Genomic DNA, 56,964 nt, shown 5'->3' on the forward strand with positions numbered 1-56,964 from the left:
AACTTCTGGGCCCATATTATCCAGTTTGGCAAAAATACAGACGGTCAGATTTTGACTCACGGCGTTATGAAGGACAAAGCCTCCGCTATCTTTAACGGCGTTAACAAAATTGAACACGGGGCGACCAAAGCCAACGGGGAACAAACCGAGCGTGTACTCATGCTCAGTGAACGTGCCCGCGGCGACGCGAACCCGATTCTTCTTATTGATGAAGACGACGTTACGGCCGGTCACGCAGCTTCTGTAGGTCGTGTTGATCCGGTTCAGCTTTACTACATGATGAGCCGCGGTATACCGCAAACAGAAGCAGAACGCCTGATTATTCACGGCTTTCTCGCTCCAGTAGTGGACGCACTGCCAATTCAAGCTGTGAAAGATCGTCTGACGGAGGTTATCGAAAGGAAAGTATACTAATGGATGTAAAAGCCATTCGTGAACAGTTTCCTATACTGCAGCAGGAGGTAAACGGAAGTCCGCTTGTCTATCTCGACTCTGCGGCAACTTCCCAAAAGCCGCTGCAGGTAATCGAAGCGGTCAGTGATTATTACCGCCGTTATAATTCAAATGTCCACCGCGGCGTGCATACGCTTGGGAGCATGGCAACGGACGAGTATGAAGGAGCACGGGAAAAGGTCCGCTCCTTCATCAACGCCCCTTCCTCCCAGCAGATCATTTTTAACCGCGGTACAACAGTCGGCATTAACACAGTAGCTTCAAGCTACGGTGACGCTCATCTGCAGGAAGGCGATGAAATCGTCCTGACAGAAAAGGAGCATCATTCCAATATTATTCCGTGGCAGCAGGCAGCAAAACGTAACGGAGCCCAGCTCCGGTATGTGGAGCTCGAAGCAGACGGAACGGTGACGGCAGAAAATGTACGCAGAGCCGTTTCCGAAAAAACAAAAATTGTGGCGGTCAGTCACGTGTCAAACGTACTTGGCACGGTTGACCCCATTAAAGATATTGCCGCTATCGCCCACGAACACGGAGCGGTTATCGTCGTGGACGGAGCCCAGAGTGTTCCGCACATGAAGGTGGATGTACAGGATCTGGACGTGGACTTTTACGCCTTTTCCGGCCACAAAATGGGCGGGCCAACCGGCATTGGAGTGCTCTACGGCAGAAAATCTCTCCTGGAAAATATGGAGCCGGTGGAATTTGGCGGCGAAATGATTGACTTTGTAGGGCTCTATGATTCAACATGGAAGGAAACCCCGTGGAAGTTTGAAGGGGGCACACCGATCATTGCTGGTGCTATTGGTTTAGGAGCAGCAATTGATTTCCTGAAAGAGATAGGCCTGGATAACATTGCTGCTCACGAGAAAGAGCTTGGCCAATACGCGCTGAAGCAGTTATCGGCGGTGGACGGTCTGGAAATATACGGGCCAAAGGAACGGACTGGCATTGTGACATTCAACGTGCAGGACGTGCATCCGCATGACGTCGCCACCGTGCTCGATGCGGAAGGTATTGCGGTACGCGCCGGCCATCACTGTGCCCAGCCGTTGATGAAGTGGCTTGATGTAGCTTCTACCGCCCGTGCCAGTTTTTATCTTTATAACTCCACAGAAGATATTGATGCTTTGGCAGAGGGGTTAATAAGAGTAAAGGAGTATTTCGGTGATGTCTTCGCATAATTTAGATACACTTTACCGCCAGGTCATCATGGATCATTATAAAAATCCGAGAAATAAAGGTGACCTGGAGGAGGAAACACTTCATGTCAACATGAACAATCCAACATGCGGTGACCGCATTCAGCTTCAGCTGAAAGTGGAAGAAGAAAAAATTGCCGATGCAAGATTTGTCGGCGAAGGCTGCTCGATCAGCTTGTCCTCCGCTTCGATGATGACAGAGGCTGTCAAAGGCCATACTGTCGAAGAAGCACTGGATATGGCGCAGATGTTTTCGCAGTTAATGCAGGGCGAAGAGATCGACGATACGAAATACGACCTTGGCGATATCGAAGCTCTGCAGGGCGTAACGAAGTTTCCTGCCCGTATTAAATGCGCGACACTTGCGTGGAAAGCCATGGAAAAAGGGTTAGTGGAAGAAGAAAACCGTTCATAATACAGCAACGTGCTTGAAACGCAGCGGGAATGATATTATTTATTCCTGACTCTAAGGAGGTATTTTCATATGGCAAAACAAATGCCGGAAATTGGTGAAGACTATCAGTATGGTTTTCATGACAAAGACGTTTCCATCTTCCGTTCTGGTAAAGGCCTCACAGACGAAATTGTAAAAGAAATTTCTAAAATTAAAGAAGAGCCGCAGTGGATGCTCGACTTCCGTCTGAAATCCCTGGAAATCTTCTATAAAAAACCAATGCCGCAATGGGGCGGCGATCTCTCCGGACTGGACTTTGACGCTATTACGTATTACGTAAAACCGTCCGAGCGTTCTGAAAAATCGTGGGACGAAGTACCGGAAGAAATCAAAAACACGTTCGACAAGCTTGGTATTCCGGAAGCGGAGCAAAAGTATCTGGCAGGCGTATCTGCACAGTACGAATCCGAAGTTGTATATCACAACATGGAAAAAGAGCTTGAAGATCAGGGTATCGTGTTTAAAGACACAGATACAGCAGTGAAGGAAAACGAAGAGTTGTTCCGTGAGCACTTTGCGAAAGTTATCCCGCCGTCCGACAACAAATTCTCGGCGCTGAACTCCGCGGTGTGGTCCGGTGGTTCCTTTATCTATGTACCAAAAGGTGCAAAAGTAGAAACACCGCTTCAGGCTTATTTCCGGATTAATTCGGAAAACATGGGACAGTTTGAGCGTACGCTGATCATTGCAGACGAAGGCAGCTCCGTGCACTATGTAGAAGGGTGTACCGCACCAGTTTACTCCACGGATTCCCTGCACAGTGCCGTTGTTGAAATCATCGTGAAAAAAGATGCGTACTGCCGTTATACAACGATCCAAAACTGGGCACCAAACGTTTACAACCTCGTTACAAAACGGGCAGTTGCAGACGAAGGCGCCACCATGGAATGGGTTGACGGTAACATTGGCTCCAAATTGACGATGAAATATCCATCGATTATTATGCGCGGTGAAGGTGCGAAAGGTACTGTTCTTTCCATCGCTATCGCCGGCCGCGGCCAGCATCAGGACGCAGGCGCAAAAGTAATGCACCTGGCTCCTAACTGTTCCTCCACTATCGTTTCGAAATCCATTTCGAAACAGGGCGGAAAAGTAACGTACCGCGGTATTGCGAACTTTGGACGCAAATCCGACGGTTCCAAATCGAAAATCGAATGTGATACGTTGATTATGGATAACGAATCCACTTCGGATACGATTCCGTACAACGAAATTTATAACAACAATATTGCTCTTGAACACGAAGCAACGGTATCCAAAGTATCGGAAGAGCAGCTCTTCTATCTTATGAGCCGCGGCGTTGGTGAACAGGAAGCAACTGAAATGATCGTTATGGGCTTCATTGAGCCGTTCACAAAAGAACTGCCAATGGAATATGCCGTAGAAATGAACCGTTTGATCAGCTTTGAAATGGAAGGCTCCATCGGTTAATCTTTCTGCCCAGTACGAAAAATAGGAACTGTCCTTTAAAGAGCTGCTACTGCTCTAAAAAGGGCAGTTTTTTTGTTTTATTTTAAAGAAGAACGTGAAAAGAACAGGGAGGTGAATAAATGATGATATACGTTGGCTTAACCGGCTGGGGGGATCACGACTCCCTTTACCCAAAAGGATTAAAGCAGACTGATAAACTGAAGGAATACAGCAAATATTTTCCAACTGTAGAGGTGGATTCTTCCTTCTACGCTATTCAGCCGAAGAAAAATATAGACAAATGGCTCCGGGAGACGCCGGATTCGTTTCAATTTATTATGAAGGCCTATCAGGAAATGACCGGGCACCAGCGGGGTCCGAGCAAATATGAATCAAAAAAGGAAATGTTCGAGCAGTACGCTCTGTCGGTACGTCCGATGAAGGAAGCAGGTAAATTAGCGATGGTGCTTTGCCAGTTTCCGCCCTGGTTTGAATGCAACCGGGAAAATGTGGACTATCTCCGCTACTTAAGAGATCAGCTGCACGAATTCCCCTGTGCTCTTGAGTTCCGCCATGAATCATGGTTTCATCCGACCTTCCGGGAAAAAACGCTCGAATTCATGAAAAATGAAGACTGGATCCATTCGGTGGTGGACGAACCGCAGATCGAAGGCGGGTCAGTGCCGATTGTTGAAGAAGCCACCACGTCTTCCAAAACGTTAATTCGTCTGCACGGGCGTGACAGGAACGCATGGCTGAAGCCGGCACGCGGCCAGGAATGGCGGAAGGTGCGCTACCGCTATAATTATTCCGATGCAGAGCTTCAGGAATGGCAGGAACGGGCGGAAAGGCTGCAGAAAGAAAGCAGCGACGTGTATATGATTTTTAATAATAATTCCGAACGCCACGCGGCTCCGAACGCACGCCGGCTGCTCGAGCTTTCCGGTATTGAATACGAAGGCCTTACTCCAAAACAAACTTCTCTCTTTAATGACGAGACCCGTGATTCGTAGTAAGATAAAAGAAGATGAAATGCACTCGTTTCTGCACCTCAGCATGTGGAGACGAGCACAAAGGCGGTGAGACCTGTTGTCCTCCAGTTTTTCTGTTTACCTGTACCACACAAACGATATTCACAGCGATTTGGATCAATGGACACGAACAGCAGCATATTTAAAAGAACGGGAAAAATTCCGGCAGGAGCGGGGGGAGTCAGTCCTTCTTCTGGATCTCGGGGACCACACTGACCGGGTGCACGCCGTCACAGAAGCTACACGTGGAAAAGGAAATGTGGAGCTGATGAATGAAGCAGGGATTCAGTATGCTGCGATTGGGAATAATGAAGGCATCACGTTTTCAAAAGAAGAGCTGAACCATATGTACGATGATGCCGGGTTTCAGGTGCTTCTGGCCAACCTGTTTGACACAGACGGCCGCCGTCCAGAATGGGCGGAGCCATATAGTATCCATACGACAAAAGAAGGGGTACGGATCGGCCTGCTCGGCGTGACCGTTCCTTTTTATCCGTTTTATGAAGGACTGGACTGGAAGATCACGGATCCTGAGCATGTGATAGAAGCATTTCTGCCCGAGCTGCGGGAACAGTCGGACGTGATGGTTTTAATGTCGCACCTGGGCTATCCGAAGGATTTAGAGCTCGCTTCCTCCTATGATTTTGATGTTATTCTGGGAGCACACACCCACCATCTGCTTGAAGAACCGGAATGGATGGACAATACGTTGATTACGCAGTGCGGAAAATTTGGTATGCACGCTGGAGAACTTGAACTCCGGTTTGAAGAAGGTTCGCAGCGCCCCTCGGGCATTGTTGGCCGAACGGTGGATATGCGCCGGCAAAAGCCTTCTGCAGTCACTGAAAGGCTTCTGGGAGCGCTTGAGGACGAAGCTGATAAAGATATGAATGAAGTAGTGACGGAGATTGCAGAGCCGCTATCGGTGTCATGGACCCGGGACTCTCCATTTGCCTCGCTTCTTGCCGACGGGCTGCGGGAGTGGTGCAAAGCAGAAATTTCCATGTTGAATTCAGGACTGCTTCTTCATTCGCTGCCGGCAGGACCGGTGACGAAGAAAGATATTCACCGCCTGTGTCCTCATCCGATCAACCCATGCGTAGTGGCGGTGAAGGGGGATGTGCTTGAAGAAGTAGTAAAGAAGGCTTTTACGGAGGAAATGATCCGTCTGCCGCTGAAGGGATTTGGCTTCCGCGGGGAGATGCTCGGTCATATGGTATTTAGTGGCATGCAGATAGAAGCGGACTACGAATACGGAGAATGGACGGTGCAGAGTATCCGGATCGGAGATGACCTGCTTGATCACGCAGAAACGTATGAGCTGGCCACGCTTGATATGTTTACGCTCGGTCCGTTATACACCGGCTTATCCAACGCAGAATCGAAACAATACTATATGCCGGAAATGATGCGGGATATTCTGGCTGATGTACTGGTAAAACAGTATACAGCCAGGTCCTGATAATTTGCCTGCAGATGGAATGCCTTCAGCTTGCTGTTAAGCTTGAAGGTGCTTCTGTCATGCGGTAATAGAAGTACAAACATAGGGAGGCATAAACGTGAAACAATACTTAGATCTCTGCCGTCACGTACTCGAAAATGGCGGGAAGAAAGATGACAGAACCGGCACGGGCACAATCAGCACCTTTGGATGGCAGATGCGCTTTGACCTGCAGCAGGGTTTTCCGGTAATCACTACGAAAAAACTGCACCTGCGTTCTATTATTCATGAGCTGCTCTGGTTTTTACAGGGAGAAACAAATATTGCCTATCTGAAAGAAAATAAAGTGAAAATCTGGGATGCCTGGGCAGATGAAGAAGGCAATTTAGGGCCAATCTACGGCAAGCAGTGGCGGTCATGGGAAGGAGCAGGAGGCAAAACGGTCGACCAGATTTCAGACGTGGTGGAAGTGATCAAAACGAATCCGGACTCAAGGAGACTGATCGTCAGCGCCTGGAACGCAGCAGAAATCGAAGATATGGCGCTTGCACCGTGCCACTGCCTGTTCCAGTTCTACGTCCAGGATGGAAAGCTGTCATGCCAACTGTACCAGCGGAGCGCAGATATTTTTCTTGGCGTGCCGTTTAACATCGCTTCGTACGCCCTTTTAACGCAAATGATCGCACACGTGTGTGACCTTGAGCCTGGAGAATTTATTCATACATTCGGGGATGCTCATATTTATAACAACCACGTGGAACAAATCAGAACGCAGCTTGAGCGTGAGCCGAGAAGCCTTCCGGAAATGAAAATTACCCGGAACGTAGACTCTATTTTTGATTTTACCATTGATGATTTTTCTCTCGAAGGGTACGACCCGCATCCGCATATTAAAGGTGAGGTGTCTGTATGATCGCATTTGTAGCTGCAGTCGCAAATGACCGGGTGATCGGATATAAAAATGACCTCCCCTGGCATCTTCCTGCTGACTTGAAGCATTTTCAACAGGTAACAAAGCACGGGACCGTTATTATGGGCAGGAAAACATTTGAATCGATGAACGGGCCGCTCCCATCACGCACAAATATCGTTATCACAGGAAATACGGACTGGTCACATGAAGGGGCACAGGTGGTGAATGATATTGAGGACATCCGCCGGCTCGCCGGGGAAGAGAAGCTGTATTACGTTATCGGAGGCAGCGGGGTTTTCACAGAGCTGCTGCCCGACGCCTCTTATATGTATCTGACCCATATTGACGCCGAGGTTCCGGGAGATACGTATTTTCCGGAATGGAATGAATCGGAATGGGAGATTGCTGAAAAGGAAGAAGGACCCGTGGATGAAAAAAACAGGCATCCACACCGGTACGTAACCTACAAACGAAAAACTAACAGTTAAAATCATTAAAATTCCTGTCGCAGTCTTTAGCTGCGGCAGGTTATTTTATTTATCTGAATAAAATAAAATCTGGTTTATGTAACCGATTACAAAAAACTTTTCTCCCATGCACTTTGACAAGGCAAAGAAAGATAAATATAATGAATTATCAGACAAAAGTTGTGCATCGGCTGATGTTCACATAGTCATGTAACAGACATAAAGGAGGAAGCTTGATGGCTGCAAGAGAACAATGGGGAACACGTGCGGGCTTTATTATGGCAGCAGTTGGATCTGCGATCGGGCTCGGAAACATTTGGCGCTTTCCGGCTACGGCGTTTGAAAACGGCGGCGGCGCATTTTTTATCCCATACTTATTTGCGCTGCTGACAGCGGGTATTCCGCTTTTGATCATGGAATTTACCATGGGCCATAAATACCGGAGCGCAGCACCAAGAACGTATTCAAAAATGAACAAAAATGTGGAGTGGATCGGCTGGTGGGCCGTGGCGGTAGCATTTGTTATTTCTACATATTATCCTGTTATCATCGCCTGGTCCTTGTCCTACACCGTTTTTTCCTTCAATTTAAGCTGGGGGGCAGACACCGAAGCATTTTTGTTTAACGACTATCTGCAGCTGGCAGCTCCCGGGCAGTTCGGCGGCATGACGATCGGGGTGCTTATTCCGTTAATCATCGTCTGGGCGATTGCGCTCGGCATATTATTTAAAGGGGTGCAGCGCGGGATTGAACTGGCAAATCGGATTTTTATTCCGACGCTGGTCGTTATCTTTCTTATCATCTGTATCCGTGCAGTCACTCTTCCGGGGGCAGCACAAGGTCTTCAGGCTTTCTTTGAACCGGATTTTGGGGCGCTTACCCAGGGCGGTGTCTGGGTCGCCGCATACGGACAGATTTTCTTTAGTCTATCCATCGCTTTTGCGATTATGATCACCTATTCCAGTTATCTGCCGAAGAAGTCAGATATTACAAACAATGCCTTTATTACCGGCTTTAGTAACTCCAGCTTTGAGCTGCTTGCCGGGATCGGCGTCTTTTCAGCTCTCGGGTTTATGGCTCAGCAGCTGAATGTCGGTGTGGAGGAAGTGGTAGCTGGCGGTGTCGGACTTGCCTTTGTCGTCTTTCCGCAGATTATCAGTGAATTTCCGGCGCTCAGCGGCCTGTTTGGTGTTCTTTTCTTCCTGTCGCTCGCCCTGGCAGGATTATCATCACTTATTTCTATCGCCGAGACGTACATTAAAGGCCTGCAGGAAAAATTCGGCTGGGCGCGCAGAAAAGCAGTCGGTATCGGTGGCGGCGCAGCGGCCTTATGTTCCCTGATATTTGCTACCCGCGGCGGTCTGAACTTCCTCGATGCAGCCGATTACTTTATCAATCAATTCGGCGTGGCTCTGCTTGGTCTGGTGGAAGTGGTATTGATTGCATGGGTGCTCCGCAAGCTCCCGGAATTTCAACAGCACGCCAACGCCATTTCTGATATCCGCCTTGGCAGCTGGTGGAAGGTATGCCTTGGCATCATTACGCCAATTGTGCTTGGTTATATGATGATCGATTTATTCCTGCAAAACATTCTAAACCAGTTTGATACCGAAAATGGAAATTACGCAGGGTATACAGACGGATTTATTTTCGCCAGCGGCTGGGCCGTGGCCCTCGCTGCTTTAGCGGCAGGCATCATTATGTCCCTCATACGCTGGAAAGGCTTATCCAAAGAGGAGGCTGAGTAAATTGACAGCCGGAGCAATTATAACAATGGTCGTAGGAATGGTTATTATATGGGGCGGTCTTGTGGCAAGTCTTTTAAACGCAAAAAAAGCCTCGAAACAAAAATAAAATGAAGCAGTCCGGGAGAAAACAGCCGGGCTGCTTTTTGTATGCTTTCTTTTTCTGTACCCGTCTGGTAACGGATTTGCGGGTGGTAAAGAAGAACGTCTATGAATTGTCTGAACCTGTGGAACGTGTTAAAGTATAAAGGAAAACAGTAAAAGCTGGCCAGTCTGATCAAACACATACTACAAATAGAGCATAAACAGGCTTTTTATTATTCATAACTGGGAGTGAGAGCATCATGGCAAAAACGGAAGAATACGTCCGCAAGCCGGAATGGCTGAAAATAAAACTAAACACCAATGAGTCCTACAAAGGGCTGAAAAAAATGATGCGGGAGAAAAATCTTCACACGGTATGTGAAGAAGCCAGATGTCCGAACATCCACGAATGCTGGGCAGTCAGAAAAACGGCTACATTCATGATTCTTGGTGATACCTGTACGCGTGGCTGCCGCTTCTGCGCTGTAAAAACCGGTCTTCCAAACGAACTGGACTGGGGCGAACCTGAACGTGTCGCGGATTCCGTCGAACAAATGGGGCTGAAGCACGTCGTCATTACAGCCGTAGCGAGGGATGACCTTAAAGATGGAGGCTCGGAAGTGTTTGCCGAAACCATCCGAGCCGTCCGCCGGAAAAATCCGGGCACAACAATCGAAGTGCTGCCATCAGATATGTCCGGTACCCCGGAAAACCTGGACATTTTAATGGAGGCAAGACCGAACATTCTGAACCATAATATTGAAACGGTGGAACGGTTAACACCGCGGGTGCGCGCCCGTGCAAAATACCGCCGTTCCCTTGATTTCCTCCAGTATTCCAAGGAGCTTCATCCGGATATTCCAACCAAATCGAGCCTGATGGTAGGCCTTGGAGAAACAAAAGAGGAAATCATTCAGGCTATGGATGACCTGCGGGCACATGACGTTGATATTATGACGATCGGCCAGTATCTGCAGCCGACGAAGAAGCATTTAAAAGTACAAAGATATTATACGCCGGAAGAATTTGCGGAGCTGAAAGAAATTGCGATGACAAAAGGATTCAGCCACTGTGAATCCGGTCCGCTTGTGCGTTCCTCCTATCATGCTGATGAGCAGGTGAACGAAGCACAGGTACAGATGGAAGCAAGCAAGTACCAATAAATGAGAGACCGTCCCTGGAAAAACCAGTTCCTCTTTTCGGATGCTGGTTTTTCTTTTGGAAGGGCAGGGCTCATCAAAGGAGGGGGAGCTCATTGATTCGAGTGCAGGGACAGCGTTATGAATTGCTTGAAGATTTTCGGGACGGCTGGAATGAAGAAGCGTTTAAAGAACGTTACAGCGAAGTGCTGAATAAGTATGACTATGTCGTTGGGGACTGGGGGCATGAGCAGCTCCGTATGCGCGGTTTTTTTGAAAACGACCGCAAAAAAGTCCCCCACGATTTTAAAATCGGCACCCTGGAAGACTACTTGCTGGAGTACTGTAATTTTGGCTGTGCCTATTTTGTATTAAAGAAGGTCCGCCAGGAGCAGAAGGAAGAAACAGAGGAAGAAACAGAACAATCAGTAACGTAAAAAACCCCCGGGCCGGGGGTTTTTGTTTATTCTTCAGCAAGAAGATGAGGTTTATAGTCAAGGTGATGCTGAGCTTTGATGTAGCGGACGGTACGGGTTTTGGCGCGCATGACGATGGAATCTGTTTCGGCCAGGTCTCCTCCAAGAAAACGGACTCCGTCAAGCAGTTCGCCGCTTGAAACGCCGGTCGCCGCAAAAATAGCATCGTCTCCTTTAACGAGGTCAGAGAGCTGAAGCACCCTGCTTGTGTCTGTAATTCCCATGACTCTGCAGCGCTCTTTTTCTTCGGCATCTGAGGGTACAAGGCGTGCCTGCATGTCTCCGCCGAGTGCTTTAATGGCAGCAGCTGAGATGACACCCTCCGGAGCTCCACCGGTTCCGAGAAATAAATCAATGCCTGTGCGCGGAAGCGCAGATGCGATAGAAGCACCTACATCCCCGTCGCCAAACAGCTTCACCCGCGCGCCCTTGGCCCTGACGCGGTCGATGAGCTGCTGATGGCGCTCGCGATCCTGGATAATAACCGTCACATCCCGGACCCGTTTGTTGCTTGTTTTCGCAATTGTATCGATGGTAGTCTCGATCGGGTCATCCAGGCGGACATTCCCTGCAGCCTTCGGCCCGACAGCAATTTTTTCCATATACATGTCCGGTGCGTGAAGAAGTGTGCCCCGGTCTCCGATGGCAATGACAGCGACAGCGTTGGCCCTGCCGCTCGCAACAATGTTTGTTCCCTCGAGCGGATCAACAGCAATATCAACCTCAGGGCCTTCCCCGTCTCCCACTTCTTCTCCGATATAGAGCATAGGTGCTTCGTCGAGCTCCCCTTCCCCGATTACGACTGTTCCGCGGCAGTGCACGGAATCAAACATGGATCTCATTGAAGTCGTAGCAGCATCATCCGCTTCTATTTTTCTGCCGCGTCCAAGCCACTGGGCGGAAGAAACGGCGGCAGCCTCGGTAACGCGTACAATTTCAAGCGCCAATTCTCTATCCATAAATAGATTTCATCCTTTCCTGTAAGAAGATGCATATGTAAAGCCTGCAAAATGCTTAACCATCGTACCATATTTATGGGCCGTCTTCAGCGAGGGTTTTGTCTGCAGAAGCGGTGAGATATGCTACCATAGAGAAGGAGAAAAGGAGGCAGAGGAATGTATTTTGTAGACCGAAAACAGATTGAAGACCGTCTGCAGTATATGGAGCAGCTCGGGCGTATATATAACCAGATCAAAAACGAAAGCACGGCAGGTACGCAGCTGGCGCTCGAAAGACTCGCGCACGGATGGATTGAAGCGCTGATAGACGTCGGCAATCAGATGATTGATGGTTTTATTATGAGGGACCCGGGCAGCTATGAAGATATTGTCGATATCCTTGAAGATGAACAGGTGCTTGAAGCGGAGGTAATCAGCCGGCTGAAGCCGCTGGTGGCATTCAGGAAAAAGCTCGTGCAGGAATTTACTTCTATTGAATTTGCCGAAATCAGCCAGGTGCTCGAAGAAGCGGAGCCAGCAGTGGAGAAGGTGAGTCCGTCGGTAAGAAATTATCTTGAGGAAGAGCTCGGTCCAGTATCAGCCTTCCTGCCGGAGGAAAAGGATACGAAGGAATAAAGGAGGGAAACGGCATGAAAAAGTATAAAGCTTATTTAATTGACCTGGACGGAACGATGTACCGGGGCAGTGAACCAATTCCGGAGGCTGTGCGGTTTGTGAATCAGCTTCGTGATAAAGGCATCCCGCATTTATATATGACCAACAATTCCACCTCATCTCCCGTAACAGTGGCTGAACGGCTGGCGGGCATGGGGGTTAAATGCGAAGCGGATCAGGTGATGACAACGTCCCTTGCGACAGCCAGGTATTTGCATGAACAGACGCCTTCTGCCACGGTGTACGTTGTTGGAGAGCAGGGACTTCAGGAAGCAATGAGGAGCTACGGCTTTTATTTTACAGAAACCAATCCGGATGCCGTGGTTATGGGGATGGACCGCAGCATTACATACGATAAACTGAGTAAGGCGACAGTAGCGGTACGAAGCGGTGCTATGTTTATTTCCACTAATGAAGATGTGGCAGTTCCCACCGAGCAGGGCTTTCATCCTGGCAATGGCGCGCTTACGTCGGTCGTTACGACAGCTTCGCAGAAAAAACCAATCTTTATCGGCAAGCCACAGCCTATCATGGTGGACATGGCAATGCAGGCGCTCGGCCTGTCCAAGGATGAAGTGGCTTTAATCGGAGACAATTATGATACCGATATTCTCGCCGGGGTACGGGCAGGCATAGATACAATTCATGTGAACACAGGAATTACCAGCAGGGAAGCTGCTGCAGCTAAAGAGACTCCTCCTGCTTATCAAGTGGAAACACTGGCAGAATGGGCGGATTGTCTATAGTTTTTTTGCTGTAATGGTTGCGAGTTGAAAATAATATCGTTATAATGTCCTTTATAGAAAGACATTTGTTTACCTAAAATAAACATTATATAAATAAAGAACGCAATAAAGGCTTCAGAGGGAGTTAGGAGTGTAGCAGGAATGGAAAAAATTGCCGTAGGTATGCTTGGATTTGGAACGGTTGGAGCCGGTGTGGCTCAGCTGCTTGAAGAGCATAAACAAGAGCTTCAGCACCAGGTGGGTGCTGATGTGTTTTTAAAAAAAGCCCTGGTACGTGATTTGGAAAAGCCGAGGACTGGTCAGGTAAGTTTGCGGGAAGACCAGCTGACGCTGGAGGCGGATGATGTGCTCGGTGACCCTGGGATTCACACGGTTATTGAAGTGATGGGCAGTGTGGATCAGGCAAGAGAGTATATTACTCAGGCGCTGGAGAAGGGCAAAAGCGTTGTTACTGCAAATAAAGACTTGATGGCCCTCCACGGGGCAGAGCTGCTGAAGATCGCAGCAGACAATCACTGCGATTTGTTTTATGAAGCGAGTGTAGCTGGAGGCATTCCGGTACTGCGGGGCCTTACGGAAGGACTTGCCTCTGACCGGATTACAAAAATGATGGGCATCGTGAACGGAACGACTAACTATGTGCTGACCAAAATGAGCCAGGACAACCGGCCTTACCAGGAAGTTCTGCTCGAAGCGCAGGAGCTTGGATTTGCAGAGAGCGATCCTACCGCAGATGTCGAAGGTCTTGATGCAGCCAGAAAAGTAGCTATTCTGGCGAATCTCGGCTTTTCCATGAATGTGGAGCTTTCCGATGTTACCGTTGAAGGAATTACATCCATTACAACAGATGATCTTGCCTACTGCCGGCAGATGGGTTATACGTTAAAGCTGATCGGCCTGGCTGAACGGAAAAACGGGAAGGTGGAGCTTGCTGTGCAGCCAATGATGCTCCCGGACGACCACCCGCTGTCCTCGGTGCAAAACGAATACAACGCTGTGTATATTTACGGTGAAGCGGTAGGGGAGACAATGTTTTACGGTCCGGGAGCCGGTGCGCTTCCAACTGCCACAGCAGTAGTTTCGGATCTTGTCACTTCTGTACGCAACATGCGCCTCGGCGTCAGCGGCCAGCATGTCGGGGAGCCGCTGAATGAAAAGCATATTAAGCCGGATAATGAAGTGTTTTCGAAATACTTTCTCCGCCTGCACGTGAAAGACGCCACCGGCACCTTCGCGGCCCTTACTTCGATTTTCGCTGAAGAGGATGTAAGCTTTGAACGTCTTGTCCAATGGCCGGTGGAAGGAATGGTAAACACCGCAGAAATTGTCATTATTACGCATACAACATCACTCGATGTATACAAACGGCTGCAAAAGGCGTTAAACAGTCTTGATGTTGTGATAGATATTAAAAGCAGCTACCGTGTAGAGGGAGGAAGCTAAATGAGTGCTTGGCAGGGACTTTTAAAGCAGTATAAAGATTTTTTACCAGTAACAGAAAACACGCCAGCTCTTTCCCTGAATGAAGGTAATACGCCGTTAATACCACTTGAACGCCTGTCAGAAGAATGGGGCGTCAACATTCACGTAAAGACAGAAGGCACCAACCCGACAGGCTCATTTAAAGACCGGGGTATGGTGATGGCAGTGGCGAAGGCAAAAGAAGAGGGAAGCAAAGCCATTATCTGCGCTTCCACAGGAAACACCTCGGCAGCGGCAGCGGCCTACGGCACGAGAGCCGGCCTCCGTACGATCGTTGTCATTCCGGAAGGGAAAATTGCGCTCGGAAAGCTTGCTCAGGCCGTCATGTACGGAGCAGAAGTGTTTGAAATCCAGGGCAACTTTGATAACGCGCTCGAAATCGTCCGGAGCATCAGTGAAAAAGAACCGATCACGCTCGTGAATTCTGTGAACCCTTATCGTATTGAAGGCCAGAAAACGGCTGCGTATGAAGTGTGTGAAGCGCTCGGAAAAGCACCGGATGCTCTCTGCATCCCGGTGGGCAACGCCGGAAACATCACAGCGTACTGGAAAGGGTTTAAAGAGTATCACGAGCAGCACCAGACGGGCCTGCCGAACATGCTTGGCTTTGAAGCAGAAGGGGCAGCTGCCATCGTACGCGGTGAAGTGGTCAAAGATCCGGAAACGATCGCTACGGCTATACGTATCGGTAATCCGGCAAGCTGGAATAAGGCTATCCGGGTGACCGAAGAGTCAGATGGACGCATTGATATGGTGACAGACGATGAAATCGTTGAAGCTTATCAGCTGCTTGCCAAAACAGAAGGTGTTTTTGCAGAACCAGCTTCCTGTGCTTCACTGGCGGGACTGAAAAAACAGATCGACAGCGGAAAGATCAAAAAAGGTTCTTCGGTCGTCTGTGTCCTTACTGGAAACGGACTAAAGGATCCGAGTACAGCGATTGATAAAGTGACGGTGAAACCAACGGTTATTCCAAATAATGAAGAAGCATTTATGGAGCATATCAAGGGAGGAGTCGTTCGTGGCTGATAAAAGATTGTCGATCACTGTACCGGCCAGTTCAGCGAATTTAGGACCAGGGTTTGATTCTGTAGGATTGGCAGTCAACCGCTATCTTACGCTTTACATCGACCGGGCGGAGGAGTGGGAATTTTTCTCGAATTCGCCTGAGCTCAGCAGCCTGCCAAATAAAGAAGATAATCTTGTTTATCAGGCAGCGACAGCTTATGCTGCTGAATACGATGTGGAACTGTCCCCCTGCCGTGTGGAAATGGTAAGTGATATCCCGCTCGCAAGGGGACTTGGGAGCAGTGCTTCGGCAATTATTGCCGGTATTGAACTGGCAGACGAAATGGCCGGCCTGCACCGGTCGAAGGAAGAAAAAATGCAGTTTGCAAGCGGCTGGGAAGGACACCCGGACAATGTCGGGCCCTCGCTGTACGGCGGACTGATCGTTGGTGCCTACGGAGAGGAAAAAACGCATGTGATGCACTGCGGTGTACCGGATGTGGACCTTGTGCTTGCCATTCCGGACAATGAGCTTCTGACGAAAGAAGCGAGGGGAGCCCTGCCTTCCGAACTTCCTTACGCGACAGCCATTCACGGAAGCGCCGTAAGTAATGTGCTGGTTGCGGCTATTCTAAAGGGTGATTGGAAGATGGCAGGGGAAATGATGGTGCGGGACGTCTTTCACCATCCGTACCGCGCCGATATGGTACCCGGTCTCGAGGAAATGCTCAGCGGCATCCGGCAATACGGGGCCTACGGGGCTGCGTTAAGCGGTGCCGGTCCGACCATTCTCTGCTTCGTACCAAGCGGCAGAGGCGAAGAGGTAAAACGGGCGATTCAGGAGGATTATCCGGATTTCCGGGTGGAAACAGCCAAGCCGGCTCCCTTCGGCTCAAACGTACACTATGTTAATCAGCCGGCCGGGGTATCAGGTTCAGTTTGAAAGGGAACAAAAGCATATAAAAAAGCTCAGGGCATTTAGCACCCTGAGCTTTTTTGCGGTTACCGTCTATTAAAATACCTGTTCGAGTTCTTTGACTCCTGGCACTTCTTCCAGGAGTGCGCGTTCGATACCAGCTTTCAGTGTAATTGTAGAGGAAGGGCAGGAGCCGCATGCTCCCATAAGGCGGACCATAACAATGCCGTCTTCAATATCTACAAGTTCCACGTCGCCTCCATCGCGAAGCAGGAAGGGGCGGAGCTTTTCAAGAACCTCCTGAACCTGTGCATGCATATCTTCTGTCGTTTGTGGCATGTTGATCTCTCCTTTCAATACTTTTATTATAAACCGTCGGGCTGTTATGTTCAAATGTCATCACGTATATATGCATTCTACTATGAACCGGTGCTGTTTGACAATCATTATCAACCGGGGACAGAAAATAGTGAAGAAAGCGCAGATATAGTATGATAAAGAAAAGGAGGCAGGCGTGTGATCATGATAAAAGTTTATGGGGCGGAAAAAAAGTGCCCAAGCTGCGTAAATCTTCCATCAAGCCGGGAGACCGCAGAGTGGCTCGAAGCTGCAGTCCAAAGAAAGTACCCGGAAAATCCTCCAGGTGTAGAGCATATTGATATCGAAGACCCGGGGTCGGCTTCTGACCCCGTAGCTGAGAAGGTCCGGCAGGAAGAATACTTTTATCCGCTCGTAACGGTGAACGAAGTAGTAGTGGCAGAAGGAAATCCAAGACTCAAAGCTGTTTACAGGGAAGTTGATAAAACAAAAGCACCGGCCCCGGGAGCGACAGAAGAATTTAAAAAACAAAAAAAGCCGGACGGAGGTTAATTCTCCGTCCGGTCTTTTCCGGCTGCTGACAGATTTAGTGCTGCTTAATTATTGCCGTGTCCGCGGCCGTTTTCCTTGCCGGGGTTAGTTTGTTCAGAAGAGGCTTCCTCGATCAGCCCTTTAATGTCGGTATTATCCATATAACCACTGAAGTGATCACTGCCGGCTCCCGCGGCAAAGACTGGAACCATTTCACCAGTGTGCCCGCCGGTATCACTCTCCGCGCGTATTTCGGTGTCGAGTGCGCCTACACTGTAGTGATCCGCAATGATGGATCCGATTTCCCAGCCCACCTGATATTCAGGGTAGACCTCTCCGGCATCGTCTTCAATATTTGCACGAAAGGCTTCTAATTCTTCATTTGTTATATCAATATCTGCGTATTCCGAGAATACCTGCTGAATGCTTTCATCAGTATATTCATCAGAGTCTTCCCGGGTTTCAAGCTGCTGGGCCATGTATTCCGGGGACACTTCAATGTCTTTCAGGCCATCTACATCCATGGTTTCTGTTGCGGACATCCCAAGTGTTTCATGGTCGGACAGCACAACGACGAGCGTGTCGTCACGGTCTTCTGCCCATGTAACGACCTGTTCAACGGTTTGATCGAATTCGATCATTTCCTGCCATACGCCCGTAGCGTCAGCTGCATGGGCAGCGTGGTCAATGCGGGCGCCTTCGACCATCATAAAGAATCCGTCATCATCCTGGGAAAGCACGTCCAGCCCTGTTTCCGTCATAGACTGCAGAGACGGCTCTTCGCTGTCGACGTCGTCTTTATCGGTTTTATAGTTCATGTACGAATCATTAAACAGGCCGAGGAGCCTGTCGGGAGTGCCGGCTTCCTCCAGCTCTTCTTCGGTAGTCGCATACTCATAGCCGCTTTCCTGAAACTCATCCACAAGCCTGTCTTCGCTCTCGTCCTCATCAGCTCCGAAAAATTCGCCGCCGCCCCCAAGCAGGACATCATATTTCTCTTCGTACTGCTGCTCGGCAATGTCTTCTTCGCTCCCACGGTCAGCCACGCTTGCGGTAAACGAAGCTGGAGTAGCGTCGGTGACTGTATTATTGGAAATAACGCCGACCTTTTTCCCGTCGTCCTGATACTGATCCAAAATGCTGTCCACTTCATTGCCGTCTTCGTCAACACCAATGCTTCCATTATTTGTTTTCGTGCCGGTAGCGATTGCGGTGCCGGCAGCAGCTGAATCAGTTACGTTGTTATCAGCGGAATATGTGCTGGTCATGCCTGTATGTTCAAGCGATTCCATGAACAGCTCACCTTTTTTGCCATGTTCAAGCAGAGAAGCGATCTCCATTTGTCCCATTCCCATGCCGTCTCCAACCATTACGATGACATTTTCCGGGACGTCTTCCTTAGCATTTTTACTGCTGTTTTCAATTCCGTTTTCATTAGCGTTATCATTGGCTGAGCCATTTGCGTGAAGAAGGCTCCCAGAGCTGATGACCATTCCTGCGAGAACCCCGACAGTTAACTTTTTTGGAAAATACATGCTGACCCTCCCATAATAATTCATAACTTTTTATATTCTTTGAAATTTTAGTTAATAATAAATGGGCTGGAAGCATCCGTCAACAGCCTTCCATTTTTTTAGCCAAATATCACTTCGATTTGCTAAATTTTTCATATTATGTATGATAATTTACTTAATGGAAAGCAATTAGTGCCTAAAGACGTAAAAAGGATCTGCATTATAGGCAGACCCCTTCTGATGGACATGAAATTATTTTGTTTATTATACGCCGGAATGGTTTTTGTACATCCAGAGCACGCCGCTTTTTAACAGACGGGCGACGCGGCCGGTCACTGCTGCTTTGGCAGTACCGCCCATCACACCGAAGCCGTGCTTTTTCCCTAACGATCCGAGGGTGCCTTTAAGCTTGATCTCAGGCATCGTTTCCGGAAGCGATTCGTTTTTCCATCTTTTTTTCATAATTGTAGCGATTTGTTCTGCCTGGCCCTCGGCAAGCTGGGCGCTTGGAGCGTGTGGCAGGCTGGCACAGTCCCCAACGATAAAAATATTTTCATCGTTTGTTAAATGATGGTGGGGCGTTAAAATAATTCGTCCCTTCCGGTCTTTTTCCGTATCAAGCTCGCGAATGATTTTGTTGGGCTGGATGCCTGCGGTCCAAATGATCGCTTCCGACTGGATCCAGTCTTCATGGTTGTACAGGCCTTCTGCCGTCACGGTGGTGATATCGGAATTGCTGATAACTTCAACATCGTGCTTTTCAAACCAGTTCTGCACGTAGTTACTAAGCCGCTTCGGGAACATGGGAAGAATAGTCTCCCCGCGATCAAACAGACGTATGTGGAGATCTGAGCGGCTCTCCCGTAGCTCGCTGGCCAGCTCTACCCCGCTGAGTCCGGCACCTACGATGCTGACTGCTGCTTTTGGCGGAAGGTTACTGATAGCTTCGTATGTTCGGCGTGTTGCTTCCATGCTCTGGATACTGTAGGAGTGCTCTTCTGCTCCCGGGACACCGTGAAAGTTGTCCACTGAGCCAAGGCCGGCAATGAGTTTGTCATAAGGAAGCGAAGAAGAGTCAGACATGATCACCATCTGATTTTCCATATCGATATGGTCGATCGTGCCAAAGTGAATTTTTAACCGGGAATGATCCGGGAACGGAACACGCACCTCATCGTCCGATTCGGTACCGGCAGCAAGCGCGTAGTATTCGGTTTTCATACAGTGATACGGAAGTTTGTCCACTAATGTAATATCAACATCCTGGGGGAGGTCACTGCCGAGCACGCGCTGAAGAAAACGCATCCCGCCGTAGCCTCCGCCTAATACGATAATTTTTTCCATTGTTTCTTGTCCCCCTTTGAGTAGCATGCTGTCTATGCCCGCGTGGACCAGCTGCATAAAATGATGAAGTAGTTCTTCGCGATCAGTTTCAGCTCCGATGGATAGCTGATAGTAAAAATAGCTGTTGATGATGTGTGCCCATCGAGTCGAAGAAATGGAAGGGTCTATTTCCTGCTGGCGGACACCGCTCTCAAGAAGCTGTTCCCACGTACGAAGCAAAGCACTGTCATGCTCGACCACATGCCGCCAGATGTGCCTGGTGAGGGAAGGGTTCAGGTGAAAGTCCCCTAAAAAATATCCGGCGTAGGCGCGAATACGGGAGGGAAGCGTCATGCGCTGAATTTTATACGTCTGCATGTATTCCTGTACCCGGACCATCCGGTCCTCTGCGAGTGCACGCATGATCGACTCTTTCGTAGGGAAGTAATTGAAAAAAGTCCCTTTGGCGACTTCGGCTGAAGCCGTGATTTCCTGCACAGTCGTCTGCTCAAAGCCCTTTTCCTGGAATAAATGCACAGCAGCCTGCAGAATGCGGGAACGTGTCTGCTCTCGTTTTTCCGTTCGTTTCATAGAATGCCCCCTCTGCGAAGCTGAAAGCATTTGCAAAATAAAAAAGTTACAATAGAGAGAACGATTCGGTTGTGCAGCCATTAAAAATGACTGCGGTCAATTTTGATTATAGAGAGATACAGCTGCTTTGGCAACCGATTTTAAAAATATCAAACAATTTTGTGAACGGGGCGTTCAAACGAATTGGTTGACGCAGCGGCCACAGACGACTAATATAAACTCGTATAACCCGGGAAGAGGTGATGAAAGGTGAGGCCAATTATTGAGTTTTGCATGAGTAATTTGGCGAACGGCTCTCACGGGGCAATGGAAGAACTTGAAAAAGATCCGAATCTGGATGTTATTGAAGATATATGCTTAGGCTATTGCGGCCGTTGCTCTATGAATATGTACGCGCTTGTGAATGGGGAGCCGGTAGAAGGGGAAGATGAAAAAGATCTTCTTGCCAATATTTATACTCATCTTGAAGAAAACCCAATGTTTTAATGCAAAAGCGTCTTTCTGCAGAAGGGAAGACGCTTTTTTTTCTCAATGTTTAAAGAGGGGGAAAAGAATGGATATCATTCCTTTTGAAAATACATGGCCGTACGACAAAATAGGTGAAGATATTTATATTAATGAATGTCCGTACTGCGGCACAAGAAGCGTATTAACATCAATGAAACTAAAGGATTTGGAATGGGCAAAAGAGGAAATAAAAACATATATCAATATGCCGTGCTGTCATAAACGCATGCATATTGTATTTGCAGATGAAGATTACTTATGGACGACAGAGCCGCTGAGACGAAGGGAGAGAAAGTCATGAAATTTACAAAAATGCACGGGCTTGGCAACAGCTACATTTATGTTGATGTATTTGAAGAAACGCTGGAAGAGCATGAACTGCCGAGGCTCGCCCGGCAGGTAGCCGATAAAAATAAAGGAATAGGCTCAGACGGGCTGATTCTGATCGGGCCGTCGACGCATGAAGACGTGAAGATGCAGGTGTTCAACGCTGATGGCTCAGAAGCGAAAAACTGCGGGAACGGGCTGCGCTGCACAGCCAAGTATGCTTATGAGCATGGTTATGTTAATAAAGAGCGTTTTACGATTGAAACGCTCGGAGGGACGATGAAAGCGACCGTTCATCCGGACAATACCGGTCAGACCGTAAGCCTGGTGACCGTCGACATGGGAGCTCCCGAATTTGAATGGGCCCAGGTGCCTGTTAAAAATTCGGGTCAGCACGAGCTGGTTCTTGAAGCTGCAGGCCGTTCCTGGCAGCTGATGCCTGTATCCATGGGCAATCCACACGGAGTCATCTTCGTGGATGACACAGAGCAGGCGCCGGTGGAAGCAGCCGGCGCGGAGCTTGAAACACACGAAGCCTTTCCGGAAGGGGCCAACATTGAATTCGTGCATATGCGCCGCAGTGATGTAATGGATTTTAGAGTATGGGAGCGCGGCTCTGGTATTACCCAGGCGTGCGGAACAGGCGCTTGTGCGGCGGTGGCAGCCGCGGTGGCAGCCGGAAAAAGTGAAAAAGATAAAGAGGTGACTGTGCATCTTCCCGGCGGTGATCTGTATATTACGTGGCAGTCATCAGGAAATATACTGATGACGGGAAATGCTGAGGTTATCTGCACGGGGGACTATGAAACTAGAAGGGCATCAATATAAACAAAAAGAGAGCGGGCGCCCGCTCTCTTTTTAGTACGTTTAATAGGATTTAACAATGTTATAGAAGGTATCCCGTTCCACCGGAGTTTTTCCGGCAGTTTTAATCAGGTGGATCAGTTCCTTACGGGTAATCCCCTGGGATGTCAGCGCGCCGACAGAGTGGGAGATCCGTTCCTCGATCAGAGTGCCGTGAATATCGTCGGAGCCAAACGTGAGGGCCATCTGGGTCAGCTGGGCACCGATGTTAATCCAGTATGCTTTGATGTGATCAAAGTTATCAAGCATCAGTCGTGAAATCGCCACAGTCCGCAGATCATCGAAGGCGGAGGTGCGCTGGTGCAGGCCGGCATCGAGCTTGCGCGGCTGCATGGCGAGCGGGATAAAGACCATAAATCCATTGGTTTTGTCCTGCAGGGCACGGACACGGTCCATATGAATGAGCCGTTCCTCCTTCGATTCAATCGACCCGTACAGCATAGTGGCGTGCGTACGCATGCCAAGATCATGAGCGAGTTCGTGAGCTTCGAGCCATTCAAACGTCGTCGCTTTGTCCGGACTCATTTTCGCACGGTAATTCTCGGTAAGAATTTCAGCGCCGCCGCCTGGAAGCGTATCGAGTCCCGCCTTTTGCAGCTCTACGAGGACTTCGCGCATGCTGATCCCTGCGTGACGGGCAAAAAATTCGATTTCAGCTCCTGTATAGGCTTTAACCTTTGCCTGTGGGTAATGCTTTTTCAACACACGGACGGTATTTAAATAATATTCAAACGGCACATCTGTGTTGTGGCCGCCAACGATGTGAAATTCCCGGATGTTGTCATTCCAGCGTTTCTCGACGTATTCGAGTAGTTCTTCTTCATGCATCGTATACGCGTTTTCCTCGCCGGGCTTACGTTTAAATCCGCAAAACGAACAGCTGGCTTCGCATACGTTGGTCGGGTTGATGTACATATTTTCGATGAAATAAACGTTATCCCCGTTTTTTCTTTCGTTCACCTCATTTGCCAACTGGGCCACGGTTAACAGGTCTGCTGTTTCATAGAGGTAGAGGCCGTCTTCAATGGATAATCGTTCTCCTTCTCGGACTTTGTCGGCAATGCGCTGCATGTCGGCGTCGCGATTCAAGGTGATCGCCATATTAATCCTTCCTTTCCGATGTACAAGAAATACTGTGAAGTTCAGCGGTTCTGCAGGCGGCTTCCGTACCACCGTGCAGAATCTTATCTGCTGTGTAGGTATATAAAAGGTATGCTGCCAGGGAAAGACATCATGCTAACAAGAATTTCCGGGGCTCAATTTCTTATTATACATCGTGCTATTCCGGAAGGAAAGTAACAACGCCCAAAGCAGTTCCTCAATCGGAAGAAGCACCTGAAGGAGAGGCGGAAGAGTAATTCCATGCTTCCGGATAAAGCGGCATCCGCTCCGATCGGTAAACTACCCGTCCGTCGCCTTTTTTAATGCCGGAAAGCTCGAGCTCGTACACTACTTCCCCAGTGTCGCCGGCAGTTTCAACGATAGTGGCCTGATAGCCGTCATTCACCTTCTGGTACCCGGAGGTGAGCAGGCGGTTCGTGGTTTCGTACATATAATCAGCATCACCGACCACGTTGGAGAAAAAGTCTTTCCCGCGCTCTTCTCCGTATTTCCAAACGGTCTCTACCGTACCTTCCTCTTCATTGATCCGGTATTGTATGCCCTGACTGTAGTCTCTGCTGATGGATTCATCGCCGCGAGTGATAGTCGTGTTGTTATCAAACAGAAGAACGTCTTTTGTGTCCGGATTGTCATCCTGGTCTGGAAGAATCATCGGGGCATGCTGGGCGCCGGGATATTTTAAATTACCGTTTTCGGGCTCCAGCACTTTTTTGGCCATGTCCGCAGACCAGCCTTCAGGGGCCCCGAGAATCCAGTTAATGTTCATTTCAGGATACGTTAAGCTGAGGACCGCGCTCTGATGGCGGCCGGATATAAGAATGCTCCTGTTTTCCTTGTCGTACCAAATGGCATTCAGATGCATCCAGTCGCCGTCACTTTCGTTCGGGCCGGAATATTCTTCGTACGCTTCAGCAGGGAAGATATCTTTTAAATCGAGCGTTTCCACCGTTTCGCCGGTAGCGCGATCGATTTCCACCATAGTATCCTCTTCATAAGCATTGCTGTTGTCATGCACGGTAACTAACAGATTATTGTTAGGCAGCTCAATGGCATCGTGGTGAATGACGTTAGTGTCCTCGTAATTGGGCAGGTTAACCTTGTACTGGTTCTGAATCTTCCCGAGCATGTCCGTCTCAAACAGATACTCATTGCGTTTATCCTCAGACTGCGATGCCCCGAGCAGCAGATTGCCATTGGAGAGCCGTTTAAACACAAAGCCCCCGGTCCGGGAGGAGTACCAGCGAATATCTCCCTGCTCATCCACTCCATAAGCCTTGGATTTGCCAGGGGTTATGAAAGTAAGACCAGGTTCCATTTCCGCCGGGGAGCTTTCTATTACCTCTCTGTTATGAGCGAAAGCAGGAGTATCGTCAGTTTCCAGGGAAACGGTCTGCTCCTGAACGTTTCCCTGGCGGTCCTCGGCTTCTATAGTAACTTCATTATCTGTGCCGGGATACAGCCCGAGAACAGGGACTTCGTGCTCCTGGTTAAAGGCAGGGTATGTATGCGTAATGTCCTGTACATCGCCGCGACTGGCAACAGTTACAGTAATACGGCTTGGGTTTTCTGTGCGAAATTTCGTTAAAGCGGTCAACGGAGCTTCGCCGTAGGGGTCCTGGATTACCATGGGATTGTCAAACGTATGGTTTCCGTCAATATATTCCTGCCGCCACTCCTTTTCCATTTCTTCCTGCTCTTCGATTAAACTGGTCTCGCTGCTTGTGGTGGAAGCACTATGAAAAATGGAAAAAGAAACGGTCTGGCTGGTGTTTTCTGCAATAATGATCCACCCGGCCGCAAGGGCGAGGATCAGAAAAGTCATTAGTTTCAAAAAAATGCCTCCCTTCTTAAAATTATAGGAACTTTCTCATAAGTATAAGCACAATGAAAGTATTTGCCCATAAAAACGTCCGTCATAAAAAAACAAAAGGGGAATATTTGAAGAACGGAGGCTAAGGGTCTATAATATAAATGAACCTCAGATACACAAAGGAGGAAACACTAATGTTAGTATTATCGGATGCAGCAGCACAGCGTGTGCTGGACATGATTGAAGAAGAAGGCGACAGTTCACTATATATGCGTGTAGGCGTAAAGGGTGGCGGATGCACCGGCTTATCCTACGGCATGGGCTTTGATTCCATAGTAGAAGAAACTGACCAGGTGCTTGAAATCAAAGGTGTTCCAATCGTTGTAGACAGTGAGAGTGCTCCTGTTCTTGACGGCGTAAACATCGATTTTAAAGAAAACATGATGGGCGGCGGCTTTACGATCGACAACCCGAACGCCATCGCTTCCTGCGGCTGCGGCGCATCGTTCAAGACCGCAACCAAAGAAGGCACACCGGAGAAATGCTAGAATAATAGCGTTGGAAAAAGCAGCTGTCAGCGTACAGCTGCTTTTTTTATGTTTTACTGGTCACAGGCAGGCACAATTTGTAAAATAGGAAGGCAGGAGGGAGAGGGTTATGAAAAAACGAACGATCTTTACAGGAACGCTCGGTATACTGATGCTGACAGGCTGTGGAAGCAGCTTATCAGAAGAAGAACAGCAGTACATAGAAGAAGTGGATGAAAGTGCCACAGAGCTTGAACAGCTGGACACACAGCTTACAGAAGCCGTGAACGCTGTGGAGGAGGAAGAAGAGGGGGCAGCTGGAGAACTGCAAAGCATGCAGGAAGATATCTTCGTCACGGCCTACGATAACGTTGAAGCAATCAGCGTGCCGGAGGGCGAAGACATGCAGGCAGTGTATGACGCGCATGTTTCTTATGCAAACCAATATGTGTTTATTGCTGAAGAGTTAATGAGTACAGAAGACCTGGAGCAGTCGATTGGAGAAAATATCAATCCGGTGCTTGAACAGGCGGAAAAGGAAAAGAACAATTTCGCTGACACTGTGCAGGAAGAGACCGGCGAAGAAATCAGCTTCGAATAGTAAAAAAACGATCCCGGATACGGATCGTTTTTTTATTAAAACATATGGGAGCTGTGTCCGGGCTGGACCTTTGCCTTTGGATTAATATAATTCATCGCGTTGTTCACTGCCGTAGGAGCTTCCCCGAAGCCGGTAGCAATTAATTTTACCTTGCCATCGTAGGAAGTAACGTCTCCTGCTGCGTATACGCCCGGGATGTTTGTTTCCATTTTCGTGTTCACAACAATGGAATTTTTATGAATATCAAGTCCCCACTCTTTAATCGGTCCCAGGGAAGAAACGAAGCCGTAGTTGACGATCAGGGAATCAACGTCGACCACCTGTTCAGCAGTGCCTTTCACTTCTTCAAAAACAACCTGCTGAATCCGTTCGCCGTCTCCGAGAACATCCTTGACCTGAAACGGTGTGAGAATATCCACATTCGACTGGTTCAGCTGTTCGACGCTGTGTTCGTGGGCGCGGAATTTATCCCGGCGGTGGGCAAGAGTGACGTCCGCAATCGGATCAAGCATGTTCGCCCAGTCGACAGCCGAGTCGCCGCCGCCGAGAATTGTCACTTTTTCACCGGCAAACGCCTGAAGGTCGTTAACGAAATAGTGAAGGTTGGAGTCTTCGTATGGCTCCATGCCGTCGATTTGAAGCTTCCTTGGCTGAAAGGCGCCTACACCGGCAGTGATAATGATAGTGCGGGTGTAATGGACCCCTTTATCCGTGTGAAGCTCGATCAGGTCATCTTCGTTGCGGATGACATTTTCTACGCTTTGTTCAAGCACTACCTCCGGGTTAAACGGGTTCATCTGTTCAATTAAATTATCCACAAGCTCCTGGGCACGGACCTTTGGAAACCCTGCAACGTCATATATAAACTTTTCCGGATAAAGGGCAGCAAGCTGTCCCCCGAGCTGTGGCATGCTTTCAATAATTTTAACTTTAGCCTGGCGCATCCCTCCGTAAAACGCGGTAAACAAACCGGTGGGGCCGCCGCCAATAATGGTCACATCATATATATCTGACTCTAATACCACTAAGGTACACCTCCAAGAATCTTTTCAAATTTCAATCCATTATAATACTGATTGAGAAAAATAGAAACCAATTGAGAAATTGTTTCAAGAGTTACATTGTAACATAAGCAAAATCAGTGCCAAGGGTATTTCCCTTCCGCATTTTGGAAGAAGAGATGAAAAAAGGTGAAAATCGGGAAAAAGGTTGAAATATTATAGCAAAACCCATAATATTAAGTACGGGGTTTATGTCTATTTTTTTACAAAAAGCAACGCGTTAAAAGCAAAAAACGAAGCGAACTTTTCTTTTTTATTAAAGAAAAGGCGGTTTGATATAGTTGTGTACGTGAAATAAATCACATACATGAGCTGCTTTTAACAAAAATCTAAAAAATGGAAGTGATTGACATGGCAGGAAAAACAAATATTGTTGTTTTAGGCGCTGGCTATGCTGGTCTCGTTTCCGCTTCTAAGCTCGCAAAAGAAGTAGGAACAGACAATGCAAACATTACGCTGGTCAGCAGGCACGATTATCATTACCAAACCACCTGGCTGCATGAGCCGGCTGCAGGAACGCTTCACCATGACCGCACCCGTATTAAAGTCAGTAAAATTCTTGATTTAAATAAAATTAACTTCGTGCAGGACGAAGCTACGAAGGTCGTTACAGAAGAAAAGAAGGTAACGCTTGCTTCTGGCGGTGAACTGCAGTACGACTACATCATCGTAGGTGTTGGGGCTATCTCTGAAACGTTCGGCATCGAAGGCGTTTATGAAAACTCCTACCACCGTTGGACCGTGGACGGCGCCCGCCAGATGAAAGACCGTATTGAATATATGTTTGCCCGCTATCACAGCGACGAAGCAAAAGAAGAAGACCTGACGTTCGTTGTAGCAGGCGCCGGCTTTACCGGTATGGAATTTATGGGCGAGCTGAGTGAGCGCGTGCCTAAGCTTTGCAAAGAGTACGATGTGCCGCGCAATAAAGTAAAAATGTACGTTATTGAAGCGATGCCGACAGCGCTTCCAGGCTTTGATCCGGAGCTTGTGGAGTATGCGATGAATTTACTTGAAAACCGGGGAGTAGAATTCAAACTGGATTCACCGATCAAAGCAGTAACGGAAAACAGCGTCGAGCTGAATACTGGGGAATCCGTAAAAACATCGACAGTAATCTGGGCAACTGGTGTCCGCGGCAACCCGCTTATCGAGGAGTCCGGCTTTGAAAACAACCGTGCCCGTGTGAAAGTTGATGATGATCTGCGTGCTCCCGGCCACGAACGCGAATTTATTATTGGTGACTGTTCCCTGATCATCAATACAGAAATCGACCGTCCATTCCCGCCGACAGCTCAAATCGCTCTCCAGCAGGGCGAAACAGCTGCCGATAACATCAAAGCATTGATGGAAGGACGTCCGACAGAAGCATTTGTAGCCGATATCAAAGGTACAGTGGCTTCTCTCGGTGGAAAAGAAGCGATTGGCGTTGTAGGTTCGAAAAAGCTTTACGGCCGTCCCGCCTACTTTATGAAAAAAGTAATCGAAAACCGTGCATTATGGGTTCTCGGCGGCTTTGGCTTCCTGCTTCGCAAAGGACAAAGCCCGTTCTAAAATGATTACAGATTAAACACAGAAGAAGCCCCCGGCATAGTTTGCCGGGGGCTTCTTTCGCGTACAGAAATATACAAACCAGGACAGGTCACACGATAAAAATCGCATGAGCCGCAAACGTTATAGCAACCCCGAAGATAGCGCCGAAGATAACTTCAATCGGCTGGTGGCCAAGCAGCTCCTTCAGCTCCTGGCGTTTTTCGGGCTCCCGTTTTTGCTGCCAGGACCGGGCTTCCGTCACGAGACGGTTGAAGTCGTTAACCAGCTGATTCAATACGGTGGCATGATAGCCCGCGTGCCTCCGGACGCCGGTAGCATCAAACATTACAATAACGCCAAAAACGATGCAGATGGCAAAAAGATTCGAATCAAACCCCTGCTCAATACCGATAGCTGTAGAAAGTGAGGTGACAGCTGCGGAGTGGGAGCTTGGCATGCCGCCGGTGCTTGTGATGAGTGAAGCGTCCCAGGTCTTGGCAGCAATGAAACCAAGGGGTATTTTAATCGCCTGTGCTAATAAGATAGAAGATAATGCCACTAAGAGTGGGAAGTTCTGCAGTAATTCCATTCACGAACGTCCTTTCTGAATTTTGGCAGTTAGTAAGGATAAGGAACAGCCCACATTATGATAAATATAAGTACAGGCAACAATATTTTATCACATGGCATCAGGTTCGTCGTGCCATCACCTAAAGAAAGCAGGAAAAGATGAACAAACTAAAAAATAGATTCATTCCAGAAAAATCGCTGCTACGGAGGATTTCAGGGCTAAAGCAGGCGTCAGCATGAATTAATGGGGATTAGGTGCTAGTATGTATAGGATGGAAGGGATAAAATATACCTAAACCATTTGCAACAATTATATATGTTAAGTATACTTACACTAACCTATTATAAAAAATTTCCATGCGTACATATTACCGCAGAATGTCAGGTCTGCATCTAACTCAAATCCAGCAAATATTTTTTAAAAATTGAAAAAAATGCAGAAATGGGTGTTTGAAAATTGAAAATATTAAAGTGGCTTGACTTAGGGCTCAAACGGACGGAAGAGGCGGTGCTGTCGCTTGCGATCATTACAATAACGGTGATGGTGGCAGGCAATACCATCAGCAGGAACCTCGGTCTCGGCGGCTGGGCGTTCGCAGAAGAAATCAGCCAGATTGCGATTTATATGGCGACATTTCTCGGGCTCGGCTATGTGGCCAGGCAGGGCAGGCATATCAGCATGACGGCATTATTTGATAATGTACCGTACAAGTTCCGGAAAACGCTGGCGCTTATTATTCCACTCGTTACAGCATTAGTGCTGTTTGCTTTGGCATATTACTCCTACGACTATGTATTGGCATCGCAGAACAGGGTCACTAACTACCTCCGGATTTCCTATGTTTGGATGGTGGTGTGGGCGCCTGTCGGCTTTCTGCTTGGAGGGGTTCAGTTTCTACGGAACTTCTGGGTAAATGTGAAAAATAAAGACGTCTACATCGCAGCAGAGCGAAAAGACTACGATACAGAGCAGGAAGCAAAAGAATCCAACCAACTATAAAATATTCGGAGAATGAGAGGAAACAATTATGCTTTTTACATTACTTGCGATAATGGTCATCTTTTTAGCACTTGGTTTTCCTATGATGGTTCCATTGATCCTGGCTCCGCTGGTGATAGTGCTGTTTTTCTTTGATGCCGTTGATCCGTTCATCATGCTGCAGCAGATGCTTGAGGGAATATCAAGCTATGTACTTCTGGCGGTTCCAATGTTTATCTTTGCAGCAGACATTATGTCACAGGGCCACACGTCAAAGCGGCTTCTTGATTTCATCGGCGCTTTTGTCGGACATCTCCGGGGCGGTTATGCAATTACCACAGCTGCTGCCTGCACCATTTTCGGTTCGATTTCCGGCTCTACTCAGGCTACGGTGGTGGCAATCGGCGGACCGATGAGGCAGCGGCTGTTAAAGGTAGGCTACAAAGACTCCACAGCTATTGCTTTTATCATTAATGCAAGCGACGTGGCGTTATTAATTCCGCCGAGTATAGGAATGATTATGTATTCTTTAATTTCCGGCACTTCCCTTGGGGATATGTTTATAGCGGGCATCGGGCCCGGCCTTCTCGTATTTGCCTTTTTTACTCTTTATGCCTACATACACGCAAAAATTTACAGTATCCCGCTTGCAGCTAAAATTCCCTGGAAAGAGCGCGGGAAAATGACCTTTGATGCAATCCTGCCTCTCTTATTTCCAGTTATTATTATTGGGGGAATTTATTCCGGCCTTTTTACTCCAACAGAAGCAGCGGCAATGGCCGTCGTGTATGCCTTTGTATTGGAAGTTATTATTTACCGTACAGTAAAGCTGAAGCAGATGTTCAGCATCGCCTTGTCTTCAGGACTCGTAACGTCGGCCGTTTTTATGCTCGTAGCCGGCGGCCAGGTGTTTGCATGGGTCATACAGTTTGCCCGTATTCCGCAAATGATTACTGATACCTTTCTCGGAGGGGACCCGGGCGCGATTTATGTTTTAATTATTGTCTCCGTCTTTTTCTTTATCGGCTGTATGTTTGTGGATCCGATTGTAGTGATTCTCATTTTAACCCCAATCTTCTACCCGGCAGCAATCCAGGCAGGAGTGGACCCGGTTCATTTAGGGGTAATTATCACCTTCCAGGCAGCGCTCGGTTCAGCTACGCCGCCATTTGGCGTCGATATATTCACAGCAAGTGCGGTATTTAATCGATCGTATCTCGATACAATCCGTGGGACGCCGCCATTTATTGTAATGATGCTCGTAATTGCCGTGCTGCTTATCTCGTTTGAGCCTATTTCAACGTTTTTACTTCCTGACAATTAACAGGAGGCTGGATGAGGAAGGAGGCTGCGAATGGCCGCCTCTCCGACAGCCCGATCATTCGTGTTACTACTTATAAGGGGGAATTATACATGAAAAAGAAAAAGCTTGGTTTGTTGACGGGGACAACTCTTTCTGCGGCAGCAGTACTGGCTGCCTGCGGCGGTGGCAGTGATGAAAGCAGCGGTGGCGGCGATGGGGAAGAAACATATGAATGGACCTTTGTAACAGAGGAAAACGAAGGTCAGGTGCAGTATGAATATGCACAGGAATTTGCGAGCCGGATGGATGAAAAAACAGACGGCCAGGTGGCGATCGAGCCGGTGGAGTTCGGCGGCCTCGGCAGTGAAGTAGACCAGGTGGAGCAGCTCCAGCAGGGCGCAGTCGAAATGGCCGTTGTTTCTCCAGGCTTTACCGGAACAATGGTAGAGGAAGGCCAGGTTTTCTCGCTGCAGTTTTTGCTTCCAAATGCTCAGGAAGACGTACAGCAGGTGTTGAATGAAAGTGAAGCATTGAATGATACCCTGGCTGCCAGATACGAAGAAGAAGATATCATGCCGCTTTCCTTTTGGAGTGAAGGGGCGATGCAGTGGACTGGAAACAAAGCGATTGAGTCTCCGGATGATTTCGACGGTTTTCAAATGAGAACCCAGAACTCGCCGCTGCTTCAGCAGACATACCGGGAATACGGGGCGGATCCTCAGGTGATGAGTGCAGGAGAGCTTTACACTGCGCTTGACAACGGTACGGTAGACGGTCAGGAAAATCCGCTGTTCTTTATCGAAGCTTCATCCTATGACGAGGTGCAGAGTCATTTAATGATTTCCAATCAAAACTCATACGTAGCAATGACGACAGTGAATCCACAGTTCTATAATGAGCTTCCGGATGATCTGAAAGAAACCTTCGATGAGACCGTAACGGAAATGCAGGACTGGGTGTATGACGAGCAGGTGGAGCAGAACGAACAGGCCCGCGAGACAATGACCAGTGATTCCGATATTGAACAGGTCGAATTGAGCGAGGATCAGCGTGCTGAATTCCGGGAAGTTACTCTTCCGATGCGGGATTACTACGTAGAGGAAGTCGGCGGTGACGCAGAAGAAATTTTAACAACGCTTGAGGGCGAAATCGAAGAAATCACCGGCGAAACAGTAGAATAGTAAATTTGTAAAACCCCGGCTGAAAGATGCCGGGGTTTTTTTGGACGCAATTGTTTAATTTGGAATTATGAGCGGGAAACGATACAATGGACAGAAGAAAATAATAAAGGAGTGAACGTAACGATATGGCAAAAGTAGAAAGCTTTGAACTCGATCATACGAAAGTAGTTGCTCCGTACGTGCGTCAGGCAGGAGTCCAGAAGGTTGGAAGCGACGGTATCGTCACTAAATTTGATATTCGTTTCTGCCAGCCAAACGAGGATAACCTTGAACCACCGACGATTCATACAATGGAGCATTTACTTGCCTTAAATATTCGTGAATATGCAGAAGACTACGACCATTTTGAAGTCATTGACCTTTCACCGATGGGTTGTCAGACAGGCTTTTATCTGATTATGAACGGGGAGCCGGCGGTAAGTGAGATCATCGATATTCTTGAGAAAACGATGAAGGATGGGGTAGAAGTTACCGAAGTACCTGCAGCAACTGAACTGCAGTGCGGTCAGGCGAAGCTTCATGACCTTGATGGCGCCAAGCAGGTATTCCGCAGCTGGCTTAACCAGGATAAAGCCTCACTCGAACGTGTATTTGAAGCATAATTTTTAAAGCATCCTCCCGGTTGGTCCGGGAGGATGCTTTTATTTGTTGCCACTGTAAGTTGAAGCCCAGTATATAAAAAAGCTTCCGGGCTGCCCGGAAGCTTCAAGTGTTTATGAAGAATGAGTCGGCTGCGGAAGCTCCTGGGCTTCCTGGATGATTTTTTCCAGATCATAGTCAGTGCTGTCCCTGGTGTCGGCACCAAGCACCTTATTCATCAAATTAATGGCTTCTTCATTGGCATCCATACTGTTTGATGCGGTGCAGTCCTGCGGAACCATTAATTTATACCCGCGCATATAAGCATCGTTTACTGTAAAGTGGACGCACATATTACCGGCAACGCCGGCGAATATAATTGTCGTAACCCCCAGGTAGTTCAGCAGTAATTCCAATGGAGTGGCAAAAAAGCCGGAAAACTGAGGCTTGAGTATATAATAGTCATCGTCATCGGGAAGGATTTTTTCTACTACTGGTTTGCCCGGTACGCCGTCACGTCTGCAGTATTCTACGAGATCAGGGAAATTACTCTGCCAGCGTCCGTAATTATCGTTCACATAAATAACAGGGATATCCTTTTCTTTCGCCTGCTTTTTTAAGTTTTTAACATTTTCAGCTGCGTCAAGGGCATGTGGTAGTAACTCGTCACTGTCCTTAAAATCTAAATCATTTATCATATCCAGAACTACAAAAGCCACACTGGACTGTTGGTTTACATGGGGTTTTTCTGATGCCATATTATCGCCTCCATTTTTACTGATTCCTTTTTTGAATAAATTTTAAAAGGGTTTTTTGTAATCAACAGCCATTAAAGCAGCGATTCAATTTGAAAATTTCCGTGGAAAGCTTGATAATGTTTTATATACCATCCAAAAAATATTATAAAAAAGAAGGACATGTCGTTTGGTGTCCTCTCTTAGTGTACAATAGTACACAAGAGATGTAATTTTGAAGAGAGAGAAAGGGGCTGCCATTCTTGAATGAAAAAGAATTGGAGATTCTGCACTTATTGGAGCAGAACGCCAGAATGGATATTAAAACAATTGCCAAGCTAATAGATCAAACAGAAGAAGAAGTAGAAATGATGCTGAAAAAATTAGAAGAAAACAAAGTAATTGTCACATACGCTACTGTGGTGGACTGGAGCAAGGTCAACAACCATGACGGTGTGACGGCGATGATTGATGTAAAAGTCACTCCACAGCGGGGAGTCGGTTTTGATGAAGTAGCGGAACGAATACATCGTTTTCCGGAGGTCAAAGCTTTGTATTTGGTGTCTGGTACGTATGACCTTCAGGTGGTCATCGAAGGAAAAACGATGTCTGAAATTGCTTCGTTTGTTTCTGGTAAACTATCGGCGCTTGATTCGGTTATTTCCACGACGACGCATTTCCGCCTGAAAACATACAAACACGACGGAGTGGTATTTGGCGATGATGATGATGATCACAGAATGATGGTCTCGCCATGAATACTTCCTCCACACAGCAGCACAGACTGTCACAAACCGTGCAGCAGTTAAAGCCTTCAGGCATACGCCGGTTTTTTGATTTAGCGTCTACGATGGATAACGTCATTTCCCTCGGGGTGGGGGAGCCGGATTTTGTCACTCCGTGGAATGTAAGGGAAGCGAGCATTGTATCAATGGAGAGGGGCTTTACCTCCTATACGGCTAACGCCGGATTGATTGAGCTTCGGAGGGCAGTTTCATATTATCTCGAGAACTCCTTTGGCGTCTCCTATCATCCGGAATCGGATATTGTGATTACTGTGGGGGCAAGTGAAGGCATTGATGCAGCTTTTCGGGCGATTATTAATCCGGGGGATGAAGTCATTGTCGCAGAGCCCTGCTTTGTCTCCTACGCGCCGATTATTACTATGGCCGGGGGAGTGCCCGTACCGCTTGAAACGACAAAAAAACATGACTTTAAAGTCAATGCAGAAGACCTTGAAGCCCTTATCACTTCAAAAACGAAAGCAGTGCTTCTTTCTTACCCGAACAACCCTACCGGAGCCCATATGTCAAAAGAAGAGCTTGAGCCAGTCGTAAAGGTCATTAAGGATTATGACCTGCTGGCTGTATCGGATGAAATTTACGCAGAACTCAGCTACGATTATGAGCATGCCAGCCTGCCGGCATTTCCGGGCATGCTTGAGCGTACAATTTTGATCTCCGGCTTTTCAAAAGCCTTTGCAATGACAGGGTGGAGGGTAGGCTATGTGTGCGGACCGAAAGATATTATGGCTGCAGTACTCAAAATTCACCAGTATACGATGATGTGCGCGTCCACCTCCGCCCAGTTTGGAGCGCTCGAAGCGTTGAAAAACGGGCGTGCCGATGTCGAGAAAATGGTGGCAAGCTATAGGCAGCGCCGCAATTATTTAGTGAAGACATTTGCGGAGATGGGGCTCGAATGTCACACACCGCTCGGCGCGTTCTATGCGTTTCCTTCGATTGAAAAGCTTGGCATGGATGCCGAAGCATTTGCCGAGACGTTTCTCACAGAGGAGCAGGTGGCTGTGGTGCCGGGAACGGTCTTTGGCGCAGGGGGAGAAGGGCATGTCCGCTGCTCGTATGCTACTTCGCTGGAGTCGCTTGTAGAGGCGATGGACCGGTTCAAACGCTTCATGGACCGGCACGGATAAAAGAGCAAGGACCGGCAGGTTTTCTCTGCCGGTTTTTTCATGTAGAGTTATAGTATGCTGACTTCAGTTTAAAACATAAGCATAAGGGAAAATGATACAGGGATTTACATACGTATTTTGATTCGTATAGAGAGGATGAATTTATTGAAAAATGCTATTCGACGCATGCTGCCGAAAAAAATCCGGCAGATGATGAGCATGTCTTACCGCCAGCAGTGGTATGAAATACGCTCGAGTTTGTGGGTGCTTCCGGCTATCTACATCATGCTCGCGGCCGTACTTTCCGTTGTGGCCTACTGGGCAGAGTTTGGCCTTCAGCCGGCGTTCAACTCGCTGCCGGTATTTTCAACGGAATACAGCCTGGCGCAGACGATGTACAGCACGATGCTCTCCGGCGTACTCACCTTGAACGCTTTTACATTTAACTCGATTCTTGTCGTGCTGACGAGCTTCTCGGGTCAGTTTACCCCGAGAGTGCTTTTTAACTTTATTGCTGACCGAAAAACCCAGCACTCGATCGGGATCTTTAATTTATGTTTCTTTTTCCTATTGTTTGTGTTTTTCTTTCTTGATTCAAGCATGAGTGAATACGTAATTTTTCCTATCTCCGGTGTGGTTATGACTTCTATTTCTGTCATTAATTTTATTTTGTTTATCAACCACGCAACGAGATGGATGCAGGTATCAAGTATTACGAACTCCATGAAAGAAGAATCGCAGCTGCGTATTTTAAATACGCTCGTGTACGATCTCGAGCCGTACCGCCCGCAGGATCCCAACCGGGTCTTCCGGGAAAAAACACACGGCGAAGCCCACGTAGTGGCCAGTGAACGGACCGGCTTCCTGCAGGTGGTGGATTTCGGTAAGCTGATACGCGAAGCCAAAAAAGATGGAATCGTTATTCAGATGGAGCGTCGCGTTGGCGATTTCGTGATGGAAGGAATTACGTTATTTAAATACTGGAAAACGGATAGCAGCGCGGACATGGCGATCAATGAACAGAAATTCCGCCAGTTTTTGTATTTGGGACACAGCAAAACGGAAGTGCAGGATCTGGAATTCGGCATCCGGAAATTAACCGAAATTGCGATCAAGTCGATCGGAAACGATGAGCCGATGACCGCCCAGGATGCTATTTACCAGTTAACGGACCTGCTGTTTTCGATTTCCAAGGTGACAAAATTCACTCCGTATTTAACGGATGAAGACGAAACGCTGCGCCTGATTATGCAGAATGAGGAATTCTCCTTTTATGTATACTCCGCCTTCAGCCATATTGCCTCATATTCTGAAAATGACCCTGTTGTTACCAACAGTCTGCTTGAGGCACTGGTCATTTTATCAAAAGCTTTAAACACAAAGGATAAAAACTGCTGCTGGCATTACGGGAAAGTTATTGCCCGCGGGTTTACCGGCCAGTTTAAATATGATTATGACCAGCTGAAATTCGTGAACAATATTGAAGCTCTTTCGGAGAACTCGGAGGACAAGGATTCGTTTCAAAGCTTTGTCCGCGATTTCATTGATCGTGGCGTTATTCAGGAAAAGCATATTCCGGAGCGTCAGTATAAAGGTTAAAAAAAGGTTCTATGTCTAATGTTGGGGTGACCCCCTCCATTATCCGGCGAGCGACCATTTATATTGATGATGCAATAACACTTTGGCCCGCAGGCGGTCGTACCGCTGGAACCCGAAGGCGTTCCGTTTGATCACCTTGGTCTGGTTGTTCAGTCCTTCCACGGTGCCATTGTGATAATCGAACGTAAAACTGTTCAGGATTTCGGTCTGCCAGCGCCGGACGGTGGCGGCAGCCTGGGCCATGTCCGGGCACCCGCTCGCTTCCACCTGCCGGTAGAAGGCGTACAGATCATCCCGGATCGCGCCGGCCTGGCCGGTTGTCATCCGGCGCTTGCTCCGCTCAAACCAGGCCCGAAAGGCTTCTTTGAGTTCATATGCCGTCCGGAGCTCTTCCGACTCGGCCAGGTAATAGTCCCGGATCTTCACCTGTTGGGCGGTGAGGTCTTCGGCTTTTTTGGTAAACACGTGCTTCAGCCGTTTGCACCGCTTGCGGTGGTAGGACGACAGGGTGTGCTGCACGCGGCGCCGGACCCGTTCGAGAGCCCAGTACACGTGCCGGTGCACGTGAAACCGGTCCGCCACGATGATCGGACGGTTCAGGGCCCGCCGGGCCGCCTGGTGAAAGGGCGCACTCATATCCATCACGACCACCTCCACCTGGCCGCCTTTCTGCTGCAGGTACTGCTTCAGTGTCTCTTTCTTCCGGTCCGGCAAAATGTCGACCGGACGTCCGGTAGCCCCGTCCGCCACCAACAGCTGATACTTGCCGGCGCTCGTGTCGCCTTTGTACTCGTCGACGGCAATCACCCGTGGCAGCTGCTCCACGTGCGGGAGCGTCCGGGAAGCCAACTCGTCAAACCGGCGCAGCGCCGTCGTGACTGACGTGGAAAACTGGCGGGCTGTATCGGTGAAATTCTTGCCGGTGACCAGCCGGAGGCCGAGGGCCTGATTCCATTCCCGGCTGTGCCGCTGATACCGATCGACCAGTGGATTAGCTTCAGCAAATCGCTTCCCGCAGGGGCAGGCGTACCGCCGCCGACGATAATGAAGCACGGTTGGCCGTTCAAACCAGGCCGTATGCTGCACCCGCTGCCACCGGTAATCGTGGACCCGCCGGGTCCACGTGCCACAGGCTGGGCACCGGGACCGTTTCCGGGGCACCGCCACCTGAAGGTGCACCATTCCTTCCCGTTCGTCGGTGTGGAGGACCCTTACCCCTTGGAGGCCGGGGATCGTTATGTTACTATACATATGCACGCAACTCCTATCCTGCTTGGTTTTCGTCGACGCAAGTATAACGGATATCGGAGTCTGCGTGTTTTTTTGTGTCTGTACCCCAACAAATATTATAGAGCCTAAAAAAAGCAGCCCGCGGGCTGCTTTTTTTTAGGATCCTGTGAATAAACCGATAAGGGAGTTAATGAATACGATGATAATTGCTACCGGAGCGATGTAGCGAATGATGGTAAACCATAGGAGAAATACCCCATTTCCCATCACGGATCCCCTCATTACTTCATCACGCAGGTCTGCTTTCTTAATTTTTAATGGAAGAAACAGAGATACGATTAGTGCTCCGAGAGGAAGCAGGAAGTTACTTGTCAGAATATCAATGGAATCAAAGAAGGTGTTGCCAAAAATAAGCCAGTCAGAGAGCAGCCCGTACGACAGGTTCGACGGAATGCCGAGGATGAAAATCAGAATACCGACGACCCAGGCAGTACGTCCACGGCTGTCCGGGCGTTTGTAGGACACTGAGGAAACGATAATCTCGAGCAGTGAGAATGCCGAGGTTAACGTGGCAAACACAAGCAGGAGCATAAACAGCGTAAAGAACAGCGAACCAAGTGCAAGCTGCTCAAATACTGCCGGCAGTACAATGAAAATCAGATTCGGGCCGGCGTCTGGCGGAATATCAAAAGCGAACACTCCCGGGAAAATGGCAAGTCCGGAAAGCAGCGAAATAATAATCGTTAATACGACGATAGAAAACGCTGAGTTGATCAAGCTTTTTTCCTTCGGAAGGTATGAGCTGTATGTAGCCATTACAGAGTTGCCGAGGCTGAGCGAGAAAAACGCCTGGCCGAGCGCGAATAGAATCGTGGTGCCTGTGACTGCACTGAAGTCCGGCTGCAAAAAGAAAGCAATTCCCTCGCCTGCTCCTTCAAGGGTAAGCGAACGGATGACAATTACAATAAATAGAATAAACAGGGCAGGCATCATCCAGTTGGTCGTCCGTTCGATGCCTTTGCGCACACCGCCCTGCACGACAAGAATCGTAATCAGCATAAAGGCAAGATGGGCGATACCTACTTCCCACGGATTGGAAATAATCGAGCCAAACAGAGCTCCGTAATCCGTCCCTTCACTTGCAAGACCTCCAAGGCTCCGGACGAAGTAAATAATAATCCATCCTCCGACAACGGAATAAAAAGATAAAATTAAAATAGCACAAATCATGCCCATGATACCGTTGAAAAACCAGGGAGTATTCGGCGCAATAGTTTTATAGGCCGGGACCGGCGGCTTCTGGGTGCGGCGCCCCACTACAAATTCTGCTATTAATAAAGCGGTTCCGAGAATAAGCGTAAAAACAACAAAGATCAGAAAAAAAGCCCCGCCGCCGCTGGTTCCTGCGACATACGGCAGACGCCAGACAGCGCCCAGACCAATGGCAGATCCGGCTGCTGCTAATACGAACCCAAGCCTCGTCCCCCACTGTTCACGTGGTTGGCTCATAGTAGGTTCCTCCTTAAAATTAATTTATTCCTTTAAAGTACCGAACATACGGGACTTTTGTCAAGAACAGGCCTTGAGTTTATCGATTGCCGAATCCCGAAAATAATGCTATAATTTGAAAGTTAATAAAAAGTTATAGGAGTTGTTTGAATGTCAGTACAGCAATATGAAGTAGGCGCAATCGTCGAGGGGAAAGTAACGGGGATTAAACCATTCGGCGCGTTCGTTGCGCTCGACGGAAATAAACAAGGATTGGTTCACATTTCTGAAATTGCCCACGGCTACGTGAAGGATATTAACGAAGCACTGTCAGTAGGCGATGAAGTTAAAGTGAAAATCAAATCCGTCGATCAGGAATCAGGAAAGATTTCTCTTTCTATCCGGGATACTCTTCCGGCACCGGAAAAAAGCGAAAGCCGTCCGCAGAGCCAGGCACCGCGTCAAAGCAAAAGCAGCGGCCGTCCAGCCCAGCAGAGCAATAACGACACCCAGGGATTTAATACTCTTGAAGATAAATTAAAAGACTGGCTGAAGCAATCCAATGAAATTCAGGCAGATCTGAATAAGCGGGTACGGAAATAATCATTCCCGTTTTTAGAACCGTCGCTTTCGAGCGGCGGTTTTTTTATACAGTGGGAACGGGTACAGGTACTTGAAGAACGTTTTGCGGGCGCTCTGGTTTTTCTTTATAATAGAGAAGGGCTATAGAGACGGAGAAAAGATAAAGCATATTTAAGGGAGGCAGTAATAGTATGGCAAAGCAAATTGAAGTGAACAGCAAAAATATTTCTCAGGAAATATCAGAGCATGAGATCGAGCAGCTGCAGCCAATGGTGGAAACGGCCCATCGCATGATTCACGAAAAAACCGGTGCCGGTTCAGAATATCTTGGGTGGGTAGATCTTCCGGATACATACGACAAGGAGGAATTTTCGCGCATCCAGCAGGCAGCGGAAAAAATCAAAAAGGATTCGGACGTGTTGATTGTAATCGGTATCGGGGGTTCCTATCTCGGAGCCAAAGCGGCCATCGACAGCTTGAGCCATTCGTTTCGCAATCAGCTCGACGGCTCTAAACGGAACGGCCCGGAAATTTATTTCGCCGGTCACCAGATCAGTCAGCGCTACATGCATGACCTGCTTGAAATGGTGGAGGGCAAGGACGTATCAGTGAACGTCATTTCAAAATCCGGAACTACAACAGAACCGGCTCTTGCGTTCCGGGTGTTCCGGGACTGGCTCGAGAACAAATACGGGGCAGAGGAAGCGGCTTCAAGGATTTACGCTACGACAGACAAAAGCAAGGGTGCTTTAAAAACGCTGGCTGATGAAAAGGGCTATGAAACATTCGTCGTGCCTGATGACGTCGGAGGCCGTTATTCCGTTCTTACAGCTGTTGGCCTTCTGCCTATTGCAGCGGCAGGTCTGGACGTGGAAAAAATGATGGACGGGGCAGCTGCTGCCATGGAGGCAGGAAAGCTGCAGAGCGTAAAAGAAAACTCAGCCTACCGTTACGCTGCTATCCGTTACGCTGCGCATCAGAAGGGGAAAGACATTGAACTGCTGGTGAACTATGAGCCGCACATGCACTTTGTATCTGAATGGTGGAAGCAGCTGTACGGGGAAAGCGAAGGCAAAGATGGCAAAGGGCTGTTCCCGGCTGCAGTCGATTTCTCCACAGATTTACATTCAATGGGGCAATATATCCAGGAAGGCCGGCGTCATTTGCTTGAAACAGTGCTTCATATTCAGGATGCGGGGAGCGCTCTGGAATTGAAAAACACCGAGGATGACCTGGACGGATTAAATTATCTTTCCGGTGAAACGATGGGCTTTGTCAACGAGAAGGCGTTTGAAGGAACGCTTCTCGCGCATACGGACGGAGGCGTACCAAATATTATTATTGATATTCCCGAATGGAACGAATATTACTTTGGATACCTCGTTTATTTCTTTGAAAAGGCGTGCGCCGTGAGTGGCTATATGCTCGGCGTCAATCCATTTGACCAGCCGGGCGTGGAAGCTTATAAAAAGAACATGTTTGCACTTCTTGGCAAACCAGGATTTGAAGAGCGTCAGACAGCGCTTGAAACGCGCCTGAATGAAGAGTAAGCAGAAAAGCAGCCTGCCGATAGGCAGGCTGGGTTTTTTCCGGAGCTGCACAAAAACGTGAAAAAAGGACTTGTCAGATAGAGGCAGACAAGGTACAATGTTTTTTGTCGGCTGATATTTTATCGGCAAAAACATGGGGCCTTAGCTCAGCCGGGAGAGCGCTTGGCTGGCAGCCAAGAGGTCAGCGGTTCGATCCCGCTAGGCTCCACCATACATATTACGTCAACGACACTGGTTTGAGAATTACTTCTCCTCCGGTGTCGTTTTTGTATTAGTAAGTATATCTACTTTTTTTAGTTACAAAACTTGCCGATTAAAACCAGGTGAGGTATTATATATTCATTCCAAGATACATACTACGCCAACGACGCCGGTTTGAGGGACTATCCTCGGCCCGGCGTCGTTCTTTGTTTCGGCGGTATGTGTTTAGGCTGACAGTCTCGGCCTATTTATAATAGAGATTTTCGTTGGACAACGGAATCGATGCATGACAGTTTTCGCATGGCTGTTCGTTTCCGGTAACGTTGGCATCAGTGCCCAGCGTTTCCGGGGGCATTTGAATGGAAGCTGTGTTTTCGTGCCCGCATTCCGGACATTTCACCATTAACATTGATTATTCACCTCGCTTTTTGTAATGGTTTTCCCGCCCCTCCAGGGGTTATAACTTCAATTGTAAGAAAAATTTGTTAAATAAGAAGAAATGATTCTTTTGGCCTTGGTGCATATTCTTCGGAGAATATAAAAGAACGTGCTGCAGGAGCAGGGCGTTTTTTTCAGTCCTTCCCCTGAAATTGTTCATAAATGCAATTAGTAAATTATGAGGGGAAAGGCGGTGTAGCAGTAAAAGCCGCGCAGCTGACAGGTTATTGCGCAAATTCCTGCGCCCAGATTTAGGATATTTTCCGGGAGCCTACGACTAATGGGTATGTGAAAGAAGTACTGTTTTGGAAAGAGAGCGAAAAAACAGCCGGAAGCTGCTGATTATTGGGTAAGATAAAGGTACATATCCAAGAGATAAAATAATAGAAAGAATGAAAGGAAAGGAAAGGAGAATTCCATGAGTTATACTGCCAGTGAATTAGTTTTCAGCCAGACCTTTAACTGCTGGAGCCGTATTTCGTACTTATATCAGTGTGAACCGAAAATAGTAACTGTATCGATTTTTCCTGAAGCTGGCAGAAGAAGTACCCAATTTAACGCTGACACATTGAGTATCGAAGAGTTTTGGAGGGTTTGCCACGAAAAATTCAAAGCCGATTTTCCAGAAAAATAAAAATGGCGATGCTTTCAGGGAACGTTTGCCCATGTGCTCAGAGGGTAATTACCAATAGATACAAGGAATGTTAGAAGAGGTGAAAATATGACTGCCGGACTATTATTAAGCGCTGTTCCACCCAAGGGGCATCCTTTTGTGATGATCGCCACGGATTCGAAGGGGGCAAGTCTTGAGGGCGGACCGGCGGATGAAAAGGCGCAGAAGGTATTTGACGCCGAAAATGCACTGCTGGCTGTAAGTGGTGTGGCGACAGACGCCCACCGGGCCCAACTTGTGGAAATACTTGAAACACATAAAGCACAACCGATTGATAAAAAAATGCAGCTGGTGTTTGACGAAAGCATGGCTGTGAAACGCGAGCTTGGCTTAAATATGACTGCTGCGATTATGCAGTTTGACGAAAACGGGAATCCACAGGTAGCGTTCTGCTATGTCGGCACGGATGAAGGAGACCGGCAGTTCAACCCGTATACGTTCGACCGCCGGGTGCCTGAGGTCAATCACGCTTATTTTGGTGAAGACAAAGAAGGGGTCACAGACTTCCGAAAAAAGCTGGATGAGAAGCTCGATAAAAAAACAATTACCCCGGACCACCTCCGGGAATCTGCCGGATGGTTTATCCGGAGGGCAGCAGAGGCATTTCCCGAAGCGGTTAATGCAAGGGTCCAGACGAAGGTGAAGGTCTTCAGGCCCGGATTGTGAGCCGGCACAGAACATATTAATATGCAATTGAAAGGGGATAAAACTAATGAGCTTTGAAAATACATTCGCCACTAAAACACGTAAATATTTAAATATTGATGCTCAGCCCGAGCAGCAGCTGATCGAATCTACGGCGAGGGAAATCATGTATTATTTCATGGATCTTGAAGAGGAATTTAAAAATATAAACGACCGCAAGTTTCATATTGAAGCGGGCTTTCATGAAAGCTATATTAAAATCAACAAGCGAAAGCTCACTTTTGAGCTGAAGCATATTCCTTCCCACCGTATCACTATTATTCAAAAGGTGAATGGCAGTAAAGCCCATATAGACCATATTATCGCCAAAGACGATGAAGCCCGCAGTGAAGCAGATGAAACCCCCTTCAGCCGTGATTTAATCCGCCGGTATCTGATCCAGACATTCGGGGATTCTCTCGACTTAAGTAATATTTACTGATGCCCTCTCCCGGAGGGCATTTTTTATTGGGAAATTTTTTTTGACAAACGAAGTCGCGGCGGTTGAATAAATGCCAGGAGCGTCAGATAATATACATGTATAAACACGAGCCGGTTCAAGCGTGGGAACGTACGTATCGGCAAAGAAGTCAGATAATTCTTTATTTTTTTAGTGAAGCAGGAGGAGAGAGATGAAAAGCACGGCGGTATTTAAACAGATGAAAGGCCGGCAGGAGCCGATCACAATGATCACAGCGTATGACGCTCCGACGGGAAAGGCCGCAGAAAAAGCTGGAATGGATATGATACTTGTGGGTGATTCTGCGGGCATGGTCGTGCACGGCTACGATTCCACGATTCCGGTAACACTTGACGACATGGTGATGCATGCACGTGCGGTACGCCGGGGGGCTCCGGGCACATTTATCGTAGTGGATCTGCCCTTTTTAACCTATCATTCCTCTATAGAAAGCACGTTTACAGCAGTGAAGCGTCTGATGCAGGAAGGTGGTGCCCAGGCAGTTAAGCTTGAAGGGGGAGATGAAGTTACCACGGAGACCATCGCCCGCATAACGGCTGCCGGTGTACCGGTCATTGGACATCTTGGCCTTACTCCGCAGTCCGTCGGGGTGCTTGGAGGATATAAGATACAAGGGAAAACAAAAGAAGCAGCCCAGCGGTTGATAAAAGAAGCCCGAAGACTCGAACAGGCCGGTGCATTTGCGCTGGTGCTCGAATGTGTGCCTGGAGAGCTCGCTGCCCGTATTGCAATGCATCTTTCGATTCCGGTTATCGGTATAGGAGCCGGCGTCGGCACTGACGGCCAGGTGCTGGTTTTTCATGACGCTGTCGGATGGGGAGACAGCTTTGTTCCTTCCTTTGCCAAGCAGTACACTAACGTCCAGGCCCAGATTGATGAAGCCCTTGAGAGCTATGTAAGTGATGTGAAGGCGAGAGCATTTCCAGAGGACCAGCACACATTTTCCATGGATGCTTCTGTGCTGAGCGACCTTGGCAGAGGAGGTTCTGCATGAAAGTATTCACTGCCATTCAGGACATTCGAGCGCATATCGATGAAAGAAAACGCCAGGGGGAAATGATTGGATTTGTGCCGACCATGGGAGCGCTGCACGAAGGGCATTTTTCATTAATAGCCCAGGCTTTGAAAGAAAACGACGCAGTAGTGGTGAGCATTTTTGTCAATCCTCTGCAGTTTGGCCCGAATGAAGATTACGAGGCGTATCCGCGTATGCTCGATGCAGATCTTGAAAAAGCTGAAGCCCGGGGCGTCGATATAGTGTTTGCCCCTTCAGCAGCAGAGATGTATCCCGAAGAGATGCAGACAGGAGTGCGTGTGCATGAAGGAACTGAAGTCCTCTGCGGCAAAAGCCGGCCGGGGCATTTTGACGGAGTGGCGACAGTGGTGCTGAAGCTTCTGCAGATTGTTCAGCCAACGCGGGTCTATTTTGGGCAGAAGGATGCTCAGCAGGCCGCTGTAGTAACGAATATGGGCCGTGATTTTAATCTTCCCACAGAAATTGTTACTGGCCCGACGATTCGGGAGCCTGATGGTCTGGCGCTGAGCTCCCGCAATGTGAATTTAACCAGCGGGGAGCGCCGGGAAGCCGTCTGGCTGTATGAAGGATTAAAGCAGGGAGCGTTATGGATAGAAGAGGGAACTTACAGACCCCGTGAAATTCTGGAGGGGGCAAAGCATACAGTGGAAGCTAACATCTCCGGTACGCTTGATTATATGGACATTTTAACGTACCCCGGTCTCAGGCCCGTAAAGGAATGGAATGAGCGGGTAATTATTGCAGGAGCTGTACAGTTTTCGGGAGCGAGACTCATTGATAATATCATTCTTTCTCCTGGCCAGAAAGGAAGGGCGTGACACTGATGTACCGTACAATGATGAAATCAAAGCTTCACCGGGCCGTAGTTACAGAAGCAGATTTAAACTATGTTGGAAGCATTACCATTGACCGGGATCTGATGGAGGCGGTGGGCCTGTGGGAAAATGAGAAGGTGCAGGTAGTTAATAATACGAACGGGGCCCGTCTGGAAACGTACGTGATTGAAGGTCCCCGGGGAAGCGGAGTGATCTGCTTAAACGGTGCAGCCGCAAGGATGGCGCAGCCGGGAGATGTGGTAATCATTATTGCGTATGCGCTGATGGAAAATGAGACGGCCCGGGAGTTCAAGCCGGCGGTGGCAGTGCTTGACAGCCATAATCAAATCAAGCAGATGCTGTCTTACGAGCCGGCTTCGACAACACTGGATTAAAAGGAGATAATGTCTGTGCGCACACCTGAAGCTATGATGGCGCTGATCATGGAGACTGCCGAGGGCGATGAACGTGTCCGGGCCGCAGCTCTAAGCGGCTCCCGTGCAGCGGCCCAAAGCAGCAGTCCTGATCTTTTCAGCGATTTTGATATTATTTATTTTGTGGAAAATATGGAGCAAATGATTAAGGACCGGGCCTGGCTGGACGTGTTTGGGGAGATTTTGATTATGCAGACGCCGGAGGAAATGAACTTATACCGGGAATCGTCGGGGGAGTCATTTGCTTTTCTGATGCTTTTTCGGGATGGTAATCGCATTGATTTAACCTTGAAGCCTGCAGACAGCAGGTATGAGCATTGGAAGCAGGACGGTTTGACCCGCTGTCTGCTGGATAAAGATAACCCAGCTTCTGACTTTCCTGCTCCCACAGACACAGGCTACAAAACAAATGTCCCGGAAGAAGGCTTCTTTCAGCAATGCTGTAATGAGTTTTGGTGGGTGGCTGTGTATGTGGCAAAAGGCTGGAGGCGCAAGAAAATGCTCTACGCCCAGGCCCATCTGGATATTATCCGCCGCATGCTGATACAAATGCTGCAGTGGAGGGTGGTACTCGAAAAAAAGAGACCAGTTAATTTCGGCCAGGAGGCGAAGCACCTGGAAAAACACCTTGGGGATAAAAGCAATAAAAAACTGGCAGCTACTTATGCGGCAGGCTCCTACGAAAGCGTTTGGGGCTCGCTGCAGACGGCGATGGCAATGTTTGAACGGGAATCTGCTTTTGTTGCGAATCAATGCAGGTTTGAGTTGAATGAACAGGAGGGGTCAGGGGTAAAACAATATATTAAAAAGGTCGGGCGCGAGCAGTAAAATAAAAAAAGGCTCCTGCCAAGCAGCAGGAGCAAAATGAAATATGGGATAAGAGCAACAAATTGGACGAGTGCTACTCTATATGTTTATTATTACCTAAAGAGTAAGAAAAGTACACACTTTTCAGAAAAAATGGTGCTTTTACCTACAGTGGCAAATGAGTCTAAACTACTGACTGGGCATGTCCCTAATCCGTTTATAGTGAAGCTGGGCCAATTCTCCCCAACGCTTCACCTCCTGCAGATGAAGCCGTTTTGGCGGGCCCGGGCTTTGCTTAAACAACGGAATGCCGCTTCCTAAAAGATCGGGTGTGAGGGTAATAATGTATTCATCGATCAGCTCCTCGTGAAGCAGAGTGCCGATAATATCTGAGCCTCCAACAACCCAGATGCCACTTCCGGACTCCTGCTGTTTGTTTTGAAGCCATTCTGAAACGGAACCCCGTACAAAGGAGACGTGGCCGTCATTTCCCATGCGGCTGGTGGAAAAAACATAGCAGTCTTTATCGCTGTACGGAAAGGAATCCGTTAAGACGAGCACGTGTTCATAGGTTTTTCTCCCCATTACGACCGTATCCACCCGCCGGTACATTTCATCGTAGCCGTTATCATCTTCGCCTTCGGCTTTCAGCAGCCAGTCAATATTCCCTTCTGCATCAGCGATATAGCCATCGAGACTGGCGGCGATAAACAGAATTACTGGCTTCATTATGACCACTCCCCTCTGTTAGTACATTCATTTTAGCATGTTAAAGGAAGAAAATCGGAATAATTATGCGGGAAGGAGGTAAAGCATGAAGAAAAACTGGGTGTGGGTAAGTGTTGCTGCTGCAATGGTTATAGCAGGCGGTGCGGGCTATTGGGCAGACCGGCACGTTTTAATCACAAATGTCGATGGCAATGACAAAGCCTGGTATATCGAGGGCGGCAAAGCGGAGGAAGAGCTCTACCTTCTTCCGGAAACGGCAGCATCTTTATATGGAGCGGAATTAGAGCAAGAGGGTCCGGCCGTGCGTTTATCGGTGAATGGCGCTTCGTGGGAGGGAGAGCTTGCACAGAGTCCGGCGTGGTTTAACTGGAGGGGAGAAGCTTATATCCCTGCAAAAGAAGCTGCCGAAGAGCTTGCATTCGAAGAAGAAGAAACTGGGAACCGCTATACAGCCCAATTGTGGAGCCCGGCCCAGGAAAGAATCGCCAGAGTGATCGAAAAAGGCGAAGAGTTTACAGGTGTTCCGTACAAATGGGGAGCGTCTGAAACTACGACCGAGTATTTCGACTGCTCCTCCTTTACCCAGCGCATGTACGCTGAAGAAAATGTTGATCTTCCCAGGGTGTCGGAGGAACAGGCGCAGGAAGGCCGCGATGTTGCTGAAGAAGACTGGAAGCGGGGAGACCTGATTTTCTTCGATACGAATGGAGACGGCAGTATTAATCATGTGAGCATGTATATTTCTGATGAAACGCTGTTTCACGCCACAGAATCCGACGGTGTCGGCTATACTGATTTTTCGGATTACTGGAGGGACTCTGTAGTGGAAACAAAACGATTCATTGTTTAAAAGCCGTTTGGATTCGTCTTCCTAAAAAGAAAGTGATAAAATAAAGAACGGAATAGACATGGGAAGATGAAACGAGGAGGCTTTTTAAGCATGGATTTTAACAAGGTATTAAACCGGAAAAATACGAACTCGATGAAATGGGACTTTGCCGCCGAACGCTACGGCTCTTCAGAACTATGGCCAATGTGGGTAGCGGATATGGATTTCCAGGCTCCGCAGCCTGTACTTGATGCGATGCAGGAGGTGCTTGATCACGGAATTTTCGGCTATCACCGGCGCCCGGAATCACTGAAGGACGCGACGACCGAATGGATTCGCACCCGCCACAACTGGAATGTAAGCAATGAGCAGCTCGTCTTTACCCCTGGTGTAGTGCCGGCGATCAGTCACCTGATTCAGACATTTACCGAAAAAGGTGAGGGCGTTATTCTGCAGACACCGGTCTACTATCCGTTCTATATGCTGGTGGATAATAATGAACGAACGCTTTATAAGAACCCGCTGAAGGAAACAGACGAAGGATTTACTATCGATGTGGAAAACCTTGAAGAACAGATGAAAGCCGGCGCGAAAATGCTTTTACTGTGCAGTCCCCATAACCCTATCGGCCGGGTGTGGACCGAGGATGAGCTGCAGCAGATCGCCGCTCTGGCAGAGAAATACAACGTGCTGGTAGTATCCGATGAAATCCACGCAGATCTTATTCTCTCCGGCGTGCATGTGCCGTTTTCGAAGGCAGCGGAGGGCTATGATGTGGAAACCATCACCTGCATGGCTCCAAGCAAAACCTTTAATCTTGCAGCCCTGCAGCTGTCCTACGTTGTTTTTGAGAAAAAAGCTTCGCAAAAAGCATACGAAGCTCATCTGCAGCGCAATTTCGTCGGAATCGACAACCCGTTTGCCACAGTCGCTGCTGAAGCCGCCTACCGGCACGGGACCGGGTGGCTGGAGGAACTGCTCGTTCATCTGCGGGAAAACGTTGATTACTTGAAGGATCAACTGGAGTCGGCAATCCCGGAATCACATGTTATTAAGCCGGAAGGGACGTATCTTGTCTGGATTGATCTCCGGGGTCTTGGCATGGACAAAAAAGAACTGGAGGAATGGCTGCGCAAAGAAGCAGGGGTAGCTCTGAGTGACGGGCATATCTTTGGAGATGAAGGTGCTGGTTTTGTACGTATTAACGTCGCCTGCCCCCGTACGCATATCGATGAAGGTGTGCGCCGCTTAAAAGAAGCATATGAACGCACTATCCAGACTGCCGGCCGTAAGTCATGAAGACCTTCCGTCTTGTCCGCCTCAGCTTGTTTCAAAAAGACGGTGACGCGATTGAAATGCATGAGATAAAAATGAAGGAAGGCCTTATTATTAATCGCGAAGAGCCTGATAGATCCTGGCTGCTTGATGCGGTGATACCTACTGAGTATGAAGATATCATTCATGAGTGGGAAAGACACGAAGAGGAAATGCTGATGGAAGCAGTCATCACCCATCCCGACAATGCCCCGGCGCTTTTAAGGGGCGTCGTAAAAAAAACTACAAGACTTGAGCATTCTCTTGGCGTTTTAATTCAGGCGTATATGGCTGGAAAAGATGAAAACATCACCGAATTGATATTAAAAGAGCTGATTACCGAAGGATATGAAGGTAATCAGCTTATGGAAGAGTTTCACGAGCGAAAAAACGATCAGCGCTCCTGGTCAAAGGCAATGGCGGCAAGATTATACAGCCGCCAGGAGAAATAATTTTCCCGGAGAGATGATAGAAGTGGAGTGATACGTATGTGTGAGGATCAGGGCATATGACGACTTGCTACAAATTCCGGGACTACTACAATAACGAAGTGGAATTGGCGTTTAACGGCACTCCATTTTCAGACAAGCCGGGACATGTATGGGTAATATGCTTATATGCCGGCAGATGGCTGCTCACTCGTCACTCCCAGCGCGGGCTGGAGTTTCCCGGCGGGAAGATCGAAAAGGGAGAAGCCCCCGAAGAAGCAGCTGTGCGGGAGGTCGATGAGGAAACCGGCGGCCGCATTGATGTAATACGCTCTCTCGGCCAGTACAAAGTAGTGGGCCGGAGTGAAGATGTAATAAAAAATATATACATCGCAGTGGTGGATTCACTGGTTCATCACGAGGATTATATGGAAACGGATGGCCCGGTGTTGATAGAAACACTTCCAAGTAATATTCGTGATCATCCCGGCTACAGCTTTATTATGAAAGACGAAGTGCTCCCCCGCTCCGTAAAATATGCGGAGGAAGCAGGATATATTACATTAAGATGAAAGGAACCGGCGCCTGCAAAGGCACCGGTTCCTTTTTAATCCATTAAAAACAGGGATTACAGCTGCGATGGTCCTGCCTTTGCGATAGAGTCAGGGACATCGTAAAACCGTTTAAAGTTTGCTGCAAACTTGCGGGCAAGCATACGGGCCTGAACCTCGTAGTCGCCGGCCTCTGACCACATTTTCTTCGGCTGAAGCATATCTTCGGGAACACCGGGGCAGGACTCGGGAATATGCAGTCCGAAAATAGGGTCCTCTACAGTGGCTGCATCGGTCAGCTCTCCATTGAGGGCTGCCTGTACCATAGCCCGGGTGTATGAAAGGTCCATGCGGCTTCCGACTCCGTAGCCGCCACCGCTCCAGCCGGTATTCACCAGAAAGACAGGAACATTGTGTTCGTCGATTTTTTCTCCGAGCATTTCTGCATAGACCGAGGCCTGCCGTGGAAGAAACGGCGCCCCAAAGCAGGTGGAAAAAGTTGCTTCCGGAGAAGTGACGCCTCTTTCCGTGCCGGCTAGTTTGCTTGTGTAGCCGCTGAGAAAATGGTACATGGCCTGCTCCTTCGTCAGTCTGCTGATTGGCGGAAGAACGCCGAATGCATCTGCCGTTAAAAAGATGATCGCCGAAGGATGGCCGGCTGTGCCGGAGGGAACAATCCCGTCGACGTGCTCAATCGGATAAGCTGCCCTTGTGTTTTCCGTGATCTGTGTATCAGTATAGTCAACTTTGCCGCTGACATTGTCTATACCGACATTTTCAAGCACAGCACCGAAACGAATAGCGTTCCAGATCTGCGGTTCCTTCTGCTTGGAAAGGTTCGAGCATTTTGCGTAGCATCCGCCTTCGATATTAAAGATGCCGTTTTCGGACCAGCCGTGTTCATCGTCGCCGACCAAAAGCCGGGAGGGGTCCGCGGATAGGGTTGTTTTTCCGGTGCCGGAGAGACCGAAAAACAACGCGCTTTTTCCGTCACTGCCGATGTTTGCCGAGCAGTGCATCGGAAGCACATTTTGTTCAGGGAGCAGGTAGTTCATGACAGAAAAGATTGATTTTTTCATTTCTCCGGCGTACTCTGTGCCGCCAATTAAAACCGTGCGCCGCGCAAAGCTGATGACGATAAATGTTTCCGACGAGGTACCATCTATCTCCGGGTCTGCTTTGCATTCCGGTGCGGCAATGAGCGTAAAGGGTGAAACAGATGGAGTTTCTCTTCCGTCAGGCCGGATAAACAGCTGACGTGTGAACAATTGATGCCAGGCGTAGGAGGTGATGACCCGGACAGGAAGCTGGTAGTCGGGGTCGGCTCCAGCCAGGGCGTCGCTTGCGAAAACTTCATTCTGACTGCTCAAATGAGCCGTCACTTTGTTATAAAGCCGTTCAAACACTTCCTCAGACATTGGTTTGTTTACATTTCCCCAGTCAATAGAAGGAGAACTGCCAGGTTCATCGACAATATATTTATCCTTTGGCGACCTGCCGGTATATTTGCCTGTTTTCACGGCAAGAGCACCCTCTGCTGTAAGTGAGCCCTCCTGCAGAGCCAGCGAGCGCTTCACAAGCGCAGGGACAGAGAGATTCCATTGGACATGCGCTTCGTTTAACAGGTTTGTTTCGGATTTGGAAGCGAACGGCGGCTTCATAAACAATCACTCCTTTAATGAGGGGGAAGTTAGATTTATTCATCATGAATGATGGATAGAATATAAAATAGTGTAACACATTTAATTTAATAGTACATACTTATTCGTCAAAAAGTTCATGAATATTTTTAGTGCTGAAAGGGAAAAGATGTAAGAAAGCAACGAAAGGGGAACAACCATGGAACAACAATCGGAATTTATTGTATTTTATGATAGTGACTGTCCGTTATGCACCAGGTTCCATACTTATCTTTCAGCGATAGATAAAACGAACACGGTGAATTGGAAGCCTATATATGATGAGGATTTATTTGAAAAGTACCCAATGCTCAAGGGAGAGCCTCTTGAAGATCAGATGCACAGTGTAGAGGATAATACGTATGTATACGCCGGATATTTTACGGTGAAAAAATTGTGTTATACTATTCCAGCGTTAAAGCCGCTGAAGGCAGTGTTTCTGCTGCCGGGCGTGGAAACGCTTGGCCGAAAGCTGTACCACACAGTGTCTACAAACCGGTATCAGTGGTTTCATTTCCTATGTGATGACAAGACGTGCCAGCGGGAAGGGCACTAAGTTTGACATCAAATAGGGTTTGCGTTACGATTTTGTACGAACGGATACTCTTATCCTGAGCAGGTGGAGGGACAGTCCCTGAGAAGCCCAGCAACCATCCGGGAACGGAAAGGTGCTAACCTGGAGAGGCGGACAGACGCCTTGAAAGATAAGAGGCGAAAAAGCTGAACTGACAGCCCCTTTTCCCTCAATTTTTTGGGACAAGGGGCTTTTCCTGTACACAACGGCCTACTGCCGTTTTCTTTTCGTCTACCCCGAGAATGGGAGAGTACACCCGTAGCAGGCAGTTAAAAAGGAGGCAGCAGCGTGTCTACAATTGGACGACGTTTATTTACGTCGGAATCTGTAACAGAAGGGCACCCGGATAAGGTGTGTGATCAGATCTCCGACGCGATTTTGGATGAAATATTAAAGGATGATCCGAATGCCCGGGTGGCAGCGGAAACAGTAGTGAACACCGGTCTCGTATTGGTCGCAGGAGAAATATCTACATCTACATACGTGGATATTCCTAAAATTGCCCGGGAAACTTTAAAGGATATTGGTTATACACGGGCGAAATACGGGTTTGATTACGAAACGTGCTCGGTTTTGACTTCGATAGATGAACAGTCGGCCGACATCGCCCAGGGCGTTGATGAGGCGCTTGAAACCCGTGAAGGCTCGATGACTGAGGATGAATTGGAATCGATTGGAGCAGGAGATCAGGGCTTGATGTTTGGGTATGCCGATAACGAAACCGATGAACTCATGCCTATGCCGATTTCACTTGCTCACAAGCTGGCACGCCAGTTAACGAAGGTTCGCAAAGAAGGCAATCTTTCGTATCTGCGTCCGGACGGAAAGACGCAGGTTACGGTGGAATACGGAGATGACGGGAAACCACTCCGGGTGGAAACGATCGTTATTTCCACCCAGCATTCAGATGACGTAACGCTTGCCCAAATTGAAGAGGATATGCACAAATACGTGATCGAGCCGGTCGTGCCGGCAGAGCTTCTCGATGCTAAAACCAACTATTTCATAAACCCGACCGGACGCTTTGTCATTGGTGGACCGCAGGGAGATGCCGGGCTTACAGGAAGAAAAATTATTGTTGATACGTACGGAGGCTACGCCCGTCATGGCGGCGGGGCGTTTTCCGGTAAAGACCCGACAAAGGTCGACCGTTCCGCATCGTACGCAGCCCGGTATGTAGCGAAAAATATTATCGCAGCAGGACTGGCAGATAAATGCGAGGTTCAGCTTGCGTATGCGATCGGCGTGGCGCAGCCGGTCTCCATTTCGATCGCCACGTTTGGGACGGGGAAAGTATCAGAAGAGGTGCTCGTAAAGCTTGCCAACGAAAACTTTGATCTCCGGCCGGCCGGCATCATCAAAATGCTTGACCTTCGCAGACCGATTTACAGACAGACAGCCGCTTACGGTCACTTCGGCCGTCATGACGTTGATCTGCCATGGGAACGCACGGACAAAGCAGCGGCGCTTCAGGAACAGGCATTCACCGAAAAGCAGCAGTAAACAGACAAATACCCGCTCCTGTTTATATTCAGGAAACGGGTATTTTTTATTCTGCTCAGCTTTTTTCTGTATACGTGCTGACAGAGTCAAATTCGGTTTTAATTTTATCAGAAGGCTTCGGTCCGAGCAGGCTGACGGCAATAATGATTATGACGTTGATGAAGAAGCCTGGCACAATTTCGTAAAGATCAAACAATCCTCCGGTAAGCTGGACCCAGATAATTACGGTTGCCCCGCCGGCGATCATCCCAGCCAGTACACCCCACATGCTTGTCCGGCGCCAGAATAGGGAGAAAAGCATCGCAGGCCCGAACACCGCGCCGAACCCGGCCCACGCGTAGCTTACGAGTTCAAGCACTGTACTGCCGGGGTTGGAGGCGAGAAGCAGGGCAATAAGGGCTATGACAATAACGCCGAATCTTCCGACCCAGACGAGCTCCCGGTCAGAAGCGTGCGGCCGGAGAAGGCCCTTGTAAAAGTCTTCTGCAAGCGCACTTGAAGATACAAGCAGCTGGGAGTCCACTGTGCTCATAATAGCAGCAAGAATCGCTGCGAGCAGAACCCCGGATACCCATGGGTTAAACAGTACCTGGGTAAACAGAATAAAGACCGTTTCCTGATTCCCATCTCCGAGCTGGGCGTCCCCCGAGAAGTAAGCAATACCGACAAACCCTGTAAAAATAGCGCCGAGAAGAGAAATAACCATCCAGCTCATACCTACAAACCTGGCCATCGGAATTTCTTTTTCGGAGCGTATCGCCATAAACCTGGTAATAATATGAGGCTGGCCGAAGTAGCCGAGTCCCCAGGCGAGCAGGGAGACCACAGAGATAACGCTCACGTTTGTAAAGGCACTTAACGCATCCGGATTA

The 56,964-nt window shown here is 48.5% G+C and carries 60 protein-coding genes, 1 tRNA gene, 1 pseudogene and 1 riboswitch (2 of these 63 only partly in view); of the genes and pseudogenes, 46 read left to right on the forward strand and 16 right to left on the reverse strand.

Annotation, left to right across the window (positions count from 1 at the left end):
- The 12 genes from sufD to SIC45_RS02465 all read left to right on the forward strand — a co-directional run.
- Positions 1–414, forward strand: the 3' end of a protein-coding gene (sufD, locus tag SIC45_RS02410) for a Fe-S cluster assembly protein SufD (protein ID WP_319630946.1). 897 nt of this gene lie to the left of the window's left edge; the window shows 414 of its 1,311 coding nt (coding positions 898–1,311); its start codon lies off the left edge, out of view; its stop codon occupies positions 412–414.
- Complete coding sequence (locus SIC45_RS02415) at positions 414–1,637, forward strand: cysteine desulfurase (RefSeq protein WP_319630947.1); 1,224 nt, start codon at positions 414–416, stop codon at positions 1,635–1,637. The genes sufD and SIC45_RS02415 overlap by 1 nt, the downstream gene beginning before the upstream one ends.
- A complete protein-coding gene (gene sufU / locus SIC45_RS02420) occupies positions 1,624–2,070 on the forward strand; it encodes a Fe-S cluster assembly sulfur transfer protein SufU (RefSeq protein ID WP_091616365.1) in 447 nt (148 codons plus the stop codon). The genes SIC45_RS02415 and sufU overlap by 14 nt, the downstream gene beginning before the upstream one ends.
- A gap of 69 nt (positions 2,071–2,139) precedes the next feature.
- Entirely contained in the window at positions 2,140–3,540 is a 1,401-nt protein-coding gene (gene sufB / locus SIC45_RS02425; RefSeq protein ID WP_091616367.1) for a Fe-S cluster assembly protein SufB, read from the forward strand.
- 122 nt (positions 3,541–3,662) lie between these two features.
- Positions 3,663–4,532, forward strand: a complete 870-nt coding sequence (locus SIC45_RS02430) for a DUF72 domain-containing protein (protein WP_298785394.1) — start codon at positions 3,663–3,665, stop codon at positions 4,530–4,532.
- A gap of 76 nt (positions 4,533–4,608) precedes the next feature.
- A complete protein-coding gene (locus SIC45_RS02435) occupies positions 4,609–6,012 on the forward strand; it encodes a bifunctional UDP-sugar hydrolase/5'-nucleotidase (RefSeq protein WP_319630948.1) in 1,404 nt (467 codons plus the stop codon).
- A 97-nt stretch (positions 6,013–6,109) separates the two neighbouring features.
- Positions 6,110–6,904, forward strand: a complete 795-nt coding sequence (locus SIC45_RS02440; protein ID WP_319630949.1) for a thymidylate synthase — start codon at positions 6,110–6,112, stop codon at positions 6,902–6,904.
- Positions 6,901–7,392 carry a dihydrofolate reductase gene (locus SIC45_RS02445; protein ID WP_319630950.1) on the forward strand — a complete coding sequence of 164 codons (492 nt, stop codon included), beginning with the start codon at positions 6,901–6,903 and terminating at the stop codon, positions 7,390–7,392. The genes SIC45_RS02440 and SIC45_RS02445 overlap by 4 nt, the downstream gene beginning before the upstream one ends.
- Before the next feature lie 215 nt (positions 7,393–7,607).
- The gene (locus SIC45_RS02450) at positions 7,608–9,119 is read left to right on the forward strand and encodes a sodium-dependent transporter (RefSeq protein ID WP_298785236.1); all 1,512 of its coding nucleotides are present in this window, start codon (positions 7,608–7,610) and stop codon (positions 9,117–9,119) included.
- Between the two features lies 1 nt (position 9,120).
- Positions 9,121–9,225 (forward strand): methionine/alanine import family NSS transporter small subunit, encoded by a 105-nt coding sequence (locus SIC45_RS02455; RefSeq protein ID WP_022793941.1) that lies wholly within the window; start codon positions 9,121–9,123, stop codon positions 9,223–9,225.
- A 214-nt stretch (positions 9,226–9,439) separates the two neighbouring features.
- Positions 9,440–10,363: a lipoyl synthase gene (lipA, locus tag SIC45_RS02460; protein ID WP_298785395.1), complete on the forward strand. Its 924-nt coding sequence runs from the start codon at positions 9,440–9,442 to the stop codon at positions 10,361–10,363.
- 101 nt (positions 10,364–10,464) lie between these two features.
- Positions 10,465–10,776, forward strand: a complete 312-nt coding sequence (locus SIC45_RS02465; RefSeq protein ID WP_319632915.1) for a YutD family protein — start codon at positions 10,465–10,467, stop codon at positions 10,774–10,776.
- A 26-nt stretch (positions 10,777–10,802) separates the two neighbouring features.
- Here SIC45_RS02465 and glpX read toward each other — a convergent pair whose 3' ends face one another.
- Positions 10,803–11,774 carry a class II fructose-bisphosphatase gene (gene glpX, locus SIC45_RS02470; protein WP_319630951.1) on the reverse strand — a complete coding sequence of 324 codons (972 nt, stop codon included), beginning with the start codon at positions 11,772–11,774 and terminating at the stop codon, positions 10,803–10,805.
- A gap of 156 nt (positions 11,775–11,930) precedes the next feature.
- Between glpX and SIC45_RS02475 the strand changes: the two genes are divergently transcribed.
- The 5 genes from SIC45_RS02475 to thrB all read left to right on the forward strand — a co-directional run bounded on the left by SIC45_RS02475 (position 11,931) and on the right by thrB (position 16,607).
- Positions 11,931–12,389, forward strand: coding sequence for a DUF86 domain-containing protein (locus SIC45_RS02475; RefSeq protein ID WP_319630952.1), 459 nt, complete (start codon positions 11,931–11,933; stop codon positions 12,387–12,389).
- Between the two features lie 14 nt (positions 12,390–12,403).
- Positions 12,404–13,174, forward strand: coding sequence for a TIGR01457 family HAD-type hydrolase (locus tag SIC45_RS02480; protein WP_319630953.1), 771 nt, complete (start codon positions 12,404–12,406; stop codon positions 13,172–13,174).
- A 141-nt stretch (positions 13,175–13,315) separates the two neighbouring features.
- Complete coding sequence (locus SIC45_RS02485; protein ID WP_319630954.1) at positions 13,316–14,617, forward strand: homoserine dehydrogenase; 1,302 nt, start codon at positions 13,316–13,318, stop codon at positions 14,615–14,617.
- Entirely contained in the window at positions 14,618–15,685 is a 1,068-nt protein-coding gene (gene thrC / locus SIC45_RS02490) for a threonine synthase (RefSeq protein WP_319630955.1), read from the forward strand.
- Entirely contained in the window at positions 15,678–16,607 is a 930-nt protein-coding gene (gene thrB / locus SIC45_RS02495; RefSeq protein WP_298785242.1) for a homoserine kinase, read from the forward strand. The genes thrC and thrB overlap by 8 nt, the downstream gene beginning before the upstream one ends.
- Positions 16,608–16,676: 69 nt before the next feature.
- Here the strand turns inward: thrB and SIC45_RS02500 are convergent, their stop codons facing one another.
- Positions 16,677–16,919: a NifU family protein gene (locus SIC45_RS02500; RefSeq protein WP_022793950.1), complete on the reverse strand. Its 243-nt coding sequence runs from the start codon at positions 16,917–16,919 to the stop codon at positions 16,677–16,679.
- Positions 16,920–17,102: 183 nt separating this feature from the next.
- Between SIC45_RS02500 and SIC45_RS02505 the strand changes: the two genes are divergently transcribed.
- A complete protein-coding gene (locus SIC45_RS02505; protein ID WP_319632916.1) occupies positions 17,103–17,450 on the forward strand; it encodes a DUF1462 family protein in 348 nt (115 codons plus the stop codon).
- 44 nt (positions 17,451–17,494) lie between these two features.
- On the opposite strand, the gene SIC45_RS02510 is transcribed toward SIC45_RS02505, so the two are convergent.
- From SIC45_RS02510 to SIC45_RS16505, 3 genes and pseudogenes are all read right to left on the reverse strand, one after another.
- On the reverse strand, positions 17,495–18,964 hold the full coding sequence (locus SIC45_RS02510; protein ID WP_319630956.1) for an alkaline phosphatase: 1,470 nt from the start codon (positions 18,962–18,964) through the stop codon (positions 17,495–17,497).
- Between the two features lie 243 nt (positions 18,965–19,207).
- Positions 19,208–20,287: an NAD(P)/FAD-dependent oxidoreductase gene (locus SIC45_RS02515; protein WP_413645921.1), complete on the reverse strand. Its 1,080-nt coding sequence runs from the start codon at positions 20,285–20,287 to the stop codon at positions 19,208–19,210.
- Between the two features lie 450 nt (positions 20,288–20,737).
- Positions 20,738–20,938 (reverse strand): annotated as a pseudogene (locus SIC45_RS16505) (TetR/AcrR family transcriptional regulator); the annotation flags it as partial.
- Positions 20,939–21,106: 168 nt separating this feature from the next.
- Between SIC45_RS16505 and SIC45_RS02520 the strand changes: the two are divergent.
- From SIC45_RS02520 to dapF, 3 genes are all read left to right on the forward strand, one after another.
- Positions 21,107–21,343 (forward strand): YuzB family protein, encoded by a 237-nt coding sequence (locus tag SIC45_RS02520; protein WP_022794141.1) that lies wholly within the window; start codon positions 21,107–21,109, stop codon positions 21,341–21,343.
- Between the two features lie 67 nt (positions 21,344–21,410).
- Positions 21,411–21,665 carry a hypothetical protein gene (locus SIC45_RS02525; RefSeq protein ID WP_298785244.1) on the forward strand — a complete coding sequence of 85 codons (255 nt, stop codon included), beginning with the start codon at positions 21,411–21,413 and terminating at the stop codon, positions 21,663–21,665.
- Complete coding sequence (gene dapF / locus SIC45_RS02530; RefSeq protein WP_298785245.1) at positions 21,662–22,519, forward strand: diaminopimelate epimerase; 858 nt, start codon at positions 21,662–21,664, stop codon at positions 22,517–22,519. Before SIC45_RS02525 ends, dapF begins: the two co-directional genes overlap by 4 nt.
- Before the next feature lie 39 nt (positions 22,520–22,558).
- Here dapF and mqnE read toward each other — a convergent pair whose 3' ends face one another.
- Positions 22,559–23,656 (reverse strand): aminofutalosine synthase MqnE, encoded by a 1,098-nt coding sequence (gene mqnE / locus SIC45_RS02535; RefSeq protein WP_298785246.1) that lies wholly within the window; start codon positions 23,654–23,656, stop codon positions 22,559–22,561.
- 217 nt (positions 23,657–23,873) lie between these two features.
- Positions 23,874–25,499, reverse strand: coding sequence for an aryl-sulfate sulfotransferase (locus SIC45_RS02540; RefSeq protein ID WP_319632917.1), 1,626 nt, complete (start codon positions 25,497–25,499; stop codon positions 23,874–23,876).
- 182 nt (positions 25,500–25,681) lie between these two features.
- Between SIC45_RS02540 and SIC45_RS02545 the strand changes: the two genes are divergently transcribed.
- The gene (locus SIC45_RS02545; protein WP_022794136.1) at positions 25,682–26,035 is read left to right on the forward strand and encodes a HesB/IscA family protein; all 354 of its coding nucleotides are present in this window, start codon (positions 25,682–25,684) and stop codon (positions 26,033–26,035) included.
- Positions 26,036–26,144: 109 nt separating this feature from the next.
- Positions 26,145–26,615, forward strand: coding sequence for a hypothetical protein (locus SIC45_RS02550; protein ID WP_298785247.1), 471 nt, complete (start codon positions 26,145–26,147; stop codon positions 26,613–26,615).
- Between the two features lie 35 nt (positions 26,616–26,650).
- Here the strand turns inward: SIC45_RS02550 and SIC45_RS02555 are convergent, their stop codons facing one another.
- Complete coding sequence (locus tag SIC45_RS02555; RefSeq protein WP_319630958.1) at positions 26,651–27,640, reverse strand: NAD(P)/FAD-dependent oxidoreductase; 990 nt, start codon at positions 27,638–27,640, stop codon at positions 26,651–26,653.
- 387 nt (positions 27,641–28,027) lie between these two features.
- Between SIC45_RS02555 and SIC45_RS02560 the strand changes: the two genes are divergently transcribed.
- Entirely contained in the window at positions 28,028–29,230 is a 1,203-nt protein-coding gene (locus tag SIC45_RS02560) for an NAD(P)/FAD-dependent oxidoreductase (protein ID WP_319630959.1), read from the forward strand.
- A gap of 88 nt (positions 29,231–29,318) precedes the next feature.
- On the opposite strand, the gene SIC45_RS02565 is transcribed toward SIC45_RS02560, so the two are convergent.
- Positions 29,319–29,798, reverse strand: coding sequence for a divergent PAP2 family protein (locus SIC45_RS02565; protein WP_298785250.1), 480 nt, complete (start codon positions 29,796–29,798; stop codon positions 29,319–29,321).
- Between the two features lie 438 nt (positions 29,799–30,236).
- Here SIC45_RS02565 and SIC45_RS02570 point away from each other — a divergent pair, with 438 nt between their 5' ends.
- The 4 genes from SIC45_RS02570 (at position 30,237) to SIC45_RS02585 (ending at position 33,844) form a co-directional block, all read left to right on the forward strand.
- Positions 30,237–30,779: a TRAP transporter small permease gene (locus tag SIC45_RS02570; RefSeq protein WP_319630960.1), complete on the forward strand. Its 543-nt coding sequence runs from the start codon at positions 30,237–30,239 to the stop codon at positions 30,777–30,779.
- Positions 30,780–30,807: 28 nt separating this feature from the next.
- Positions 30,808–32,082 (forward strand): TRAP transporter large permease, encoded by a 1,275-nt coding sequence (locus tag SIC45_RS02575; RefSeq protein ID WP_298785252.1) that lies wholly within the window; start codon positions 30,808–30,810, stop codon positions 32,080–32,082.
- Positions 32,083–32,171: 89 nt separating this feature from the next.
- Positions 32,172–33,242, forward strand: a complete 1,071-nt coding sequence (dctP, locus tag SIC45_RS02580) for a TRAP transporter substrate-binding protein DctP (protein WP_319630961.1) — start codon at positions 32,172–32,174, stop codon at positions 33,240–33,242.
- A 125-nt stretch (positions 33,243–33,367) separates the two neighbouring features.
- Entirely contained in the window at positions 33,368–33,844 is a 477-nt protein-coding gene (locus SIC45_RS02585) for an S-ribosylhomocysteine lyase (protein WP_298785255.1), read from the forward strand.
- A gap of 111 nt (positions 33,845–33,955) precedes the next feature.
- Here SIC45_RS02585 and SIC45_RS02590 read toward each other — a convergent pair whose 3' ends face one another.
- A complete protein-coding gene (locus SIC45_RS02590; protein ID WP_298785256.1) occupies positions 33,956–34,579 on the reverse strand; it encodes an isochorismatase family cysteine hydrolase in 624 nt (207 codons plus the stop codon).
- A gap of 290 nt (positions 34,580–34,869) precedes the next feature.
- On the opposite strand from SIC45_RS02590, the gene SIC45_RS02595 reads away from it, so the two are divergent.
- From SIC45_RS02595 to SIC45_RS02605, 3 genes are all read left to right on the forward strand, one after another.
- A complete protein-coding gene (locus tag SIC45_RS02595; RefSeq protein ID WP_413645923.1) occupies positions 34,870–35,313 on the forward strand; it encodes an Lrp/AsnC family transcriptional regulator in 444 nt (147 codons plus the stop codon).
- On the forward strand, positions 35,310–36,488 hold the full coding sequence (locus tag SIC45_RS02600) for an aminotransferase (protein ID WP_298785258.1): 1,179 nt from the start codon (positions 35,310–35,312) through the stop codon (positions 36,486–36,488). Before SIC45_RS02595 ends, SIC45_RS02600 begins: the two co-directional genes overlap by 4 nt.
- Before the next feature lie 144 nt (positions 36,489–36,632).
- Positions 36,633–38,066 carry a DUF2254 domain-containing protein gene (locus SIC45_RS02605; protein ID WP_319630962.1) on the forward strand — a complete coding sequence of 478 codons (1,434 nt, stop codon included), beginning with the start codon at positions 36,633–36,635 and terminating at the stop codon, positions 38,064–38,066.
- Positions 38,067–38,105: 39 nt separating this feature from the next.
- On the opposite strand, the gene SIC45_RS02610 is transcribed toward SIC45_RS02605, so the two are convergent.
- Both SIC45_RS02610 and SIC45_RS02615 read right to left on the reverse strand, forming a co-directional pair.
- Positions 38,106–39,323 carry an ISL3 family transposase gene (locus tag SIC45_RS02610; protein WP_319630690.1) on the reverse strand — a complete coding sequence of 406 codons (1,218 nt, stop codon included), beginning with the start codon at positions 39,321–39,323 and terminating at the stop codon, positions 38,106–38,108.
- Positions 39,324–39,452: 129 nt separating this feature from the next.
- Positions 39,453–40,805 carry a sodium-dependent transporter gene (locus tag SIC45_RS02615; protein WP_319630963.1) on the reverse strand — a complete coding sequence of 451 codons (1,353 nt, stop codon included), beginning with the start codon at positions 40,803–40,805 and terminating at the stop codon, positions 39,453–39,455.
- 150 nt (positions 40,806–40,955) lie between these two features.
- Between SIC45_RS02615 and yugI the strand changes: the two genes are divergently transcribed.
- The 3 genes from yugI (at position 40,956) to SIC45_RS02630 (ending at position 43,127) form a co-directional block, all read left to right on the forward strand.
- On the forward strand, positions 40,956–41,387 hold the full coding sequence (gene yugI / locus SIC45_RS02620; RefSeq protein ID WP_079475578.1) for a S1 domain-containing post-transcriptional regulator GSP13: 432 nt from the start codon (positions 40,956–40,958) through the stop codon (positions 41,385–41,387).
- 170 nt (positions 41,388–41,557) lie between these two features.
- Positions 41,558–42,916: a glucose-6-phosphate isomerase gene (locus SIC45_RS02625; protein WP_319630964.1), complete on the forward strand. Its 1,359-nt coding sequence runs from the start codon at positions 41,558–41,560 to the stop codon at positions 42,914–42,916.
- 135 nt (positions 42,917–43,051) lie between these two features.
- A tRNA-Ala gene (locus SIC45_RS02630) sits at positions 43,052–43,127 on the forward strand.
- 234 nt (positions 43,128–43,361) lie between these two features.
- Here the strand turns inward: SIC45_RS02630 and SIC45_RS02635 are convergent.
- On the reverse strand, positions 43,362–43,526 hold the full coding sequence (locus tag SIC45_RS02635; RefSeq protein WP_298785265.1) for a hypothetical protein: 165 nt from the start codon (positions 43,524–43,526) through the stop codon (positions 43,362–43,364).
- 750 nt (positions 43,527–44,276) lie between these two features.
- Between SIC45_RS02635 and SIC45_RS02640 the strand changes: the two genes are divergently transcribed.
- The 6 genes from SIC45_RS02640 (at position 44,277) to SIC45_RS02665 (ending at position 48,506) form a co-directional block, all read left to right on the forward strand.
- The gene (locus SIC45_RS02640) at positions 44,277–44,894 is read left to right on the forward strand and encodes a hypothetical protein (RefSeq protein ID WP_319630965.1); all 618 of its coding nucleotides are present in this window, start codon (positions 44,277–44,279) and stop codon (positions 44,892–44,894) included.
- Between the two features lie 46 nt (positions 44,895–44,940).
- Complete coding sequence (locus tag SIC45_RS02645; protein ID WP_022794115.1) at positions 44,941–45,354, forward strand: DUF3942 family protein; 414 nt, start codon at positions 44,941–44,943, stop codon at positions 45,352–45,354.
- Positions 45,355–45,544: 190 nt separating this feature from the next.
- Positions 45,545–46,387: a 3-methyl-2-oxobutanoate hydroxymethyltransferase gene (gene panB / locus SIC45_RS02650; protein WP_298785269.1), complete on the forward strand. Its 843-nt coding sequence runs from the start codon at positions 45,545–45,547 to the stop codon at positions 46,385–46,387.
- Entirely contained in the window at positions 46,384–47,247 is an 864-nt protein-coding gene (panC, locus tag SIC45_RS02655) for a pantoate--beta-alanine ligase (RefSeq protein WP_319630966.1), read from the forward strand. The genes panB and panC overlap by 4 nt, the downstream gene beginning before the upstream one ends.
- Positions 47,248–47,252: 5 nt before the next feature.
- The gene (gene panD, locus SIC45_RS02660) at positions 47,253–47,639 is read left to right on the forward strand and encodes an aspartate 1-decarboxylase (protein ID WP_319630967.1); all 387 of its coding nucleotides are present in this window, start codon (positions 47,253–47,255) and stop codon (positions 47,637–47,639) included.
- 15 nt (positions 47,640–47,654) lie between these two features.
- Positions 47,655–48,506, forward strand: coding sequence for an aminoglycoside 6-adenylyltransferase (locus SIC45_RS02665; RefSeq protein ID WP_319630968.1), 852 nt, complete (start codon positions 47,655–47,657; stop codon positions 48,504–48,506).
- Between the two features lie 168 nt (positions 48,507–48,674).
- Here the strand turns inward: SIC45_RS02665 and SIC45_RS02670 are convergent, their stop codons facing one another.
- Positions 48,675–49,214, reverse strand: a complete 540-nt coding sequence (locus SIC45_RS02670; protein ID WP_319630969.1) for a dihydrofolate reductase family protein — start codon at positions 49,212–49,214, stop codon at positions 48,675–48,677.
- An 85-nt stretch (positions 49,215–49,299) separates the two neighbouring features.
- Between SIC45_RS02670 and SIC45_RS02675 the strand changes: the two genes are divergently transcribed.
- The 4 genes from SIC45_RS02675 (at position 49,300) to ytkD (ending at position 52,357) form a co-directional block, all read left to right on the forward strand.
- The gene (locus SIC45_RS02675) at positions 49,300–50,064 is read left to right on the forward strand and encodes a C40 family peptidase (protein WP_319630970.1); all 765 of its coding nucleotides are present in this window, start codon (positions 49,300–49,302) and stop codon (positions 50,062–50,064) included.
- Positions 50,065–50,154: 90 nt separating this feature from the next.
- Complete coding sequence (locus SIC45_RS02680) at positions 50,155–51,342, forward strand: MalY/PatB family protein (RefSeq protein ID WP_319630971.1); 1,188 nt, start codon at positions 50,155–50,157, stop codon at positions 51,340–51,342.
- Positions 51,339–51,809, forward strand: a complete 471-nt coding sequence (locus SIC45_RS02685) for a YwpF family protein (protein WP_298785276.1) — start codon at positions 51,339–51,341, stop codon at positions 51,807–51,809. Before SIC45_RS02680 ends, SIC45_RS02685 begins: the two co-directional genes overlap by 4 nt.
- Positions 51,810–51,865: 56 nt before the next feature.
- Complete coding sequence (gene ytkD, locus SIC45_RS02690) at positions 51,866–52,357, forward strand: RNA deprotection pyrophosphohydrolase (protein WP_298785277.1); 492 nt, start codon at positions 51,866–51,868, stop codon at positions 52,355–52,357.
- A gap of 56 nt (positions 52,358–52,413) precedes the next feature.
- On the opposite strand, the gene pckA is transcribed toward ytkD, so the two are convergent.
- Positions 52,414–53,997: a phosphoenolpyruvate carboxykinase (ATP) gene (gene pckA / locus SIC45_RS02695; protein ID WP_319630972.1), complete on the reverse strand. Its 1,584-nt coding sequence runs from the start codon at positions 53,995–53,997 to the stop codon at positions 52,414–52,416.
- Positions 53,998–54,175: 178 nt separating this feature from the next.
- On the opposite strand from pckA, the gene SIC45_RS02700 reads away from it, so the two are divergent.
- Together SIC45_RS02700 and metK are read left to right on the forward strand one after the other, a co-directional pair.
- Positions 54,176–54,571 (forward strand): DUF393 domain-containing protein, encoded by a 396-nt coding sequence (locus SIC45_RS02700; protein ID WP_319630973.1) that lies wholly within the window; start codon positions 54,176–54,178, stop codon positions 54,569–54,571.
- A gap of 47 nt (positions 54,572–54,618) precedes the next feature.
- A riboswitch (SAM riboswitch) is annotated at positions 54,619–54,726 on the forward strand.
- Positions 54,727–54,877: 151 nt separating this feature from the next.
- Entirely contained in the window at positions 54,878–56,092 is a 1,215-nt protein-coding gene (gene metK, locus SIC45_RS02705) for a methionine adenosyltransferase (RefSeq protein ID WP_298785280.1), read from the forward strand.
- A 55-nt stretch (positions 56,093–56,147) separates the two neighbouring features.
- Here the strand turns inward: metK and putP are convergent, their stop codons facing one another.
- Positions 56,148–56,964, reverse strand: partial view of a sodium/proline symporter PutP gene (putP, locus tag SIC45_RS02710; RefSeq protein WP_413645496.1) — the 3' portion only. It continues 665 nt past the right edge of the window; only the last 817 of its 1,482 coding nucleotides appear in the window; its start codon lies beyond the right edge, outside the window; the stop codon is at positions 56,148–56,150.

The sequence above is a fragment of the Marinococcus sp. PL1-022 genome (assembly GCF_033845285.1).
Taxonomy (GTDB): domain Bacteria; phylum Bacillota; class Bacilli; order Bacillales; family Marinococcaceae; genus Marinococcus.

Coding starts and splice junctions, on each gene's coding strand:
- SIC45_RS02415 (WP_319630947.1), top strand. CDS start 414: ATGGATGTAAAAGCCATTCGTGAACAGTTTCCTATACTGCAGCAGGAG.
- sufU (WP_091616365.1), top strand. CDS start 1,624: ATGTCTTCGCATAATTTAGATACACTTTACCGCCAGGTCATCATGGAT.
- sufB (WP_091616367.1), top strand. CDS start 2,140: ATGGCAAAACAAATGCCGGAAATTGGTGAAGACTATCAGTATGGTTTT.
- SIC45_RS02430 (WP_298785394.1), top strand. CDS start 3,663: ATGATATACGTTGGCTTAACCGGCTGGGGGGATCACGACTCCCTTTAC.
- SIC45_RS02445 (WP_319630950.1), top strand. CDS start 6,901: ATGATCGCATTTGTAGCTGCAGTCGCAAATGACCGGGTGATCGGATAT.
- SIC45_RS02450 (WP_298785236.1), top strand. CDS start 7,608: ATGGCTGCAAGAGAACAATGGGGAACACGTGCGGGCTTTATTATGGCA.
- glpX (WP_319630951.1), bottom strand. CDS start 11,774: ATGGATAGAGAATTGGCGCTTGAAATTGTACGCGTTACCGAGGCTGCC.
- SIC45_RS02475 (WP_319630952.1), top strand. CDS start 11,931: ATGTATTTTGTAGACCGAAAACAGATTGAAGACCGTCTGCAGTATATG.
- SIC45_RS02480 (WP_319630953.1), top strand. CDS start 12,404: ATGAAAAAGTATAAAGCTTATTTAATTGACCTGGACGGAACGATGTAC.
- SIC45_RS02485 (WP_319630954.1), top strand. CDS start 13,316: ATGGAAAAAATTGCCGTAGGTATGCTTGGATTTGGAACGGTTGGAGCC.
- thrC (WP_319630955.1), top strand. CDS start 14,618: ATGAGTGCTTGGCAGGGACTTTTAAAGCAGTATAAAGATTTTTTACCA.
- SIC45_RS02500 (WP_022793950.1), bottom strand. CDS start 16,919: ATGCCACAAACGACAGAAGATATGCATGCACAGGTTCAGGAGGTTCTT.
- SIC45_RS02505 (WP_319632916.1), top strand. CDS start 17,103: ATGATAAAAGTTTATGGGGCGGAAAAAAAGTGCCCAAGCTGCGTAAAT.
- SIC45_RS02510 (WP_319630956.1), bottom strand. CDS start 18,964: ATGTATTTTCCAAAAAAGTTAACTGTCGGGGTTCTCGCAGGAATGGTC.
- SIC45_RS02515 (WP_413645921.1), bottom strand. CDS start 20,287: ATGGAAAAAATTATCGTATTAGGCGGAGGCTACGGCGGGATGCGTTTT.
- SIC45_RS02525 (WP_298785244.1), top strand. CDS start 21,411: ATGGATATCATTCCTTTTGAAAATACATGGCCGTACGACAAAATAGGT.
- dapF (WP_298785245.1), top strand. CDS start 21,662: ATGAAATTTACAAAAATGCACGGGCTTGGCAACAGCTACATTTATGTT.
- mqnE (WP_298785246.1), bottom strand. CDS start 23,656: ATGGCGATCACCTTGAATCGCGACGCCGACATGCAGCGCATTGCCGAC.
- SIC45_RS02540 (WP_319632917.1), bottom strand. CDS start 25,499: ATGACTTTTCTGATCCTCGCCCTTGCGGCCGGGTGGATCATTATTGCA.
- SIC45_RS02545 (WP_022794136.1), top strand. CDS start 25,682: ATGTTAGTATTATCGGATGCAGCAGCACAGCGTGTGCTGGACATGATT.
- SIC45_RS02550 (WP_298785247.1), top strand. CDS start 26,145: ATGAAAAAACGAACGATCTTTACAGGAACGCTCGGTATACTGATGCTG.
- SIC45_RS02560 (WP_319630959.1), top strand. CDS start 28,028: ATGGCAGGAAAAACAAATATTGTTGTTTTAGGCGCTGGCTATGCTGGT.
- SIC45_RS02565 (WP_298785250.1), bottom strand. CDS start 29,798: ATGGAATTACTGCAGAACTTCCCACTCTTAGTGGCATTATCTTCTATC.
- SIC45_RS02575 (WP_298785252.1), top strand. CDS start 30,808: ATGCTTTTTACATTACTTGCGATAATGGTCATCTTTTTAGCACTTGGT.
- dctP (WP_319630961.1), top strand. CDS start 32,172: ATGAAAAAGAAAAAGCTTGGTTTGTTGACGGGGACAACTCTTTCTGCG.
- SIC45_RS02585 (WP_298785255.1), top strand. CDS start 33,368: ATGGCAAAAGTAGAAAGCTTTGAACTCGATCATACGAAAGTAGTTGCT.
- SIC45_RS02590 (WP_298785256.1), bottom strand. CDS start 34,579: ATGGCATCAGAAAAACCCCATGTAAACCAACAGTCCAGTGTGGCTTTT.
- SIC45_RS02595 (WP_413645923.1), top strand. CDS start 34,870: ATGGATATTAAAACAATTGCCAAGCTAATAGATCAAACAGAAGAAGAA.
- SIC45_RS02600 (WP_298785258.1), top strand. CDS start 35,310: ATGAATACTTCCTCCACACAGCAGCACAGACTGTCACAAACCGTGCAG.
- SIC45_RS02615 (WP_319630963.1), bottom strand. CDS start 40,805: ATGAGCCAACCACGTGAACAGTGGGGGACGAGGCTTGGGTTCGTATTA.
- yugI (WP_079475578.1), top strand. CDS start 40,956: ATGTCAGTACAGCAATATGAAGTAGGCGCAATCGTCGAGGGGAAAGTA.
- SIC45_RS02625 (WP_319630964.1), top strand. CDS start 41,558: ATGGCAAAGCAAATTGAAGTGAACAGCAAAAATATTTCTCAGGAAATA.
- SIC45_RS02635 (WP_298785265.1), bottom strand. CDS start 43,526: ATGTTAATGGTGAAATGTCCGGAATGCGGGCACGAAAACACAGCTTCC.
- SIC45_RS02640 (WP_319630965.1), top strand. CDS start 44,277: ATGACTGCCGGACTATTATTAAGCGCTGTTCCACCCAAGGGGCATCCT.
- SIC45_RS02645 (WP_022794115.1), top strand. CDS start 44,941: ATGAGCTTTGAAAATACATTCGCCACTAAAACACGTAAATATTTAAAT.
- panB (WP_298785269.1), top strand. CDS start 45,545: ATGAAAAGCACGGCGGTATTTAAACAGATGAAAGGCCGGCAGGAGCCG.
- panC (WP_319630966.1), top strand. CDS start 46,384: ATGAAAGTATTCACTGCCATTCAGGACATTCGAGCGCATATCGATGAA.
- panD (WP_319630967.1), top strand. CDS start 47,253: ATGTACCGTACAATGATGAAATCAAAGCTTCACCGGGCCGTAGTTACA.
- SIC45_RS02670 (WP_319630969.1), bottom strand. CDS start 49,214: ATGAAGCCAGTAATTCTGTTTATCGCCGCCAGTCTCGATGGCTATATC.
- SIC45_RS02675 (WP_319630970.1), top strand. CDS start 49,300: ATGAAGAAAAACTGGGTGTGGGTAAGTGTTGCTGCTGCAATGGTTATA.
- SIC45_RS02680 (WP_319630971.1), top strand. CDS start 50,155: ATGGATTTTAACAAGGTATTAAACCGGAAAAATACGAACTCGATGAAA.
- SIC45_RS02685 (WP_298785276.1), top strand. CDS start 51,339: ATGAAGACCTTCCGTCTTGTCCGCCTCAGCTTGTTTCAAAAAGACGGT.
- ytkD (WP_298785277.1), top strand. CDS start 51,866: ATGACGACTTGCTACAAATTCCGGGACTACTACAATAACGAAGTGGAA.
- pckA (WP_319630972.1), bottom strand. CDS start 53,997: ATGAAGCCGCCGTTCGCTTCCAAATCCGAAACAAACCTGTTAAACGAA.
- SIC45_RS02700 (WP_319630973.1), top strand. CDS start 54,176: ATGGAACAACAATCGGAATTTATTGTATTTTATGATAGTGACTGTCCG.